General features: G+C 74.3%; 57 protein-coding genes, 2 pseudogenes and 1 riboswitch (2 of these 60 cut by a window edge). Of the genes and pseudogenes, 36 read left to right on the top strand and 23 right to left on the bottom strand.

Annotated features, from left to right (window positions below; genetic code table 11):
* Positions 1-519, top strand: the 3' portion of a protein-coding gene (locus ACIQ8B_RS18075; protein ID WP_403547889.1) for a lysophospholipid acyltransferase family protein. The gene continues 207 nt to the left of window position 1, outside the view; 519 of the gene's 726 nt are visible here — the last part of the coding sequence; its start codon lies off the left edge, out of view; the stop codon is at positions 517-519.
* A gap of 66 nt (positions 520-585) precedes the next feature.
* Here ACIQ8B_RS18075 and ACIQ8B_RS18070 read toward each other — a convergent pair whose 3' ends face one another.
* On the bottom strand, positions 586-873 hold the full coding sequence (locus ACIQ8B_RS18070; protein ID WP_365417203.1) for a type II toxin-antitoxin system Phd/YefM family antitoxin: 288 nt from the start codon (positions 871-873) through the stop codon (positions 586-588).
* Between the two features lie 64 nt (positions 874-937).
* Here ACIQ8B_RS18070 and ACIQ8B_RS18065 point away from each other — a divergent pair, with 64 nt between their 5' ends.
* From ACIQ8B_RS18065 to ACIQ8B_RS18055, 3 genes are all read left to right on the top strand, one after another.
* The gene (locus tag ACIQ8B_RS18065; protein WP_403547887.1) at positions 938-1,573 is read left to right on the top strand and encodes an ATP-dependent Clp protease proteolytic subunit; all 636 of its coding nucleotides are present in this window, start codon (positions 938-940) and stop codon (positions 1,571-1,573) included.
* A 7-nt stretch (positions 1,574-1,580) separates the two neighbouring features.
* On the top strand, positions 1,581-1,886 hold the full coding sequence (locus tag ACIQ8B_RS18060; protein WP_403547885.1) for a hypothetical protein: 306 nt from the start codon (positions 1,581-1,583) through the stop codon (positions 1,884-1,886).
* A gap of 335 nt (positions 1,887-2,221) precedes the next feature.
* Positions 2,222-2,431, top strand: a riboswitch (cyclic di-AMP (ydaO/yuaA leader).
* Positions 2,432-2,434: 3 nt separating this feature from the next.
* The gene (locus ACIQ8B_RS18055; protein WP_403547883.1) at positions 2,435-2,908 is read left to right on the top strand and encodes a C40 family peptidase; all 474 of its coding nucleotides are present in this window, start codon (positions 2,435-2,437) and stop codon (positions 2,906-2,908) included.
* Between the two features lie 184 nt (positions 2,909-3,092).
* On the opposite strand, the gene ACIQ8B_RS18050 is transcribed toward ACIQ8B_RS18055, so the two are convergent.
* A complete protein-coding gene (locus tag ACIQ8B_RS18050) occupies positions 3,093-3,566 on the bottom strand; it encodes an ATP-binding protein (RefSeq protein WP_403547881.1) in 474 nt (157 codons plus the stop codon).
* A gap of 212 nt (positions 3,567-3,778) precedes the next feature.
* Here ACIQ8B_RS18050 and ACIQ8B_RS18045 point away from each other — a divergent pair, with 212 nt between their 5' ends.
* Both ACIQ8B_RS18045 and ACIQ8B_RS18040 read left to right on the top strand, forming a co-directional pair.
* Positions 3,779-4,639 (top strand): helix-turn-helix domain-containing protein, encoded by an 861-nt coding sequence (locus tag ACIQ8B_RS18045; protein ID WP_403547878.1) that lies wholly within the window; start codon positions 3,779-3,781, stop codon positions 4,637-4,639.
* A 9-nt stretch (positions 4,640-4,648) separates the two neighbouring features.
* Positions 4,649-4,873 carry a DUF397 domain-containing protein gene (locus ACIQ8B_RS18040; RefSeq protein WP_403547876.1) on the top strand — a complete coding sequence of 75 codons (225 nt, stop codon included), beginning with the start codon at positions 4,649-4,651 and terminating at the stop codon, positions 4,871-4,873.
* Positions 4,874-4,967: 94 nt separating this feature from the next.
* Here ACIQ8B_RS18040 and ACIQ8B_RS18035 read toward each other — a convergent pair whose 3' ends face one another.
* The gene (locus tag ACIQ8B_RS18035; RefSeq protein WP_106415296.1) at positions 4,968-6,095 is read right to left on the bottom strand and encodes an 8-amino-7-oxononanoate synthase; all 1,128 of its coding nucleotides are present in this window, start codon (positions 6,093-6,095) and stop codon (positions 4,968-4,970) included.
* 147 nt (positions 6,096-6,242) lie between these two features.
* On the opposite strand from ACIQ8B_RS18035, the gene bioB reads away from it, so the two are divergent.
* Genes bioB through ACIQ8B_RS18015 form a run of 4 tightly spaced genes read left to right on the top strand, consistent with a single transcriptional unit; the run spans position 6,243 to position 10,206 of the window.
* A complete protein-coding gene (gene bioB / locus ACIQ8B_RS18030; RefSeq protein ID WP_106415295.1) occupies positions 6,243-7,448 on the top strand; it encodes a biotin synthase BioB in 1,206 nt (401 codons plus the stop codon).
* Complete coding sequence (locus ACIQ8B_RS18025; protein WP_403547874.1) at positions 7,441-8,721, top strand: adenosylmethionine--8-amino-7-oxononanoate transaminase; 1,281 nt, start codon at positions 7,441-7,443, stop codon at positions 8,719-8,721. Before bioB ends, ACIQ8B_RS18025 begins: the two co-directional genes overlap by 8 nt.
* A 1-nt stretch (position 8,722) precedes the next feature.
* On the top strand, positions 8,723-9,451 hold the full coding sequence (gene bioD, locus ACIQ8B_RS18020; RefSeq protein WP_403547872.1) for a dethiobiotin synthase: 729 nt from the start codon (positions 8,723-8,725) through the stop codon (positions 9,449-9,451).
* Positions 9,452-9,507: 56 nt separating this feature from the next.
* The gene (locus ACIQ8B_RS18015) at positions 9,508-10,206 is read left to right on the top strand and encodes a class I SAM-dependent methyltransferase (RefSeq protein ID WP_403547870.1); all 699 of its coding nucleotides are present in this window, start codon (positions 9,508-9,510) and stop codon (positions 10,204-10,206) included.
* Here ACIQ8B_RS18015 and ACIQ8B_RS18010 read toward each other — a convergent pair whose 3' ends face one another.
* Complete coding sequence (locus ACIQ8B_RS18010; protein WP_106415291.1) at positions 10,207-10,581, bottom strand: fic family toxin-antitoxin system, toxin component; 375 nt, start codon at positions 10,579-10,581, stop codon at positions 10,207-10,209.
* Positions 10,582-10,584: 3 nt separating this feature from the next.
* Positions 10,585-10,824: a toxin-antitoxin system HicB family antitoxin gene (locus ACIQ8B_RS18005; RefSeq protein ID WP_365417180.1), complete on the bottom strand. Its 240-nt coding sequence runs from the start codon at positions 10,822-10,824 to the stop codon at positions 10,585-10,587.
* A 197-nt stretch (positions 10,825-11,021) separates the two neighbouring features.
* On the opposite strand from ACIQ8B_RS18005, the gene ACIQ8B_RS18000 reads away from it, so the two are divergent.
* The 7 genes from ACIQ8B_RS18000 (at position 11,022) to mug (ending at position 18,187) form a co-directional block, all read left to right on the top strand.
* Positions 11,022-11,858, top strand: coding sequence for an ABC transporter ATP-binding protein (locus tag ACIQ8B_RS18000; protein WP_403548084.1), 837 nt, complete (start codon positions 11,022-11,024; stop codon positions 11,856-11,858).
* A 348-nt stretch (positions 11,859-12,206) separates the two neighbouring features.
* On the top strand, positions 12,207-12,644 hold the full coding sequence (locus ACIQ8B_RS17995; protein WP_403547868.1) for a GNAT family N-acetyltransferase: 438 nt from the start codon (positions 12,207-12,209) through the stop codon (positions 12,642-12,644).
* A gap of 156 nt (positions 12,645-12,800) precedes the next feature.
* Entirely contained in the window at positions 12,801-14,183 is a 1,383-nt protein-coding gene (locus tag ACIQ8B_RS17990; RefSeq protein WP_290009163.1) for a hemolysin family protein, read from the top strand.
* A complete protein-coding gene (locus ACIQ8B_RS17985) occupies positions 14,180-15,193 on the top strand; it encodes a hemolysin family protein (RefSeq protein ID WP_290009161.1) in 1,014 nt (337 codons plus the stop codon). The genes ACIQ8B_RS17990 and ACIQ8B_RS17985 overlap by 4 nt, the downstream gene beginning before the upstream one ends.
* Before the next feature lie 141 nt (positions 15,194-15,334).
* Entirely contained in the window at positions 15,335-16,126 is a 792-nt protein-coding gene (locus tag ACIQ8B_RS17980; protein ID WP_403547865.1) for an SGNH/GDSL hydrolase family protein, read from the top strand.
* A 73-nt stretch (positions 16,127-16,199) separates the two neighbouring features.
* Positions 16,200-17,642, top strand: coding sequence for an adenylosuccinate lyase (gene purB / locus ACIQ8B_RS17975; protein ID WP_403547863.1), 1,443 nt, complete (start codon positions 16,200-16,202; stop codon positions 17,640-17,642).
* Between the two features lie 44 nt (positions 17,643-17,686).
* Complete coding sequence (gene mug, locus ACIQ8B_RS17970; RefSeq protein ID WP_106415284.1) at positions 17,687-18,187, top strand: G/U mismatch-specific DNA glycosylase; 501 nt, start codon at positions 17,687-17,689, stop codon at positions 18,185-18,187.
* Between the two features lie 28 nt (positions 18,188-18,215).
* Here mug and ACIQ8B_RS17965 read toward each other — a convergent pair.
* From ACIQ8B_RS17965 to ACIQ8B_RS17955, 3 genes and pseudogenes are all read right to left on the bottom strand, one after another.
* Positions 18,216-18,650: pseudogene (locus tag ACIQ8B_RS17965) on the bottom strand (hypothetical protein); the annotation flags it as partial.
* A 56-nt stretch (positions 18,651-18,706) separates the two neighbouring features.
* A complete protein-coding gene (locus tag ACIQ8B_RS17960; protein WP_403547860.1) occupies positions 18,707-19,432 on the bottom strand; it encodes an ABC transporter permease in 726 nt (241 codons plus the stop codon).
* Between the two features lie 2 nt (positions 19,433-19,434).
* Entirely contained in the window at positions 19,435-20,355 is a 921-nt protein-coding gene (locus ACIQ8B_RS17955) for an ABC transporter ATP-binding protein (RefSeq protein ID WP_403547858.1), read from the bottom strand.
* Between the two features lie 107 nt (positions 20,356-20,462).
* On the opposite strand from ACIQ8B_RS17955, the gene ACIQ8B_RS17950 reads away from it, so the two are divergent.
* From ACIQ8B_RS17950 to ACIQ8B_RS17940, 3 genes are all read left to right on the top strand, one after another.
* Positions 20,463-21,620 (top strand): sensor histidine kinase, encoded by a 1,158-nt coding sequence (locus ACIQ8B_RS17950; protein WP_403547856.1) that lies wholly within the window; start codon positions 20,463-20,465, stop codon positions 21,618-21,620.
* Between the two features lie 14 nt (positions 21,621-21,634).
* Complete coding sequence (locus ACIQ8B_RS17945; protein ID WP_403547854.1) at positions 21,635-22,297, top strand: response regulator; 663 nt, start codon at positions 21,635-21,637, stop codon at positions 22,295-22,297.
* Positions 22,298-22,397: 100 nt separating this feature from the next.
* Entirely contained in the window at positions 22,398-23,555 is a 1,158-nt protein-coding gene (locus ACIQ8B_RS17940) for an ROK family transcriptional regulator (protein ID WP_290009146.1), read from the top strand.
* A gap of 61 nt (positions 23,556-23,616) precedes the next feature.
* Here ACIQ8B_RS17940 and ACIQ8B_RS17935 read toward each other — a convergent pair whose 3' ends face one another.
* A complete protein-coding gene (locus tag ACIQ8B_RS17935; protein WP_403547852.1) occupies positions 23,617-24,378 on the bottom strand; it encodes a GntR family transcriptional regulator in 762 nt (253 codons plus the stop codon).
* 548 nt (positions 24,379-24,926) lie between these two features.
* On the opposite strand from ACIQ8B_RS17935, the gene ACIQ8B_RS17930 reads away from it, so the two are divergent.
* The 6 genes from ACIQ8B_RS17930 (at position 24,927) to ACIQ8B_RS17905 (ending at position 31,003) form a co-directional block, all read left to right on the top strand.
* Positions 24,927-25,178: a hypothetical protein gene (locus ACIQ8B_RS17930; protein WP_403547850.1), complete on the top strand. Its 252-nt coding sequence runs from the start codon at positions 24,927-24,929 to the stop codon at positions 25,176-25,178.
* Positions 25,175-25,753, top strand: coding sequence for an RNA polymerase sigma factor (locus ACIQ8B_RS17925; protein ID WP_403547848.1), 579 nt, complete (start codon positions 25,175-25,177; stop codon positions 25,751-25,753). The genes ACIQ8B_RS17930 and ACIQ8B_RS17925 overlap by 4 nt, the downstream gene beginning before the upstream one ends.
* Positions 25,750-26,763, top strand: coding sequence for a hypothetical protein (locus ACIQ8B_RS17920; RefSeq protein ID WP_403547846.1), 1,014 nt, complete (start codon positions 25,750-25,752; stop codon positions 26,761-26,763). The genes ACIQ8B_RS17925 and ACIQ8B_RS17920 overlap by 4 nt, the downstream gene beginning before the upstream one ends.
* 313 nt (positions 26,764-27,076) lie before the next feature.
* Complete coding sequence (locus ACIQ8B_RS17915; protein WP_290009145.1) at positions 27,077-27,907, top strand: alpha/beta fold hydrolase; 831 nt, start codon at positions 27,077-27,079, stop codon at positions 27,905-27,907.
* A 161-nt stretch (positions 27,908-28,068) separates the two neighbouring features.
* The gene (locus ACIQ8B_RS17910; RefSeq protein WP_403547843.1) at positions 28,069-29,652 is read left to right on the top strand and encodes an alkaline phosphatase D family protein; all 1,584 of its coding nucleotides are present in this window, start codon (positions 28,069-28,071) and stop codon (positions 29,650-29,652) included.
* A gap of 97 nt (positions 29,653-29,749) precedes the next feature.
* Positions 29,750-31,003, top strand: coding sequence for a GNAT family N-acetyltransferase (locus ACIQ8B_RS17905; protein WP_403547841.1), 1,254 nt, complete (start codon positions 29,750-29,752; stop codon positions 31,001-31,003).
* 83 nt (positions 31,004-31,086) lie between these two features.
* Here ACIQ8B_RS17905 and ACIQ8B_RS17900 read toward each other — a convergent pair whose 3' ends face one another.
* On the bottom strand, positions 31,087-32,274 hold the full coding sequence (locus tag ACIQ8B_RS17900; protein ID WP_403547839.1) for a trans-sulfuration enzyme family protein: 1,188 nt from the start codon (positions 32,272-32,274) through the stop codon (positions 31,087-31,089).
* A gap of 60 nt (positions 32,275-32,334) precedes the next feature.
* On the opposite strand from ACIQ8B_RS17900, the gene ACIQ8B_RS17895 reads away from it, so the two are divergent.
* Both ACIQ8B_RS17895 and ACIQ8B_RS17890 read left to right on the top strand, forming a co-directional pair.
* Positions 32,335-32,826, top strand: coding sequence for an Lrp/AsnC family transcriptional regulator (locus tag ACIQ8B_RS17895; RefSeq protein WP_403547836.1), 492 nt, complete (start codon positions 32,335-32,337; stop codon positions 32,824-32,826).
* A 32-nt stretch (positions 32,827-32,858) separates the two neighbouring features.
* Positions 32,859-34,547 carry a DUF885 domain-containing protein gene (locus ACIQ8B_RS17890; RefSeq protein WP_403547834.1) on the top strand — a complete coding sequence of 563 codons (1,689 nt, stop codon included), beginning with the start codon at positions 32,859-32,861 and terminating at the stop codon, positions 34,545-34,547.
* A 6-nt stretch (positions 34,548-34,553) separates the two neighbouring features.
* Here the strand turns inward: ACIQ8B_RS17890 and ACIQ8B_RS17885 are convergent, their stop codons facing one another.
* From ACIQ8B_RS17885 to ACIQ8B_RS17875, 3 genes are all read right to left on the bottom strand, one after another.
* Positions 34,554-35,399: an SDR family oxidoreductase gene (locus tag ACIQ8B_RS17885; protein ID WP_106416514.1), complete on the bottom strand. Its 846-nt coding sequence runs from the start codon at positions 35,397-35,399 to the stop codon at positions 34,554-34,556.
* Positions 35,356-35,661: a hypothetical protein gene (locus ACIQ8B_RS17880; protein ID WP_403548082.1), complete on the bottom strand. Its 306-nt coding sequence runs from the start codon at positions 35,659-35,661 to the stop codon at positions 35,356-35,358. Before ACIQ8B_RS17880 ends, ACIQ8B_RS17885 begins: the two co-directional genes overlap by 44 nt.
* A gap of 222 nt (positions 35,662-35,883) precedes the next feature.
* Positions 35,884-36,357, bottom strand: coding sequence for a rhodanese-like domain-containing protein (locus ACIQ8B_RS17875; RefSeq protein ID WP_403547832.1), 474 nt, complete (start codon positions 36,355-36,357; stop codon positions 35,884-35,886).
* 94 nt (positions 36,358-36,451) lie between these two features.
* Here ACIQ8B_RS17875 and ACIQ8B_RS17870 point away from each other — a divergent pair, with 94 nt between their 5' ends.
* Positions 36,452-36,898: an Lrp/AsnC family transcriptional regulator gene (locus tag ACIQ8B_RS17870; RefSeq protein ID WP_106416513.1), complete on the top strand. Its 447-nt coding sequence runs from the start codon at positions 36,452-36,454 to the stop codon at positions 36,896-36,898.
* 13 nt (positions 36,899-36,911) lie between these two features.
* Here the strand turns inward: ACIQ8B_RS17870 and ACIQ8B_RS17865 are convergent, their stop codons facing one another.
* The gene (locus tag ACIQ8B_RS17865) at positions 36,912-39,902 is read right to left on the bottom strand and encodes an SMC family ATPase (protein WP_290009132.1); all 2,991 of its coding nucleotides are present in this window, start codon (positions 39,900-39,902) and stop codon (positions 36,912-36,914) included.
* On the bottom strand, positions 39,899-41,062 hold the full coding sequence (locus ACIQ8B_RS17860) for an exonuclease SbcCD subunit D (protein ID WP_403547829.1): 1,164 nt from the start codon (positions 41,060-41,062) through the stop codon (positions 39,899-39,901). Before ACIQ8B_RS17860 ends, ACIQ8B_RS17865 begins: the two co-directional genes overlap by 4 nt.
* Before the next feature lie 792 nt (positions 41,063-41,854).
* Between ACIQ8B_RS17860 and ACIQ8B_RS17855 the strand changes: the two genes are divergently transcribed.
* On the top strand, positions 41,855-43,072 hold the full coding sequence (locus tag ACIQ8B_RS17855) for an MFS transporter (protein ID WP_403547827.1): 1,218 nt from the start codon (positions 41,855-41,857) through the stop codon (positions 43,070-43,072).
* 405 nt (positions 43,073-43,477) lie between these two features.
* Positions 43,478-44,305 (top strand): thioesterase family protein, encoded by an 828-nt coding sequence (locus ACIQ8B_RS17850; RefSeq protein ID WP_403547825.1) that lies wholly within the window; start codon positions 43,478-43,480, stop codon positions 44,303-44,305.
* A gap of 110 nt (positions 44,306-44,415) precedes the next feature.
* Here ACIQ8B_RS17850 and ACIQ8B_RS17845 read toward each other — a convergent pair whose 3' ends face one another.
* The 3 genes and pseudogenes from ACIQ8B_RS17845 to ACIQ8B_RS17835 form a co-directional block, all read right to left on the bottom strand.
* A complete protein-coding gene (locus ACIQ8B_RS17845; protein ID WP_403547823.1) occupies positions 44,416-45,042 on the bottom strand; it encodes a YigZ family protein in 627 nt (208 codons plus the stop codon).
* A gap of 23 nt (positions 45,043-45,065) precedes the next feature.
* A pseudogene (locus ACIQ8B_RS17840) lies at positions 45,066-45,523 on the bottom strand (histidine phosphatase family protein).
* Positions 45,520-46,242, bottom strand: coding sequence for a hypothetical protein (locus ACIQ8B_RS17835; protein ID WP_403547821.1), 723 nt, complete (start codon positions 46,240-46,242; stop codon positions 45,520-45,522). Before ACIQ8B_RS17835 ends, ACIQ8B_RS17840 begins: the two are co-directional and overlap by 4 nt.
* Positions 46,243-46,412: 170 nt before the next feature.
* Here ACIQ8B_RS17835 and ACIQ8B_RS17830 point away from each other — a divergent pair, with 170 nt between their 5' ends.
* Complete coding sequence (locus ACIQ8B_RS17830; RefSeq protein ID WP_106415267.1) at positions 46,413-46,832, top strand: CoA-binding protein; 420 nt, start codon at positions 46,413-46,415, stop codon at positions 46,830-46,832.
* A 101-nt stretch (positions 46,833-46,933) separates the two neighbouring features.
* Here the strand turns inward: ACIQ8B_RS17830 and ACIQ8B_RS17825 are convergent, their stop codons facing one another.
* The 3 genes from ACIQ8B_RS17825 to ACIQ8B_RS17815 form a co-directional block, all read right to left on the bottom strand.
* Positions 46,934-47,497: a YbaK/EbsC family protein gene (locus ACIQ8B_RS17825; RefSeq protein WP_403547818.1), complete on the bottom strand. Its 564-nt coding sequence runs from the start codon at positions 47,495-47,497 to the stop codon at positions 46,934-46,936.
* A gap of 43 nt (positions 47,498-47,540) precedes the next feature.
* Positions 47,541-48,113, bottom strand: a complete 573-nt coding sequence (locus ACIQ8B_RS17820) for a helix-turn-helix domain-containing protein (RefSeq protein ID WP_403547816.1) — start codon at positions 48,111-48,113, stop codon at positions 47,541-47,543.
* Between the two features lie 114 nt (positions 48,114-48,227).
* Entirely contained in the window at positions 48,228-49,058 is an 831-nt protein-coding gene (locus ACIQ8B_RS17815; protein WP_403547814.1) for an acyltransferase, read from the bottom strand.
* Between the two features lie 107 nt (positions 49,059-49,165).
* Between ACIQ8B_RS17815 and ACIQ8B_RS17810 the strand changes: the two genes are divergently transcribed.
* The 4 genes from ACIQ8B_RS17810 (at position 49,166) to ACIQ8B_RS17795 (ending at position 53,043) form a co-directional block, all read left to right on the top strand.
* Entirely contained in the window at positions 49,166-49,696 is a 531-nt protein-coding gene (locus ACIQ8B_RS17810) for a gamma carbonic anhydrase family protein (protein ID WP_403547812.1), read from the top strand.
* 333 nt (positions 49,697-50,029) lie between these two features.
* Positions 50,030-50,494 carry a Crp/Fnr family transcriptional regulator gene (locus ACIQ8B_RS17805; RefSeq protein WP_106415263.1) on the top strand — a complete coding sequence of 155 codons (465 nt, stop codon included), beginning with the start codon at positions 50,030-50,032 and terminating at the stop codon, positions 50,492-50,494.
* A 151-nt stretch (positions 50,495-50,645) separates the two neighbouring features.
* A complete protein-coding gene (locus ACIQ8B_RS17800; RefSeq protein WP_290009116.1) occupies positions 50,646-51,659 on the top strand; it encodes a hypothetical protein in 1,014 nt (337 codons plus the stop codon).
* Between the two features lie 73 nt (positions 51,660-51,732).
* Positions 51,733-53,043, top strand: a complete 1,311-nt coding sequence (locus ACIQ8B_RS17795) for an MFS transporter (protein WP_403547809.1) — start codon at positions 51,733-51,735, stop codon at positions 53,041-53,043.
* Positions 53,044-53,394: 351 nt separating this feature from the next.
* On the opposite strand, the gene ACIQ8B_RS17790 is transcribed toward ACIQ8B_RS17795, so the two are convergent.
* Both ACIQ8B_RS17790 and tuf read right to left on the bottom strand, forming a co-directional pair.
* On the bottom strand, positions 53,395-54,240 hold the full coding sequence (locus ACIQ8B_RS17790; RefSeq protein WP_403547807.1) for a spermidine synthase: 846 nt from the start codon (positions 54,238-54,240) through the stop codon (positions 53,395-53,397).
* A gap of 85 nt (positions 54,241-54,325) precedes the next feature.
* Positions 54,326-54,552 carry the end of an elongation factor Tu gene (tuf, locus tag ACIQ8B_RS17785; protein WP_403547806.1) on the bottom strand. 943 nt of this gene lie beyond the right edge of the window, so the window shows 227 of its 1,170 coding nt (coding positions 944-1,170); its start codon lies off the right edge, out of view; its stop codon occupies positions 54,326-54,328.

Below are 54,552 nucleotides of genomic sequence, written 5' to 3'. Positions count from 1 at the left end.
CCCGGCCTCAAGGGACGGCTGACGGCGTTCTTCTTCCACAGCGCGGGGCAGATCCCCGTCGACCGCTCCGGCAAGGAGGCCGGTCAGGCGGCGATCCGCGAGGGCCTCGGGGTGCTGGGCAAGGGGGAACTGCTCGGCATCTACCCGGAGGGCACCCGCTCGCACGACGGCCGCCTCTACAAGGGCAAGGTCGGCGTGGCGGCGATGGCGCTCAAGGCGGGCGTCCCGGTGGTCCCCTGCGCGATGATCGGCACGTTCGAGGCGCAGCCGCCCGGCCGTAAGATCCCCCGCGTCCACCCGGTGGTGATCCGCTTCGGCGAGCCGCTGGACTTCTCGCGCTACGCGGGCATGGAGAACGAGAAGGCGATCCTGCGCGCCGTCACGGACGAGATCATGTACGCCATCCTCTCCCTCTCCGGGCAGGAGTACGTCGACCGGTACGCGGCCGACGTGAAGGCCGCGGAGGCCGGACGCGAGGCGGAGGAGAAGCGGCGCGCGCCGCGCATGCCGCGGCGGTGAGCGCCGGACCCGGGTGAGGGGCGGCCGGAGCGTTCCGGCCGCCCCTCACTGCCGTGGCGGCCGGCGTCACGAGCCGGCCGCGCCCCTGTGTTCCGCCGCGATGCCGAAGCGGTGGTGTTCGCGGGCAGCGGACGCGACCTCGCGGACGCCGGCCACCGTGCTGATCACCGGTTCCTCCGCCGGGTCCGGCACATCCTTCAGTTCGTCGAGTCGTCGCAGGTCATCGGCGGAGACGAGGGCGACGAGCGGCTTCCCGTGCCGGGTCACGACAACCCGCTCACCGCCGTACACCACGCGGTTGATCAGGTCGGCGAGCTCGGCCCTGGCCTGGGTCACCGGAATCTCGTAAGCCATGGGACCATCATAACGTCACGTACGTCCTGTACATTTTTTACAGACAACGAGACAGGAGGGCACCATGACGCGACCGCCCGCCCGCCCGGTCCTGCCCGAGTTCACCGCACGCACGGCGTCCGGGCACCGGACGTCCGACCCGTACGCGCGGCTGCTGGAGGAGCGGATCGTCGTCCTGGGGACGCGGATCGACGAGACCGCGGCCACCGACGTGGCGGCCCAGCTCGTGTACCTGGAGCATCGCGCCCCGGACCGCGACATCTCGCTGTACGTCAACTCCCCCGGCGGCCCCTTCCACGCCATGTCCGCGCTGCACGACACCCTGACGTACGTCACCTGCGACGTCGAGACGGTCTGCCTGGGCCGCGCCGAGGGGACGGCCGCGCTGCTGCTGGCCGCGGGCGCCCCGGGCAAGCGGTACGTGCTGCCCGGCTCCCGCCTGGTGCTCCGTCAGCCCGCACTCCCGGAGCCGGTGGAGGGCAGGACGAGCGACCTGGCGGCCCAGGCCGACGAGCTGGCCCGCGTCAGGGCCCGCACGGAGGAGATGCTGGCCCGGCACACCGGCCGGCCCGTGGACCGGGTGCGGGCGGATCTGGAGCGGGACCTGGTGCTCGACGCGCAGGCCGCCGTGGACTACGGCCTCGCCGACCGGATCGTGCCGCACCACCGGGCCGCCCGCACCGCGACCGGCGGGAGGTGAGCCGCGGATGCTGCCGGAACTGCCGCCGCTGCCCGCGCTGACCCGGGCGGAGGCCGAGCTGATCGACCGTTACCTGGAGGTCGTCGACCTGCTGGGCCGGGTCAACCCGGCCCAGGGCGGCGACACCTACCGGAGCCTGCGCGCGGCCCAGGCGCTGGCCGGCACGGCGGTCGCGCTGCGCGACGCGCTGACCCTGATGCACCGGCGGGGTGAGACCGAACTGCACGCCGGGACCCTGGCGCGCGCCCTGCGGGTGCTGGACGGCGAGCGGCGTACGGCCAGGGTCACGCTGCCGCCGCAGACGGGGAGTTGACGGAAGCGGGCCCGGAGCGACGGGCCCGCTCGGCGACGCGCCCCGCGACGAGTTGAAACGGACCGAACGGCTTACCCCCATCCGGCGTAGACGAACCTCCTGTTTTCGGGCTGTCGAACTTGCACGCCCGGACCCCTCCGATGGGCGGAACTGACCATTCCACCGCTGGTCCTGGCCTCCCGCGTCCTCTTGACGGTGACTCGAACGGACGGCTGTCCACCCGAACGGCTGAGTGGTGAGTAACAACACAAACCCCCCGTTCCGTTGGGAAATCGACCACCTCATGAGCCAAGATCCCTGACTGACGACAAGACCCCGCCGCCGCGGCGGGGCGATCCGGGCGGACGCCGAGTCCTGCCGCCGCCCGGATGACCGGTCGACAGGAGTGGATCGGCAGGAGTGGAGGACCCAGGCACGACGGGTCGCCGGTACGCGAGCAACGCGCGCACCGAGCGGCCCTTGGGGTGAAGCCGCGTGAGCGGCCGGGCTACTTCGCCAGCCCGAATCCGACAGGTCATCCTTCACAGGCGGCTGACGAAGGGTTGCGCATGAGTGCGCTCAATCGTGTCCCGTCTCTCATGGCCCGGGCCGGCACGGCCTCGGCCCTCACCCTCGCCGCCGTGGGCGGCTCCATCGTGGTTCCGGGAGCGGCCGGGGAGGCCGCGGCGGCGACCGTGGGCACCAAGGCCCTGAAGGTCGCGGCGTCCAAGAAGGGGGCGCCGTACCAGTGGGGGGCGACCGGACCGAACCGGTTCGACTGCTCGGGCCTGACGCTGTACTCGTTCAAGAAGGTGGGGAAGAAGCTCCCCCGCACGGCCGCCCAGCAGTACAACAAGACGCGCCACATCTCCAAGAGCAGCCGGAAGGTCGGGGACCTGGTGTTCTTCCACTCGGGCAGCTACGTCTACCACGTCGGGATCTACGCGGGTAATGACAAGATCTGGCACGCGCCGAAGACCGGGGACGTGGTGCGGCTGCAGAAGATCTGGACCAAGAGCGTCTGGTACGGCCGCGTGAAGTGACGGGCGGAGGCGGCCGGCGCCCGCGGGAGCGCCGCCGCCGAGCCGCGACCGGCCACGCGGGCCCGACGCCCGCGTGGCATCCCGCAGGGGCCCGCACGGCGCCGTCCTCAGGACGACACGCCCCCGGGCCCCGCACGACGCCTCCCGGAGCCTCCCCGGCCGCCCCGCCGCCCGTGACGCGACGTCACGGTTCCTGCGGAGCCGCGGCGATGACCGTCTCCGCGGGCCGGCCGGGGGCGGCACCCGGCCACGGGAGTTCGACGGCGACCGTCTTGCCGCCCTCGCGGGTGGGGCGGATCCTCAGGCGGCCGCCGCATTCCGCGGTCAGCCAGCGGATGATGACCAGACCGCGCCCGTTGTCCTGCTGCACCGCCGCCGGGAGGCGTTTCGGGAACCGGGGATGGCTGTCCGTCACCCCGATGTGCACCCGCTCCTCCCGGACCAGGACGACGTCCACCGTGAACGTGGGCGACTGCCCGAAGGTGTGCTGTACCGCGTTCGTGGCCAGCTCGGAGACGATGAGCCGTACGGTGTCGCAGAGTTCGGCGTCCGGCGGCAGCCCCCATCCCGCCAGCGCGCCGACCGCATGGGCCCGCGCGGCGGAGACCGAGGCGGGATCGCTCGGCAGAGTGACGGATGCTTCCAGGTGGTCTGCCATGGCGACGTCGTCCCTTTCCCACGGAACCGCAGTCCGACACGGAGCGGCTGGTTCGAGTACGGTCCCGCACTGGTGCTTCGTCGTCAGACTGCCATCACCACAGGGCGCCGCGCGGCGATCCACCAACATATGCATATATCTGTCGCTCAAAGCGGTGAACTCTGCGACGGGAGACCGTATCCGGGCGGCCCGGAAGGGGTAAGGAGAGGCCCATGCAGCACGGCCCCGCGGTGCGCCGCAGGAAACTGGGCGCCGAACTGCGCGCGCTGCGCATCGCGGCCGGACTCACGAGCGGCGACGCGGCCCGGCTGGCGGGCTGGCACCAGTCGAAGGTGAGCCGGATCGAGACGGGCACGAGCGGGGTGAAACCGGCCGACGTGCGGTTGCTTCTCGACGCCTACGGCGTGCACGACCCGCAGTTGCGGGAGTTGCTGCTGGTGCTGTCGGGCACCGGCGACGGCGACGGACGGCACCACTGGTGGCACGCGTACCGCGGTGTACTGCCCCCGACCTACCGGGACTTCATCAGCCTGGAGTCGCAGGCGAGCGCGATGCGCACCCTGGAGACCACCGTCGTCCCCGGGCTGCTGCAGACACCCGAGTACGCGCGGGCGGTGACGGAGGCCGCCCTGGAGGGCGCGTCGGAGGAGCGGCTCGACGCCCTCGTGGAGGTGCGGCTGGCGCGGCAGGACGTGCTGCGGGCCGAGCCGCCGCTGGAGCTGTGGGCGGTGCTGGACGAGGCCGTGCTGCGCCGGGAGGTGGGCGGCCCCGAGGTGATGTCACGCCAGCTGAACCGGCTGGTCGAGGCGTCCCGGCTGCCTCAGGTCCGGTTGCAGGTGCTGCCGTTCAGCGCGGGCGCGCACATCGGCGTCACAGGGCCTTTCGTCATCTTTTCATTCCCGCGCACTTCTGACCTGGATGTGGTGGTCCACGACCATCTGACGACTAGTCACTACCTGGAACGGAAAGAAGACCTCCAGGCGTACTCGGAGGCCTTCGAGGCCCTGGCGAGCCACGCCCTCTCACCCGAGGAATCGTCGGAATTCATCGCCGGCACAGCGGCCGGCGCGTAAGGAGGCACGATGCCCGCACCGCCTCGGACCATCCCGTCCAGCCTCGCCCTGCGCGGCGTGCGGTGGCTGCGCAGCAGCTACAGCACGGGGGCGAACAACTGCGTGGAGACGGCCCGGCCGACCGCCGGCCCGTCGGCCGGACTGCTCGCCGTGCGCGACAGCAAGGCCCCGGACGGGCCCGCGCTGCTCTTCCCCCCTGACGCCTGGGCGCGTTTCCTGACGGCGGTCCGCTGATCCGTCCTCGTCCCTGATCCGAACCGTCCGGCCGGTTCAGCCGGTCCGGCCGGTCATCCGTGCCTCGCGCGACGCACGGCCGTGCCCCGCCGACTCATGGCCGCGTTTCGCCGATCACCCGTACAGCGCGTTCGATCTCCGCCCCGGACAGGTCCGCCCGGGCGGTCAGTCTGAGCCGTGAGATGCCGTCGGGAACGGAAGGAGGACGGAAGCAGCCCACGGACAGACCGGCCGTCCGGCAGTCGGCCGCCCAACGCACGGCCTGCTCCGGGGAGGGAGCGCGCACGGAGACGACCGCGGCGTCCGGACGCACCGCTTCCAGACCCGCGGCCGTCAGCCGGGTGTGCAGTTCGCGCGCGACCTCGGCCGCCCGCGCCGCACGTCCCGGCTCGCGGCGCAGCAGCCGCAGCGCCGCCAGGGCCGCGCCCGCCGCCGCGGGGGCGAGACCGGTGTCGAAGATGAACGTCCGCGCCGCGTTGACCAGATGGCCGATCACCCGGGCCGGACCCAGCACCGCCCCGCCCTGGCTGCCGAGCGACTTGGACAGCGTCACCGTCACGACGACGTCCCCGTCGCCCGCGATCCCCGCCGCGTGCGGGGCGCCCCGGCCGCCGTCGCCCAGCACGCCGAGCCCGTGCGCGTCGTCGAGCACCAGACCCGCGCCGTGCTCCCGGCACGCCTGAGCCAGCGCGGCGAGCGGCGCGGCGTCGCCGTCCACCGAGAACACCGTGTCCGACACCGCCACGGCCGGGCCCGCGTGACCGTCCAGCGCCTTGCGCACGGCGTCCGGGTCGCGGTGGGCCACCACCTGCGTCGCGCCCCGGGCCAGCCGGCAGCCGTCGATCAGCGAGGCGTGGTTGCCCGCGTCGGAGACGATCAGCGAGCCGTGCGGGGCCAGGGCGGTGACGGCGGCGAGGTTGGCCGCGTAGCCGGAGGAGAAGACCAGGGCGGCCTCGAAGCCGCAGAAGCCGGCCAGTTCGCGCTCGAGTTCGGCGTGCAGTTCCGTGGTGCCGGTGACCAGTCGGGAGCCGGTCGCGCCGCCGCCCCAGGTGCGTGCCGCCCGCGCGGCCCCCTCGGTGACCTCGGGGTGGCGGGCGAGGCCGAGGTAGTCGTTGCTCGCCAGGTCGAGGAGCGGCGTGCCGGCCGGCCGGGGGCGCAGGGTGCGGACGAGCCCGGCCCTGCGGCGCAGTTCCGCCTGCTCGTCGATCCAGCCGAACGCCATGGGTCCTCCGGGGATTTCGTGGGCAGTGCACAGACATTAGCGGCAGGGCGTTCCCGCCACGGTGTGGTGATACCCACACCGCCGGACGGCTCTGTTGTCCGGGGTCTCCTTGGCCAGGACGGCCCCGGTAGGACAGGATCGGCTCCCATGGACCTGCTGAACACGCTGGTGGACAAAGGGCTTCGACGCGAGACGCCGACACGGGCCGAGGCGCTGGCCGTCCTCGCGACGTCCGACGACGACCTGCTCGACGTGGTGGCCGCGGCCGGGAAGGTGCGCAGGCACTGGTTCGGCCGCCGGGTGAAACTCAACTATCTCGTCAACCTCAAGTCCGGCCTGTGCCCGGAGGACTGTTCCTACTGCTCCCAGCGGCTCGGTTCCAAGGCCGACATCCTCAAGTACACCTGGCTGAAGCCGGACGAGGCGTCCCGGGCGGCCGCCGCGGGTCTGGCCGGCGGCGCGAAGCGGGTGTGCCTGGTGGCCAGCGGGCGCGGCCCGACGGACCGGGACGTGGACCGGGTGTCCGACACCATCAGGGCGATCAAGGAGCAGAACCAGGACGTCGAGGTGTGCGCCTGCCTGGGCCTGCTCTCGGACGGCCAGGCGGAGCGGCTGCGCGAGGCGGGCGCGGACGCCTACAACCACAACCTCAACACGTCCGAGTCGACGTACGGGGAGATCACGACCACGCACACCTACGCCGACCGGGTCGACACGGTGCGCAAGGCGCACGCGGCCGGTCTGTCCGCCTGTTCCGGACTGATCGCGGGCATGGGCGAGACCGACGAGGACCTGGTCGACGTGGTGTTCTCGCTGCGCGAGCTGGACCCGGACTCGGTGCCGGTCAACTTCCTGATCCCGTTCGAGGGCACCCCGCTCGCCAAGGAGTGGAACCTCACCCCGCAGCGCTGCCTGCGCATCCTGGCGATGGTGCGGTTCGTCTGTCCGGACGTCGAGGTGCGGATCGCCGGCGGCCGCGAGGTCCATCTGCGCACGATGCAGCCGCTCGCGCTGCACCTGGCCAACTCGATCTTCCTCGGCGACTACCTCACCAGCGAGGGCCAGGCCGGCAAGGCGGACCTGGAGATGATCGCGGACGCCGGGTTCGAGGTGGAGGGCGCCGGAGAGGTCACCCTGCCCGGACACCGGACGGGTGCGGGGTGCGGCGCGCACGACGGGACCGGCTGCGGCACCCACGCGGGCGGCGGCTGCGGCTCCCACGAGAGCGGCGGCGTCTGCGGAACGGCCCCCTCCGGCACGTCCGCCCCCGCCGCCTCGGCGGACGAGCCGCGTCCCGACCTGGTGGCCGTGCGCCGCCGGGGCGCGGGAACGGACCTCGCGCCCAATGCCTGACACGTCCGTCGCCGCGCTGCTGGAGCTCGACCGGCGGCACGTGTGGCATCCGTACGGGCCCATGCCGGGGCGTCAGGAGCCGCTCGTCGTCGCGTCGGCGAGCGGTGTCCGGCTGACCCTCGCCGACGGGTCGGGCGAGCTGGTCGACGGCATGTCGTCCTGGTGGTCGGCGATCCACGGCTACAACCACCCGGTGCTCAACGAGGCCGCCCGTGACCAGCTCGGCCGGATGAGCCACGTGATGTTCGGCGGGCTCACGCACGAGCCCGCCGTACGGCTCGCGAAGCTCCTCGTCGACATGTCGCCGGACGGCCTGGAGCACGTCTTCCTGGCCGACTCGGGGTCGGTGTCGGTCGAGGTCGCGGTCAAGATGTGCCTGCAGTACTGGCGTTCGCTGGGCCGCCCCGAGAAGCGGCGGTTGCTCACCTGGCGGGGCGGCTACCACGGCGACACCTGGCACCCGATGTCGGTGTGCGACCCGGACGGCGGGATGCACGACCTGTGGTCCGGGGTGCTGCCGCGCCAGGTGTTCGCCGATGCCCCGCCCGGCCCGTACGAGGAGGGATACGCCGGCCACCTGCGGGAGCTGGTCGGGCGGCACGCCCGTGAACTGGCCGCGGTGATCGTGGAACCGGTGGTGCAGGGTGCGGGCGGGATGCGGTTCCACTCCCCCGCGTATCTGCGGGTGCTGCGGGAGGCGTGCGACGAGCACGACGTGCTGCTGGTCTTCGACGAGATCGCCACCGGGTTCGGCCGCACGGGCACGCTCTTCGCTGCGGAGCACGCGGCCGTGTCGCCGGACGTGATGTGTGTGGGCAAGGCGCTGACCGGCGGTTACCTCACGATGGCGGCGACCCTGTGCGCCTCGCGGGTGGCCGAGGGCATCTCGCGGGGCGAGGTGCCGGTGCTGGCGCACGGCCCGACCTTCATGGGCAACCCCCTGGCGGCGGCCGTGGCCTGCGCCTCCGTCGAGTTGCTGCTCGGGCAGGACTGGCGCGCGGAGGTCGAGCGCATCGAGTCGGGGCTGCGCGAAGGGCTGGCGGAGGCCGCCGGGCTGCCCGGGGTGCGGGACGTACGGGTGCTGGGAGCGATCGGGGTCGTCCAGCTCGATCACGACGTCGACCTGGCCGCGGCCACCCGGGCGGCGGTGCGGGAGGGCGTCTGGCTGCGGCCGTTCCGCGATCTGGTGTACACGATGCCGCCGTACGTCACGGGTGACACGGACGTCGCGCGGATCGCCCGCGCGGTGTGCGCGGCGGCGAAGGAGGGATGACATGCCGGTACTGGTGGTGACGGGCACGAACACCGAGGTGGGCAAGACCGTGGTGACGGCCGCGGTCGCCGCGACGGCGCTGGCGGGCGGCCGTTCGGTGGCGGTGCTCAAGGCCGCGCAGACGGGCGTGGGCCCGGACGAGCCCGGGGACGCGGCGGAGGCCGCGCGGCTCGCCGGGCCGGTCACACCGGCCGAGCTGGCCCGCTATCCCGAGCCGCTGGCGCCCGGCACGGCGGCCCGCCGGGCGGGCCGGGCGCCCGTGCACCCGCACGAGATCGCCGAAGGAGCCGCCAAGCTGGCCACCGAGCACGACCTGGTGCTGGTGGAGGGCGCGGGCGGCCTGCTGGTCCGGTTCGACGCGGCCGGCGGGACGCTGGCGGACGCGGCGGCCCTGCTGCGCGCGCCGGTCCTGGTGGTGGCGTCCGCCGCACTGGGCACCCTCAACGTCACGGAGCTGACGGTGCGGGAACTGCGCGGGCGCGGGCTGGAGCCGGTGGGGGTGGTGATCGGAAGCTGGCCGGCGGACCCCGGTCTGGCGGAGCGCTGCAACCTGCTGGACCTGCCGGACGTCACCGGCGTCCCGCTGCTGGGCGCCGTCCCCGAGGGCGCGGGACGCCTGGACCCGGCCGCCTTCCGGGCGGCCGCCCCGCACTGGCTCGCGCCCCGGCTCGAGGGCACCTGGGACGCGGAGGCGTTCCACACGCGCGAGGCGCCGGCCCGCACACGGTGATTCGCCGGGCGGGCCGACGGGGAGAATCGCCGTAGGCCCGACCCGGGGAGGTCCCGATGCAGGTGCGGTCCCCCCGCTCCGCGCAGGCGGTGCGGGATCCCGTGCACCACCCGGTCTTCGCCCGCTGGTACGCCCGCTGCAGCGCCGCCGCCGAGAGCCGCGGGATGGCGGACGTACGGCGCGGGCTGCTCCGCGGCCTGTCCGGGCGGGTGATCGAGGTCGGCGCGGGCAACGGCCTGAACTTCGCCCATTACCCGGGCACCGTCTCGGAGGTCGTCGCCATGGAGCCGGAGCGGGCGCTGCGCGCGCTGGCCGTGGAGGCGGCGCTGCGGGCGGGGATGCCGGTGGACGTGGCGCCCGGGGTGGCGGAGGCGCTGCCCGTCAAGAGCGAGGCGTTCGACGCGGCGGTGCTGTCGCTGGTGCTGTGCAGCGTGCGGGACGTGCGGCGGGCGCTCGCGGAGGTGCGGCGCGTGCTGCGGCCCGGTGGCGAGGTGCGGTTCTTCGAGCACGGCGCGGGCGGCGGGCGGGTCATGCGCGCGACCCAGCGGGCGCTGGACCGCACGGTGTGGCCGCCGCTGGCGGGCGGCTGCCATCTGTCCCGCGAGCCGGTCGGGGCGCTGCGCGAGGCGGGCTTCGAACTGGGCCCCTACCGGCGCATGACGATCCCCGGGAACGGGCCCGCGCTGCCGCAGTCGTTCTGCGTCGTCGGCACCGCGTGGCGGCCCCTCGCCGACGCGAGGGCCGAGGGCGGGTGATCAGGCGCACCAGCGGCGCAGTTCGGCCGCGATGGCGTCGACGTCCGCGTCTCCCGTCTTGACCAGGCGAGCCAGGTCGCGCACCTGTTCGGGCGAGGTGACGACCTTCAGCCCGCTGGCGACCAGGTAGGCGTACGCGACGGCGGAGGCGAAGAGCGCGTTGGAGCGCTCCAGCGCGGGGACGTGGATCAGCAGTTGGAGCAGCGCGGCGGCGCGGCTGTGCGGGGTGTCGTAGACGGGGACGTCGAATATCTCGGCGTCATGACGGGCGACGGCGGCGACGAGGGCGCCCCAGTCGGTGACCTGGGGGTCGCCGGGGGTCTGCCGCTCGGCGAGCATGAGCAGCCAGGCGAGGTCGATGCGTACGTGGTCCAAGGGTCAGCGGTGACCTTCGCGCACGCCCTCGCGGTCCCTGCCGAACTCCTCGGCGAAGACGCTCTCGTACTGCTTCATGAAGTCGGCGGCGGCCTCGACGAAGGCGCGTCCGGACTCGCCGGTGTCCTGCCGGACCAGCTCCTCGATGTAGCGGTTGACGCTGATGCCTCGCGCCAGGGCACGCTCCCGGGCCGCGCGGGCGGTGCCCTCGTCCACGCGCACGTTCAGCTGAGTCTTCGCCATACCTCGAAGCTAGCGCCGCGACGCTAGCAGCGGCAAGGGAGCCGGCGCGCGAGCTCACGTGTCCCTTACATCGGAGTCCGGGACCAGACCTGGGGCGGAGACGGTCCGGCACTCACGGGGGATGTCCCGGGCGCACCGGGCGGCCTTACCGTCGGCGCGACATGCTCGACCCGGTTGTCCACACCGAGGAGGCGGCCTTGTCCACACCCGCTGCGGAGCACGCCCCGGGCCTCGCGTCGGCCGACGGAACCGCGGCCCGCGCCCGCGGCCTGACCAAGGCGTACGGCTCGGGCGAGACGGCGGTGATCGCCCTCGACTCGGTGGACGTGGACATCGCACGCGGGCGCTTCACCGCCGTGATGGGGCCGTCGGGCTCCGGGAAGTCCACGCTGATGCACTGTCTGGCAGGGCTGGACACCGTCTCGGCCGGCCAGGTGTGGCTCGGCGACACCGAGATCACCGGGCTGAGGGACCGTGAGCTGACCCGGCTGCGGCGGGACCGCGTCGGGTTCATGTTCCAGTCGTTCAACCTGATCCCCACGCTGAACGCGCGGGAGAACATCACCCTGCCCATGGGCATCGCCGGACGGAAGCCCGACGAGGAGTGGCTGGACCGGGTCATCGACACGCTCGGTCTGCGCGACCGGCTGAAGCACCGGCCCGCGCAACTGTCGGGCGGCCAGCAGCAGCGGGTGGCCTGCGCGCGCGCCCTGGCCTCCCGGCCCGAGCTGATCTTCGCCGACGAGCCGACCGGCAACCTCGACTCGCGGGCCGGCCTCGAGGTGCTGGGCTTCCTGCGGGAGGCGGTGGACCGGCTCGGCCAGACGGTGGTCATGGTCACCCACGACCCCGGCGCCGCCGCCCACTCCGACCTGGTCCTGTTCCTGGCGGACGGCCGCATCGTGGACGAGATGCGACGGCCCACGGCGGAGTCGGTCCTGGAACGGATGAAGCGGTTCGACGTCGTGCGCGCGGCGACGGAGCCGGGCGCGTCCGGTGGCGGTGTCGCGTCGCCGGGCGGCGAGGAGGACTGACGCCTCGCTGAAGGCCACCCCGCACGCTTCCTCGCGCACCCGCCACGCTGACGGCCGGGCCGGCCCCGGCCGGCGGGGCGCCGGTGGCCGGCGCCCCGATGTCGCGGTCCCCCGATGTCGCGGCCCCCCGACGAGCAGGCCGACAAGACGCCGGGCGCGGGCTGCGTGATCCGGAACGCCGCCTTCATGCCGTTCCCGCCGGAGATCACCCGGCGCCGCGGGCGTCGCGGACGAACGTGCGGGAGGCCGTCGCCCATGAGTGCGCCACGCGCGCGGGCCCTTCGCGCGGCCGGTCCGCATCGTGGGACTCCGTGCTCACGGCCGGTCCGCCGTGCTGGGATCGGGCGTATGAGTGAACTGCCGAGCGCACTGCGGACCCGGGCCGCCGGCCCCGACGACCTCGACGCGGTGCTGGCCTTCTGGAAGACGTCCGCCGAGGGCACGAGCATCAGCGACGACCGGGGCGGCGTGGAGCGGCTGGTCGCCCGCGACCCCGGGGCGCTGATCCTCGCCGAGCGGGACGGCGAGCTGGTCGGCACGGTGATCGCGGGCTTCGACGGGTGGCGCTGCCACCTGTACCGCCTGGCGGTGCACCCGGAGCACCGCCGCCGGGGGATCGCCACGGCGCTGCTGGCCGCCGCCGAGGAGCGGTTCGTGACGCTCGGCGGGCGCCGCGCTGACGCGATGGTGCTGCAGCGCAACGAGACCGCCCATCATGCGTGGGCCGCGGCGGGGTATGCGGCGGAGGAACGGTGGCGGCGCTGGGTGAAGCCCCTGACCGGGTGATCCACGGTCCGCCGGCCGGACTTTGCCCATCCTTTGCCCGGTGAGGGCCACTCGGTCCTCCATGAAAGGTTGTGTCTCCGCCCGTGGGCCCGCCTCCGGTTGCCGACATCGCGCGTCCGATCCCGTCCTGTCCGACGATGGCACGGAGGTGACCCGATGACCGAAGTGCTCCTCCTGCTGGCGGCGATCCTGCTGTCGCTCCTGTGCGGGGTGTTCGTGGCCGCCGAGTTCTCCCTGACCACGGTCGAGCGCTCCGACCTGGAGCGGGCGGTGGAGCGCGGCGAGCGCGGCGCGGCCGGCGCGCTCAAGGCCGTCCGCAGCCTGACCTTCCAGCTCTCCGGGGCTCAGCTCGGCATCACCGTCACCAACCTGGTGGTCGGCATGCTGGCCGAGCCGTCGATCGCCGCGTTGATCACGGGCCCGCTGCGGGACATCGGCGTCTCCGGCTCCGTGGCGCGCTCGCTGGCGCTGGTGATCGGCACGGGCCTGTCGACGGTGTTCCTGATGGTGGTCGGCGAGCTGGTGCCGAAGAACTGGGCGATCTCCTCGCCGCTGGCGATTGCCAAGCGGGCGGGCAACGCGCAGCGCTGGTTCAGCGCCGCGTTCCGCCCGTTCATCACCCATCTGAACAACTCGGCCAACCGGATGGTGCGCCGCATCGGACTGGAGCCGGCCGAGGAGCTGGAGTCCGCGCGCAGCCCGCAGGAGCTGGCCGCGCTGGCCCGGCACTCCGCCAAGGAGGGCGCCCTGGAGCCGGACACCGCGGAGCTGTTCGTCCGCACACTGAACCTCGCCGGCCTGACCGCGGAGAACGTGATGACGCCCCGCGTCCAGGTCATCGCCCTGGAGGAGAGCGCGACCTGCGAGGACGTGGCGAACGCGACCCGGGCGACCGGGCTGTCCCGGTTCCCCGTCTACCGCGGGACGCTGGACTCGGTCGTCGGCACGGCGCACGTCAAGGACGTGCTCGCGCTGCCCGCCGGGCGCCGCCCCGAGGTGCCCGTGTCGGAGCTGATGCGCGAACCGCTGCTGGTGCCCGGGTCGCTCACCGTCGACCGGCTGCTGGACCGGCTGTCCGGCCGCCGCACCATGGCGGTCGTCATCGACGAGTACGGCGGCACGGCGGGGGTGGCCACCCTGGAGGACATCGTGGAGGAGGTCGTCGGCGAGGTCATCGACGAGCACGACCCGCACGAGACGCCCGACCTGGCCCGCACCGGCACCGACGAGGCGGGCCGCGAGCTGTTCTCCGCCGACGGCTCCGCGCGCCTGGACCAGCTGGCGCGGGCCGGGCTGCGCGCCCCCGAGGGGCCGTACGAGACGCTGGCCGGCCTGGTGGCCGCCGAGCTGGGCCGGATCCCGGAGGCCGGAGACTCCCTCGAGGTGGCCGGCTGGCGGCTGGAGGTCGCGGACGCCTCCGGCCGCCGCGCGGCGCGCGTGCTGCTGCGCGCGCCCCGCGACGACGCCCGGACCGCACGGCCGGACGGTGACGGATCCGCGTCCGCCGGCGTCCACGACGACCCGGGGGCCCGCCGATGACCGCCGTGCAACTGCTGATCGGCCTGGCCACCCTGGTCGCCAACGCCTTCTTCGTCGGCGCGGAGTTCGCCCTGATCTCGGTGCGCCGCAGCCAGATCGAGCCGTACGCCGACGAGGGCGACCGGCGCGCCAAGCGGGTGCTGTGGGGCCTGGAGCACGTGTCCCAGCTGCTGGCGGCCGCGCAGCTGGGCATCACGCTGTGCACCCTGGTCCTCGGCATCGTCGCCGAGCCGGCCATCGCCCATCTGCTGGAACCGGTGTTCCACGCGGTGGGCTTCCCCGAGGGTGCCGGGCACGCGGTGTCCTTCGTGATCGCGCTGACCCTCGCCACGTACCTGCACATGCTGCTCGGGGAGATGGTGCCGAAGAACATCGCGCTCGCGGAGCCGGTGCGCAGCGCGCTGATGCTGGGTCCGCCGCTGGTGGCGCTGTCCCGCGCGCTGCGCCCGGTGATCTTCACCGTGAACGCCTTCGCGAACACGCTGCTGAGGCTGTTGCGGGTGGAGACGCGGGACGAGGTGGCCGCGTCCTTCTCGGACGCCGAGCTGGCGCAGATCGTGAAGGACTCCGGCGAGGCGGGCCTGATCGACGACCGGGCCCGTGAGCGGCTCAACGACGCGCTGGAGCTGGGCCGTCGTCCGGTGCGGGACGTGGTGATGCCGCTGGAGCGGGTGGTCTACGCGCGCCTGGGCGTCACGCCGGAGGAGCTGGAGCGGCTCGCGGCGGAGTCCGGTTTCTCGCGGTTCCCGGTGGTGGACGAGCAACGGCGGATCGTCGGCTATCTGCACGTCAAGGACGCTTTGGACGCCTCGCCGCGGGACATGCCGTTCCGGCTGCGGGACATGCGGCCCATCGCCCGGATCCGGGAGAACACGCCGATGGACGACGTGCTCACCGCGATGCGGGGCAGCCGGGCGCATCTGGCGGCCGTGCTCGGGACGGACGGGCGGCTGGCGGGGCTGGTGACGATGGAGGACGTGCTGCGGGAGCTGTTCGGGCAGCGGACCTGAGCGGTTCCCCCGGACGCGGGAAGCCGGCCTTCCGGGCGCGAGGGAGCCGGGTTCTTCCGGACGTGTGGGAGCCGGCCTCTCCCGCGGCCGGCAAGGCGACCGACCAACGGGTATGTGCCAGGGGCTACCATTCCTGTCGCCATGCAGACGAACCCCACTCCCAGCGTCCCCGCCCACACCAGCCTCGTCGCTCTGGGCGACTCCTTCACCGAAGGCATGTCGGACCTGCTGCCCGACGGCACCTACCGCGGCTGGGCGGACCTGCTCGCCGCCCGGATGGCGGCCGCGGCACCCGGTTTCCGGTACGCCAACCTCGCGGTGCGCGGCAAGCTGATCCAGCAGATCGTCGACGAGCAGGTGGACCGGGCGGCCGCCATGGGGGCCGACGTGATCACCCTGGTCGGCGGCCTCAACGACACCCTGCGCCCCAAGTGCGACATGGGGCGGGTACGGGACCTGCTCACCGAGGCCGTCGAGCGGCTGGCCCCGAACTGCAAGCGGCTCGTCCTCATGCGCAGCCCCGGCCGCCGCGGACCCGTGCTGGAGCGCTTCCGCCCCCGCATGGAGGCGCTGTTCGCCTGCATCGACGAGCTCGCCGCGCGGCACGACGCGCTGGTGGTCGACCTGTACGCGGCGCCCGCTCTGGGCGACCCCCGGCTGTGGGACGTGGACCGGCTGCACCTGACCGCCGAGGGGCACCGCAGGGTCGCGGAGGCGGTGTGGCAGACGCTCGGCTACCCGGCGGAGGACCCCGAGTGGCATCTGCCCCCGGAGGCGACGCTGCCGCCGCACTGGGTGGCGCGGCGGGTCGCGGACGCCCGGTTCGCCCGGCAGCACCTGCTGCCGTGGATCGGCCGCCGGCTCACCGGCCGCTCCTCGGGCGACGGCCTGCCGCCCAAGCGCCCGGAGCTGCTGCCGTACGAGACGGCGTAGCCGCTCCCTCGTACGTTCCTCCAGGTCACCCCGCGGCGCGGGCCTGCACGAATCGCCAGTAGACTCCCTGTACGTGACTGCTGCGCCCGCCAAGCCCCGTATCCCGAACGTCCTCGCCGGACGCTACGCCTCCGCCGAGCTCGCCACGCTCTGGTCGCCCGAGCAGAAGGTGAGGCTCGAGCGGCAGCTCTGGCTCGCCGTGCTGCGGGCCCAGAAGGACCTCGGGATCGAGGTGCCCGACGCGGCGATCGCCGACTACGAGCGCGTCCTCGACACCGTCGACCTGGCCTCGGTCGCCGAGCGCGAGAAGGTCACCCGCCACGACGTGAAGGCGCGGATCGAGGAGTTCAACGACCTCGCCGGGCATGAGCACGTGCACAAGGGCATGACCTCCCGCGACCTCACCGAGAACGTCGAGCAGCTGCAGGTCCGGCTGTCGCTGGAGCTGATGCGGGACCGCACGGTGGCCGTGCTGGCCCGCCTCGGCAAGCTCGCCGGGGAGTACGGCGAGCTGGTCATGGCCGGCCGCTCGCACAACGTGGCCGCGCAGGCCACCACCCTCGGCAAGCGGTTCGCGACCGCCGCCGACGAGCTGCTGGTGGCGTACGGGCGGCTGGAGGAGCTGCTGGGCCGCTACCCGCTGCGCGGCGTCAAGGGCCCGGTCGGCACCGCGCAGGACATGCTGGACCTGCTCGGCGGGGACGCCGCCAAGCTGGCCGAGCTGGAGCGGCGGGTCGCCGGCCACCTGGGCTTCTCCCAGGCGTTCACCAGCGTCGGCCAGGTCTACCCGCGTTCCCTGGACTACGAGGTCGTCACCGCGCTGGTGCAGCTGGCCGCCGCGCCGTCCTCGCTGGCGAAGACGATCCGGCTGATGGCGGGGCACGAGCTGGTCACCGAGGGCTTCAAGCCCGGCCAGGTCGGCTCGTCCGCGATGCCGCACAAGATGAACACGCGCTCCTGCGAGCGGGTCAACGGCCTGATGGTCGTCCTGCGCGGCTACGCCTCGATGACCGGTGAGCTGGCGGGCGACCAGTGGAACGAGGGCGACGTGTCCTGCTCGGTGGTGCGCCGGGTCGCGCTGCCGGACGCCTTCTTCGCGCTCGACGGCCTGCTGGAGACGTTCCTGACCGTGCTCGACGAGTTCGGCGCCTTCCCGGCGGTCGTGGCCCGCGAGCTGGACCGCTACCTGCCGTTCCTCGCCACCACCAAGGTGCTCATGGGCGCGGTCCGCGCGGGTGTCGGCCGTGAAGCCGCCCACGAGGCGATCAAGGAGAACGCCGTGGCCACCGCGCTCGCCATGCGGGAGCAGGGTGCCGAGCGCAACGACCTGCTCGACAAGCTCGCCGCCGACGAGCGGCTGCCGTTGGACCGCGCCGGTCTTGAGGCGCTGATGGCGGACAAGCTGTCCTTCACCGGCGCCGCGAGCGATCAGGTCGCCACCGTGGTCGCCCGGATCGAGGAGATCGTGAAGCAGCACCCGGAGGCCGCCGGCTACACCCCCGGGGCGATCCTCTGAGGCGCTTCACCCGGGAGGAGCTGGAGGCCGCCCGCGACCGTCTCGTGCCGGACCTGGTCGCGGACGGTCTGCGGGTGCTGTTCTGCGGCATCAACCCGGGCCTGATGACGGCCGCGACGGGCCACCACTTCGCCCGCCCCGGCAACCGCTTCTGGCCCGCCCTGCACCGCTCCGGTTTCACCCCGCGACAGCTGCCGCCGTCGGAGCAGCACGAGCTGCTGTCGTACGGGCTCGGCATCACCAACGTGGTGGCGCGGGCGACCGCGCGGGCCGACGAGCTGACCGCCGAGGAGTACCGGGAGGGCGGGCGGGAGCTCGCGGTGAAGGTGGCCCGGCTGCGTCCGCGCTGGCTGGCCGTGCTGGGCGTGACCGCGTACCGCGTGGCGTTCGACGACCGCACGGCGAAGGTCGGGCCGCAGACGCGGACGATCGGCGAGTCCCGGGTGTGGGTGCTGCCCAACCCCAGCGGGCTGAACGCGCACTGGACGCCGACGACGCTCGCGGAGGAGTTCGCGCGGCTGCGGGAGGCGGCGGAGCAGGAGTGACGGCCCCTCGGGGAGGGGCCGCCCCCCGGGGCGAGGCCGTCTGCGTGACCACGGCCGGCGACCGCACCGCGTCGCCCGCCTCCCGGTCGGCGAGCGCGACCGCGGCCCAGCGGCCGGTCCCCCGCACCTCCCGCAGCCGGGCGACGCCCGCGTGGTGACCGGGCCGGGCCCACGGCTCGGGTGTCCCCTCCCGCTCCCCGCGCAGTCGCACCGTCCGCGGGCGGTACGGACCGGTGTCGCCCCGGCGGGAGGCGAGCAGTTCGTACACCGCGTCGCGGGCCTTCTCGAACCGGTCCACCGTCGCCGCCCGGCTCGCCGGACCGAGGTCCGGGCGGTCGCCGGACTCCGGCACGGCGACGTGGTGGCCCGGTCCCGGGAGGCCGACGTCCGGCGGGCCGTGCTCCGCCGGGAAGGGACGGAAGCACAGCTCGTCGACGAGGGCGACGTGCCGGGCGAGGTCCACGGCTCCGGCCGGCCCCGCCGCCACGGGCAGTGGCGGCGGGGCCGGCCGGTGACCTCTCAGGCGTCGTACCGCCGCAGCCGCCACGCCCCGGCCAGCAGGGCGGCGGCCGTCCAGCACGCGGTGACGGCGAGTCCCGCCCAGGGGCCGAGCGTTCCGTCGGGCACGCTGCGCAGCACCGACTGGCCGGCGCGGTCCGGCATGAAGTCGACCACGGTGCCGAGCGCGTCGCCGATCACGAAGGACACGATCAGGATGAACGGGATCAGCACCGACAGGGTGGCCACCCCGCTGCGCAGCAGCGTCGCCAGTCCGGCCGCGAACAGGGCCATGAGCGTGAGGTAGACGGCGCCGCCGAGCACGCCGCGGACCTGGTCGGCCGTGCTCAGGCCGTCGGCGGCGTCGCCCAGTCCGGCCAGACCCGCGAGGAGCGCCGCCAGGGACGTCACCAGGGCCACCAGCAGGACGACGACGGCGACGGCGGCCGCCTTGGCGGCGAACCACAGGCCGCGACGCGGCACCGCCGTCAGCGACAGCCGCACGGCGGCGCCCTCGCGGTACTCCGCCGACACGGCCAGGGAGCCGAAGGCGATGGCGGCGATCTGCCCCAGGGTGGTGCCGGACAGGGCGGTGAGCAGCGGGTCGGCGCCGGGGTCCTCGGGGTCCATGCCCGCCAGCGCGGAGAACGCGGTGGTCACCGCGAACAGCACGAACAGGGTCGCGAGCAGCGAGCGGACGGTGCGGATCTTGAGCCACTCGGAGCGGAACACGGGGGTGAACGGCACGGTCAGGCCTCCTGGGGCTGGGCGGCGAAGTCGGTCTCGGCGGCGGTCAGATCCAGGTAGGCCTGCTCCAGCGTGCCCTGGTCGGCGGTGAGTTCGAGGAGCGGCACCCCCTCGGCGGAGGCGAGGCGTCCGATGTCGTCCACGCGCGCGTCGGGCACGGTCCAGTGGCCGTCGGGGTGGCGTACGGCCTGGTGGCCGTGGCGGGCCAGGGCGCCCTCCAGCGCGTCCGGGTCGGAGCTGCGCACCCGCACGGCGGGCCGCACGCGCGCGTCGATGAACTCCCGCATGGAGGTGTCGGCGAGCAGCCGGCCCCGGCCGAGGACGACGAGGTGGTCGGCGAACACGGCGGTCTCGTTCATCAGGTGACTGGACACCAGCACGGTCCGCCCCTCGTCCGCGAGCCGGCGCAGCAGGCCGCGGATCCACACGATGCCCTCCGGGTCGAGGCCGTTGGACGGCTCGTCGAGCATCACCACCTCCGGGTCCCCGAGCAGCGCGGCGGCGATGCCGAGCCGCTGCCGCATGCCGAGCGAGTACGTCCGCACCCGGCGGCGGGCCGCCGGGCCCAGCCCGGTCTCCTCCAGCACCTCGTCCACCCGGCGGTCCGGGATGCGATGGGTCGCCGCCAGGACGCGCAGATGGTCACGGCCGGTGCGGGCCCCGTGCGCGGCGCCGGCGTCGAGCAACGCGCCCACCCTTCGCAGGGGTTCGCGCAGGCTCGCGTACGGGTGACCGCCGAGGGTGGCCGAGCCGGAGGTGGGGTGGTCCAGGCCGAGCACCAGGCGCATGGTGGTGGACTTGCCGGCGCCGTTGGGGCCGAGGAAGCCGGTGACCCGGCCCGGGGGCACGGTGAAGGTGAGGTCGTCGACGGCTCGTCCGGTGCCGTACTCCTTGGTGAGGTCGCGGACGTCGATGCTGGTCATGCCCCCAGCGTGGCCGCCGCACGGGGGTGCGGTCCTCCCCCGGGCGCGGGGACCGTCTCCCCCGTGCGGGGGAGGCGGCCCCACGGGGGCGCTGGCACGATGGCGCGGTGAACCGTTTGCTGCGCCCGCTGCGGAACGGGGTGACGTACACCCGCTTGCTGCACCTGTGGGTGCCGGCGCTGCCGTTCAGCGTGTGGATCCTCGTCCACCCGAGCACACCGTGGGCGCCGACCCTCGTGCTGGTCCCGCTGGGGCTGGTCGCCGTGGTGCGCAAGGGCGAGGGCGTGCAGGCCCGGTTGCTGCTCACCCCCGGCGAGGCGGACCCGGGGATCTCCGAGGAGCCGTCGGCCTGCTGGCAGGACCGGGCGCGCACCTCGCTGTGGATGCTGGTGCGCATCCTCCTGTCCACGGCGACGGGCATCGTCACGGTGTGGCTGCCCCTGCTGGCCGTCTCCCTGGCACAACTGGCCGCCGGCACGGTGCCCGCCGGGGTGCCGGTGCTGGAGGACGCCCCGCACCACTGGGCCTACGCCCTGCTCGTCCCGCTCCCCCTCGTGCTGCTGTACGCGGCGCTCGTGGGGATCGGGGCGCTCGTCACGGCCGCCGCGCGCCGTCTGCTCGGCCCCTCACCTGCCGAACGGCTCGCCGCGCTGGAGGCGCGGACGGAGCAGTTGCTGGAGCGCACCCGCATCGCGCGCGAGCTGCACGACTCCATCGGGCACGCGCTGACCGTGGCCGTCGTGCAGGCGGGGGCCGCCCGCGCGGCGTCCAGCCCGGAGTTCACCGAACGCGCCCTGACGGCCATCGAGGAGACCGGCCGGGCCGCCCTGGAGGACCTGGAGCGGGTGCTCGGCGTGCTGCGCGAGTCGGAGCGGCCCACGAGGGCCCGGCCGACGCTCACCGACGCCGACCGGCTGCTGGAGTCCGCGCGGGCCTCCGGGGCGGCGGTCGACGCCGAGGTCACCGGGCCGCTGGAGACCCTGCCGGGCCCTGTCTCCCGCGAGGGCTACCGCATCCTCCAGGAGGCGCTGACCAACGTGCTCAGACACGCGGGCGCGGTGCCGGCCCGGGTCCGGGTGGCCGCCGCGGACGGCCTGCTCACCCTGGAGGTGCGCAACCCGCTGCCCGACGACCGGCCCGCCCCCGGCCGCGGCAGCGGGCTGCGCGGGATACGGGAGCGGGCGGCGCTGCTGGGCGGCCGGGCGCGCACCGGCCCGGACGGCGACGGCGACTGGCGGGTGCGGGTCGAACTGCCCCTGGGCTGATCTACGCTGGGCGGATGCCGGTCAGAGTGCTCCTCGTGGACGACGAACCCCTGGTGCGCGCCGGGCTCCGGGCCGTGCTGGAGGCGCAGCCGGACATCGAGGTCGCCGGGGAGGCCGCCGACGGGGCCGCGGTGATCCCGCTGGTGCGGCAGTTGCGGCCGGACGTGGTCGCCATGGACGTACGGATGCCGCTGCTGGACGGCATCGAGGCCACGCGCGCATTGCTGCGGACGGTGCCCGACCCGCCGAGGATCCTCGTGGTGACCACCTTCGAGAACGACGAGTACGTGTACGAGGCGCTGCGCGCCGGGGCCGACGGGTTCCTGCTGAAACGGGCCCGGCCCGCGGAGATCGTGCACGCGGTGCGCCTGATCGCCGAGGGCGAGTCGCTGCTGTTCCCCGCCTCGGTCCGGCAGCTGGCGGCCGAGTACGGCAACGGCGGCGGGAACCGTGCGGCCCGCGCCGGGCTGGAGCGCGCCCGGCTGACCGAACGGGAGGGCGAGGTGCTGCGGCTGATGGCGCGTGGACTGTCGAACGCGGAGATCGCCGCGCGGCTCGTGGTCGGCACCGAGACGGTGAAATCGCACGTGAGCTCCGTGCTGGCGAAGCTGGGGGCGCGGGACCGGACGCAGGCGGTGATCACGGCGTACGAGTCGGGGTTCGTGGCGCCGGGCTGAGCGGGCCGCGTCGGGACCGGGTGCGCCGCCCGGTGGTCGCCCGGGTGCGCCGCGCCGAGTACGATCCGCCCAACACGCGCACGAGCTGGGAGGACGGACGGTGGGTCGGCTGACCGGCGGGGATCCCTCGCTGCTGCGGAGGATCAACTCCGCCGTGGTGCTGCACGCGTTGCGGGCCACGGACTGCGCGACGCTGACCGAGGTGACCCGGGTGACGGGGCTGTCCCGGCCGACCGTCGAGGGCGTCGTGGAGGGTCTGATCGAGGCGGGCCTGGTCGTGGAGGCGGCGGCCGACGAGGGCGCCGCACGGCGTCAGGGCCGCCCGGCGCGGCGGTTCCGCTTCCGGGCGGAGGCGGGGCACCTGCTGGGCCTGGAGATCGGTGTGCACCGGGTGGCCGCGCTGCTGGCGGACCTGGACGGCCGGGTGATCGGCGCGGAGGTGCGGGACGTGGACGAGACGGTCGACGCCGACGAGCGGCTCGACCGGGGGCGGACGGCCGTCGCGGAGCTGCTGCGGCGGACCGGGGTGGCGCGCGGCTCGCTGCGTGCGGTCGGCGTGGGCACGCCGGGGATCGTCGACGCGGACGGCACGGTGCGGCTGGGAACGGCGCTGCCCGGCTGGACGGGGCTGAGCCTCGGCGCGCGGCTCAGTCGCTCCTTCACCTGCCCGGTGCTGGTGGAGAACGACGCGAACGCGGCGGTGGTCGCGGAGCACTGGAAGGGCTCGGCGAAGGGCCGCGACGACGTGGTGTTCGTGCTGGCCGGGCTGAGCCCGGGGGCCGGTTCGCTGATCGGGGGACGGCTGCACCGCGGGTACGGCGGGGCGGCCGGCGAGATCGGGGCGCTGCACCTGCTGGGCCGTGAGGCGACGCCGGAGACGCTGCTGTCCACCACGGACGAGCCGCTGCACCCGCTGGACGAGCAGGCCGTCGCCCAGGTGTTCGCGCGGGCCCGCGAGGGCGACCAGCGGGCCCTGGCGGCGATGGACCGGTTCATCCGGCGGCTGGTCCACGACGTGGCGGCACTGGTGCTGGCGCTCGACCCGGAACTGGTCGTGATCGGGGGCTGGGCGGCCGGGCTGGACGGGGTCCTGGAGCCGCTGCGGCGCGAGCTGGCCCGCTACTGCCTGCGCCCGCCGGAGGTCACCCTGTCGCTGCTGGGCGAGGCGGCGGTGGCGACGGGCGCGGTGCGGCTGGCGCTCGACCATGTCGAGGAGCAGCTCTTCGCCGTGGAGGGCACGGTGACGGCCCGCCGCTGACGGGCGCGCGCCGCGGGGCGGGCCCCGCGGCGCGTCGCCGGTCCGTCGGAAGGCCCGGCGCTCAGGACGCCTGGCGCTGCGGGCCGTGGTGTATCTCGACACCGCCGAAGTCGCCGAAGGTCAGGCGGCAGGTGTCCGCGCGGTAGGTGGCCACCGAGAGGGCCGCGGTGCGGCCGCGGGCGAGGTAGCGGGTGGTCACGACGAGGACGGGGGCGCCGGGCAGGCGGTCCAGTTCCTTCGCCTCGTCCGCGCCGGCCGAGCCGAGCTCCACGGCGTTCTCCTGGCGCTCCAGGGTCAGGTGCTGCAGTTCGCGCAGCACCGCGCGGGCGCGCGCCGCGCCGGAGGGGGCGTCGATGCCGGAGAGGTCGGGCACCGAGGCGGCCGGGATGTACAGCAGCTCGGACGCGACGGGCTGGCCGCGGGAGACGCGGGAACGCCGCACGATGTGCACGGCCTCGTCGCCGGCGGTCACCAGGCGTTCGGCGAGCGCGGCGGGCGGCACCTCGAACCGGCAGTCCACGGTGTGCCACGCGTCGTCCGGGCCGCCGGGCCAGGCGTGCTGCTCGCTGCCGACGGAGACGCCCATGCGCGGCGGGGCGACGGTGGTGCCCACCCCGCGGCGGCGCTGCAGCCTGCCTTCCAGTTCGAGCTGTTCCAGGGCCTGCCGGAGCGTGGCGCGCGCGACGCCGAAGCGGGCGGCCAGGTCGCGCTCGTTGGGCAGGATCTCACCGACGGCGAACTCCGAGTCCAGCGCCTCGCTGAGCACGGTCTTCAGATGCCAGTACTTCGGTTCCGGCACCGATTCCAGCTGCGTGGTCCCCACCCTGTCCTCCACGATCGCCGTGTCCGGCGGCGTTTTGACGCCCTTGTTTATTAAAGGTTGTTTCACTTCTACGCGACGATAAGGGGGCCACCGGACTTGGTCAATACCAATCGGCGCCACGCGGCGCGCGCACGGCGGACCGGTCGCCGCCGGACCGGTCGCCGCCGGACCGGCGCAGCCCCGCGTCCCGCACGGCGTCCTCCGGTGTAGGTTCCGAACTGACTCGTCGTCTGGCGTCGTGCTGACCTGCGGTTCTGGGCGGCTGTCCAGACGGTCCGTCGGCGGATTCGTCCAGCTGACTTGTCGAATTCCTAGGGCGTCCTTGCCCGGATAGGCGACACCGACAGATCGCTTGACGGCTGACCTGTGGGTTGGGGTGCCGGTAAGAACCCTGTCACCAGCCGCAAACGGCGTTACGTCTACTCCGTTCCGCCGGGTTGCGTATCGGAAGTTCCCGCAGGCTGAAGTTCACGATCAAGGTTCTCTCAGCCTCTTCTCTGCACAAGACTCGGTCCGGGGGCGCACCCGGCATCAGGGGAAGGCAGGGGATGGACACGACCACGATCGTGATCACCATCGGCTTGGTCATTAGCGCCAAGGCGTTCGCGTTGTGGGGGCTCTGGTTGCGCCTGTGCTGGCGGTCGCGCCGTGAGCAGTACCGCCACGACTACCTTCTGGGTATCGCGGAGAAGGTGGTGGCCGGCAGCCGGGTGGAGCTCGACGACCAGGACGGTGACGGTCACCGGTTGCGGGTGAGCATCTCCCGCGCAGAGGGGCACAAGGAGGATGCGGCAGCGTGAGTGTCCACCAACCGGGGGACGGCCCTGAACACCCCGCCGTCGCACCCGCGACACGGGACCAGCCGGACCTGCGGCACGACTTACGGCAAGCGAAGGACGAGGCGTTCAGCGCCTTCTACCGCGCCACGATCCGCTCCTTGGTGGGGTTCTTGGTCAACCAGGGCGCCAGCGTGCACGTCGCGGCGGACATTGCCCAGGACACCATGCTCTCCGCCTACAAGCGCTGGGACAGCATCGATCAACCCCGGGCATGGGTGCATACGGTCGCCTCCCGCGCGCTGCTCCGCAGGATCGCATCCTGCGAGGAGCAGCCCGTGGAAGAGGTCCCGGAGCCGACGTCACTACTGGCCGACCCGGACGCGATCGCGGCCTGGGAAGCCCGCCACGACCTGCTGCCCCTGCTGCGCAGCCTGCCGCCTCGGCAGCGCCAGGTTCTGGCCTGGGCCCTTTCCGGCTTCACCCCCGGCGACATCGCCGAACAACTCGGCATGAGCGACGACGCCGTACGCGCCAGCCTCTACAAAGCCCGCCGCGCTGTGGCAGAAGCAATCAAGGCACGGGAGGAGGGACAGTGACCGACCACCCCACGCACGACTACGACGACCAGGCCGTCAGCAATCGGCTCGGCCGGCACCAGCACACCCTGGACAACGTCCTCGATATCGAAGCCGGCCTGCGGGAAATTCTCATCCATTCCCGCCACGACACCGCCGTCAACGCCCTCGGCACCGTTCTGAACACCGAAGCCGGGCTGGCTGGCATCCTCCCATGGCCACCACAGCCCCAGGCCTCCTCCGACACATCCGGCACACACCGCCACCCCCGGGCAGGGGACTTCCTTCCCGCACTTAGCCCCGCAGACCGCATGGCCCTACGCAAGCACCCGGACGTCAAAGCAGCGCAACGCGCCCTCGCCCGCACTCTCGACCGCGCCCGCGACCTCCCCCTCGACCTCGCCCTCGACCTTGCCCTCGCCCTCGACCGCGACCTCGACCTCCCCCTCGACCTCGACCTGGACCGCGCACGCGCACGCGCCTGCGACCTCGCCCGCGCCCTCGACCTCGCCCTCGACCGCGACCTCGACCTCGACCACGCCCGCGCCCTTGACCACGCCCGCGCACGCGCACGCGACCTGGACCGCGCACGCGCACGCGCCTGCGACCTCGCCCGCGCCCTCGACCACGCCCGCGACCACGCCCGCGACCTCGCCCGCGACCTCGCCCGCGCCCTCGACCACGCCCGCGACCTCGACCTCGACCTCGACCGCGACCTCGACGCCTTCATCGAGATCCGTACCAATGAGGTTTGCCGGGCCATCGGCTCGGTCCTACGGCAAGACCCCCCTGTACTCGATGCCGCATCGGTGCCCACGCTCCTGGACGACTTCACCCATGACGACCTGCGCGACACTGACCTGAGGGGCATCGACTTCAGCGGAGTGCATTGGTCGCAACGCACCCAATGGCCCCCGGTCGTAGACATCGAAGCCCTCAAAGCCCGCTCGGACGAGACGCCGCCTGGAAGCGGAATCTGGATCGTCCGGTCCGGAACCACAACCGTTCGAGACTTCGCCGATCTGACATGAGAAGTCTCAGGTCAGCGCGCGGTGTGTTCAGGCACTGCAGGGCAAGCGAAGTCCCGGAGTAGATCCGTCGTTTGCGGCTGGTGACAGGGTTCTTGCCGGAACCCCGAGTTTCCGTTCTGAGGCGACAGCTCGACGACGGAACGGCCGGACAACCACATCTGTAAACGGAACCTACATCCGGGCCGGCCGCCCTCCCCGGCCGGCGGGCGTGCGGGTCTACCCGTCGGTAGCAATTGCTGACAAGCTGTCTACGACGTCGGGCGCGACGTCCCTTCCGCGCATCCGTTCCGCGAGTCCGACCGAGGAGCACCTCATGCCCGCGACCGTCACCTACAAGGTCACCTCCCCCCGAGGCCCGCAGGCCGTGACCCTGTCCTACGCGCGCGTGGGACGCGGGGCGCCGCTGCTTCTGCTGCACGGCATCGGCCATCACCGGCAGGCCTGGGACCCGGTGGTGGACATCCTGGCCACCGAGCGCGAGGTGATCGCCGTGGACCTGCCGGGCTTCGGCGCCTCGCCCGCCCTGCCCGACGGCCTCGACCACGACCTGCCCACCATGACCGCCGCCCTCGCCGGCCTGTGCGAGGCGCTGGAACTGGACCGGCCGCACGTCGCCGGCAACTCCCTCGGCGGTCTGCTGGCCCTGGAGCTCGGGCGGGCGCGGCTGGTCCGGTCGGTGACGGCGCTGTCACCCGCGGGCTTCTGGACGCAGGCCGAGCGGACGTACGCCTTCGCCGTGCTGTCCGCCATGCGCGGGATCGCGGAGCGGATGCCGGAACGGCTGGTCGGGAGCCTGGCCCGGTCCGCGGCCGGGCGGGCGGCCCTGACCAGCACGATCTACGCCCGCCCCGGGCGCCGCGCTCCCGAGGCGGTGGTCGCCGAGACGCGTGCGCTGGCCGAGGCGCCCGGTTTCGCCCGCACCCTGCGGGCGGGCGGCGCCGTGCGGTTCACCGAGGATGTGCCGGGTGTGCCGGTGACGGTCGCCTGGGGGTCGCGGGACCGTCTGCTGATTCCGCGGCAGGGCGTGCGCGCGAAGCGGGTCATTCCGCGGGCGCGGTTGGTTCGGCTGCCCGGGTGCGGGCACGTGCCGATGAACGACGATCCGGCGCTGGTGGCGCGGGTGCTGCTGGACGGCAGTCGCTGAAGGCGTGCCGGGGGTGCGCGGGACGCGGGGCCGGTGGGCTTGACGCGCGGTTCCCCGCGCCCCTGAGGGGCGTTGTTCATCCGCGGTTCGTGCGTGTGCCGTCGCGTTGGCGTAGGTGTGGGGGCGCACACTGACCGGATTCCGGACCCGGAGGCGTATTCATGGCACACCGTCCGTTCCCCGCACGTCGTTCCGTGCTGAAGGGCTCGCTGGCCGCTTCGGCGGGGCTGGCCCTGCCCGCGCTGGGCTCCGCGCCCGCCTTCGCCCGGTCGGGACGTCCGGCGGCCGAGTGGGGCGTCCAGACGGGGGAGGTCACCCGTGACTCCGCGTTGGTGTGGGTGCGGTCGGACCGTCCGGCGCGGATGATCGTCGAGACCTCGGCCACGGAGTCCTTCCGCACCGTCCGCCGCCTGCACGGCCCGTTGGTCGGTCCCGGCACCGACTTCACCGGCACCGCCCGGCTGCGCGGGCTGCCCCCGGGCGAGCAGATCCACTACCGGGTGCTGCTGGCCGACCCCGACGACCCGCGCCGTACGAGCGCGCCGGTCGCCGGCGCCTTCCGTACCGTGCCGGACCGGCGCCGGGACGGGGTGCGGTTCGTGTGGTCGGGCGACCTGGCGGGACAGGGCTGGGGCATCAGCCCGGCGTTCGGCGGCTACCGCATCTTCGACGCGATGGCCCGGCTCGACCCGGACTTCTTCCTGTTCAGCGGGGACACCGTTTACGCCGACGGTCCCATCGCGGCGACCGCCGAACTGCCGGACGGCAGCCTCTGGCGGAACATCACCACCGAGGAGAAGTCCAAGGTCGCGGAGACCCTCGCGGAGTTCCGCGGCAACTTCCGCTACAACCTGCTGGACGAACACCTGCGCCGGTTCAACGCCCGCGTCCCGTCCGTCGTCCAGTGGGACGACCACGAGGTGCGCAACAACTGGTACCCGGGGCAGCGGATCGCGGACACGGACACCCGGTACACCGAGAAGAGCGTCGACGTGCTGGCGGCCCGCGCCCGGCGGGCGTTCGGCGAGTACTTCCCCGGGTCCACGCCGCGGCCCGGCGCCCGGGAGGGCCGGATGTACCGGGTGCTGCGGCAGGGTCCGCTGCTCGACGTGTTCGTGCTGGACATGCGGACGTACCGGAACCCCAACTCGCCCGGCGACCAGGCCACCGACCCGCAGGGCATCCTGGGCCGGGAGCAACTGGACTGGCTGAAGCGGGAACTGGCGCGGTCGCGCGCGGTGTGGAAGGTGATCGCCGCCGACATGCCGATCGGCCTGATCGTGCCCGACACCACCGAGGGGCGCCCGCACGTCGAGGCGGTGGCGCAGGGCGACCCGGGGGCGCCGCTGGGACGCGAGCTGCAGATCGCCGAACTGCTGCGGTTCGTCAAGCACCGGCGGATCACCGGCACGGTGTGGCTGACGGCCGACGTGCACCACACCTCGGCGCAGCACTACCAGCCCTCGCGGGCGGCGTTCGGCGATTTCGAGCCGTTCTGGGAGTTCGTCTCCGGACCGCTCAACGCGGGCGCGTTCCCGGCCTCGGAGCTGGACGCGACATTCGGTCCGGAGCGGGTGTGGGTGAAGGCGCCCACCGCCTCCAACGTCTCCCCCGCCGGGGGCTACCAGTTCTTCGGCGAGGTGGACATCGACGGCGGCAGCGGCGAACTGACCGTGCGGCTGCGGGACATGGACGGCGCGGTGCTGTTCAGGAAGACGCTGCAGCCGGGACTCGTCGGTCAGTAACGCTGCATTCCGGACAGAAGCGCGCTTTACCCGTCAGTCACAGTACGTTCGTGATCACGAAACACGATTCCTTCACAGTGACCGCATGAGTCGAGACATGTCCGAAGTGACGAACGACCGCGCCGGAGGGCGCGCGCCCCGCCGCTGGAACCCGCTGGTCCGTGCCGCGCGCTGCGGGGAGGCCCTGCACGCGTGGCGGACACGCCGCCACGGCCACGCGCCGCCGGCGCACGATACCGGCGCTCCGCCGCCCCCCGGGCCGGCGGCGGCCGGGAGCGTGCTGTGGCGGATGCGGACGACCGTGCGGGACGAGCCGGGCGCGCTCGCGACCCTGTGCACGGCGCTGGCCGAACGGCGGGTCGACATCCTCAGCCTGCAGACGCACCCGCTGGGCGCGCACACCGTCGACGAGTTCCTGCTGCGCGTGCCGGCCGGTACGGATCTCACCGCGGCGGTGGCGGCGGGCGGGGGCACGGACACCTGGACCGAGCGGGCCGACGCCCACGACCTGGTGGACGGCCCGACCCGGATGCTCGGGCTGGCCGCCCGCACCGCGACCGACGCGTCCGAACTGCCGCTGGTGCTGCGCCAGTTGCTGGGGCGCTGCACGATCCGCTCCCAGCCCGCCGCGGCGGCCGGCACCGCGGCGGCCGTGCCTCCGGAGGGCGTCCTGGAGGGCACCGTGATCCGGCTGCGCGACCCGGAGGGGGGTGTGATCACGGCGGAGCGGCCGTACCTGCCGTTCACACCGACGGAGTTCGCCCGTGCCCGGGCGCTGGTGGAGCTGGACGCCCGGCTCGGTCCGCGGCTGCCACGCGGCCGTGACGTGCTGGCGCTGTCCGAGGGCGGTCACGTCTCCGTGCGCCGGGCGGACACCACCGACCTGCAGGCCGCGCGGGAGATGCACGAGCGGTGCTCCACCGAGACGCTGCGGCGCCGGTACCACGGGCCCGTGGGCGACGCGAGCCGCTACCTCGACCACCTGCTCAGCCCGCGCTTCGGCCGCACGCTCGCCGCGCAGACCGCCTCCGGCCGCATCGTCGCCCTCGGCCATCTGCTGTGGGACGGCGACGAGACCGAGGTGGCGCTGATCGTCGAGGACGCGTGGCAGCGGCGGGGCATCGGCGCGGAGCTGCTGTCCCGGCTGGTGGACATGGCGGTCGAGGCGGGCTGCGCCCACGTGTACGCCGTGACGCAGGCGTCCAACACGGGCATGGTCGCCGCGATGCGCGGCCTGGGCCTCCCTCTCGACTACCAGATCGAGGAGGGCACCCTGGTCATCACCGCCGGCCTGGACCCCGCCCCGGCCCAGAGCACCCCGGCGCCCGGCGAGAGGGTCACCCGCCCCTGACTCCCGACGGCGGAGGACGGCCCGGCACACGCTGTGTGCCGGGCCGTCCTCCGTCCGCGCGGGCCGTCTCCGCGGCAGCGGCCCTAGCCCTGGGCCATGGCCTCCGTCCGGGCGGGCCGGCCGGCCGGCGCGCCCAGGGCCTGGTCGAGGTCGGTCCAGAGGTCCTCGACGTCCTCCAGGCCGACCGAGAGGCGCAGCAGGCGGTCGGAGACGCCCGCGTCCCTGCGGTCGTCGGCGTCGACGATGCGGTGGCTGATGGACGCCGGGTGCTGGATGAGGGAGTCCACGCTGCCGAGGCTCACCGCCGGGGTGATCAGGCGGACGCCGGCGATCACCGCGTGCGGGTCGCCGTGGACCTCGAACGAGACCATCGCGCCGCCGATGGCCGGGTAGTGCACCCGGGCCACGCGCGGGTCCGCGGCCAGGCGGGCGGCGAGCTCGGCGGCGTTCGCGGACGCCGCCCCGACCCGGACCGGCAGGGTCGACAGGCCGCGCAGCAGCAGGTAGCCGGCCAGCGGGTGCAGCACCCCGCCGGTGGCGAACCGCACCTGCCGCAGCCGCCCGGCGAACTCCTCGTCGCAGGCCACCACGCCCGCCAGCACGTCACCGTGCCCGCCGAGGTACTTGGTGGCGCTGTGCAGCACCAGCCGCGCCCCGTGCTCGGCCGGACGCTGGAGGACCGGCGTGGCGAAGGTGTTGTCGACGAGCAGCGGCACCGAGCCGCAGGCGTGGGCGACCGCCCGCAGGTCGATCTCGGCCAGCGTGGGGTTGGCGGGCGACTCCACCAGCACCAGGCCGGTGTCCGGACGGAGCGCGTCGGCGACCCCCGCCGGATCGGTCCAGGTGACCTCGGAGCCGAGCAGCCCGGCGGTCAGCAGATGGTCGCTGCACCCGTACAGCGGCCGTACGGCGACGACGTGCCGCAGGCCCATCGAGCCGCGGACCAGCAGGACGGCGCTGAGCGCGGCCATGCCGCTGGCGAAGGCGACCGCCGACTCGGTGCCCTCCAGGCGGGCGAGGGCGGTCTCGAAGCGGGCGACCGTGGGGTTGCCGAGCCGCCCGTAGACGGGCGGGCCGTCGGGTTCGGCGCCGGTCGTGGCGAAGGCGTCGACGCGGGCGGCCTCGGCCCGGCTGTCGTACGAGGGGTAGGTGGTGGACAGGTCGATCGGCGGAGCGTGCAGTCCGAGTCCGGCGAGGTCGTCCCGGCCGGCGTGCACGGCCTCGGTGGCGAGTGCTCTGGTGGTGCGTCGCGTGTCCATGCCGTTGTCCATGGCGCCCAGGGTGAACACCGGCCGGTTCTGTGCGGCCGGTCCCCGTGCTACGTTCGGCCGGTGGCCGAATCTGTCGTACTGGATCCGGTGGATCTCCATCTGCTGCGGCTGTTGCAGAACGACGCCCGGACGACGTACCGGGATCTCGCCGCGCAGGTCGGGGTCGCACCGTCGACCTGTCTGGACCGGGTGACCCGCCTGCGGCGCTCCGGCGTGATCCTCGGGCACCGTCTGCGACTGGACCCGGCCAAGCTCGGCCGGGGCCTGCAGGCGTTGCTGTCGGTGCAGGTGAGACCGCACCGGCGGGAGCTGGTGGGGCCGTTCGTGGAGCGGATCCGGGCGCTGCCGGAGTCGCTGACGGTGTTCCATCTGACCGGCCCCGACGACTATCTGGTGCATGTCGCGGTCGCCGGCATGACGGACCTGCAGCGGCTGGTGCTGGACGAGTTCACCGCCCGGCGGGAGGTGGCGCGGGTGGAGACGCGGCTGATCTTCCAGCAGTGGGACTGCGGGCCGGTCATGCCGCCTTCGCCCTCGGCTCAATCCGCGTGACGTGCCGCGGCCGCCGTACCAGGATGGTCCGCATGTCACCAGCCAACAGCGCGCTTCCCCGTCAGGTCGCCGACGCCTACGTCGACGAGCTCATCGCCCTCGATCCGATCACCGGGACGTATCTCGGCGTCAAGGAGAGTTCCTCCCGGTTGCCCGATCTCTCTCCCGCCGGTCAGGAGGCGGTCGCCGAACTGCTCAGGGCGACCCTCGCCCGGCTCGACGAGGCCGAGCGGCAGCCCGGCGCGGACAGCGGCGTCGAGCGCCGCTGCGCCCGGCTGCTGCGGGAGCGGCTGACCGCCGAGCTGGCCGTGCACGAGGCCGGCGAGCGCCTGCGCGCGGTGGGCAACCTGGGCACGGTCGCGCACGCGGTGCGCGAGGTGTTCACGGTGACCCCGGCGGAGACCGAGGAGGACTGGCGGGCGATCGCGGAGCGGCTGCGCGCGGTCCCGGCCGCGCTGGCCGGCTACCGGGAGTCCCTGGCGCTGGGCCTGGAGCGCAAGCTGTACGCGGCGCCGCGCCCCACGGAGACGTTCGTCGGGCAGCTCGGCGAGTGGGCGGACACCGGCGAGGGCCGCGGCTGGTTCGAGGACTTCGCCGCCGCGGGTCCGGAGGCGCTGCGCGCGGAGCTGGACGAGGGCGCCCGCGCGGCGACCGCGGCCGTGGCGCAGCTGCGGGACTGGCTGCGGGACGTCTACGCCCCGGCGGTCGAGGACGCGCCGGACACGGCGGGCCGGGAGCGCTACGCCCGCTGGTCCCGTTACTACAACGGCACCGACCTGGACCTGGATGAGGCGTACGCGTACGGCTGGTCCGAGTACCACCGGCTGCTCGGCGAGATGAAGAAGGAGGCCGAGAGGATCCTGCCGGGGGCGGAGACCCCGTGGGTGGCGCTGGCCCACCTCGACGAGCACGGCCGGCACATCGAGGGCGTGGACGAGGTCCGCGACTGGCTGCAGGGTCTGATGGACCGGGCGATCGACGCGCTCGACGGCACGCACTTCGACCTCGCCGAGCGGGTGCGGAAGGTGGAGTCGCGGATCGCCCCGGCGGGCAGCGCGGCGGCGCCGTACTACACGCCTCCGTCGGAGGACTTCTCCCGGCCGGGCTGCACCTGGCTGCCCACGATGGGGCTGACCCGCTTCCCGGAGTACGACCTGGTGTCCACCTGGTACCACGAGGGCGTCCCCGGCCATCACCTCCAGCTGGCGCAGTGGGTGCACGTGGCGGAGAACCTCTCCCGCTACCAGTCCACCGTCGGCATGGTCAGCGCCAACTGCGAGGGCTGGGCGCTGTACGCGGAGCGGCTGATGGACGAGCTGGGCTTCCTCACGGACGCGGAACAGCGGCTCGGGTACCTGGACGCGCAGATGATGCGGGCGACCCGGGTCATCGTCGACATCGGCATGCACCTGGAGCTGGAGATCCCCGCGGACTCGCCGTTCCACCCGGGCGAGCGGTGGACGCCGGAGCTGGCGCAGGAGTTCTTCGGCGCGCACAGCAGCCGCCCGGCGGACTTCGTGGAGAGCGAGCTGACGCGCTACCTGACGATCCCGGGGCAGGCCATCGGCTACAAGCTCGGCGAGCGGGCCTGGCTGCTGGGCCGGGAGAAGGCCCGCGAGCGGCACGGCGACGCCTTCGACCTCAAGGCCTGGCACATGGCCGCGCTGTCCCAGGGGTCGCTGGGCCTGGACGACCTGGTGGACGAGCTGGCGGCGCTGTGATCCGGTTCAGCGCCGGAAGCCGCCCTCGGAGTCGATGACCTGGCCGGTGATCCAGCCCGCCTCGTCCGTGGCCAGCCACGCGAGGAGGCGGGCGGGGTCGTCGGGCATGCCCCAGCGCCCGGCGGGGAAGCGCGCGGCGATCGCGTCGTAGACCTCGCCGGTCAGGTAGTCGGTGTCCACGGGGCCGGGGTTGACGGTGTTCACGGTGACCGCGTGGTCGGCCAGCGCGGTCGCCAGGGAGCGGGTGATGGAGGCCAGGGCGCCCTTCTGCAGGGCGTAGGCGATCTCGCCGGGCATGCCGCCGGCGATGTCCTGCCCGGACGTCATCATCATGACGCGTCCGCCCGGGGTGCCCGGCGGGAGCGCGGCGCGGTGCCGGGCGTGGGCCTGGACGAGCAGCAGCACCGAGCGGGTGTCGACGGCCCAGTGCGCGTCGAGCATGGCGGCGTCGACGGTGTCGAGGTCGCCGTCGGAGCCGCTGAGGGCGTGGTTGGCGACGAGGATGTCGAGGCGCCCGCCGAGCGCCTCGGCGGCGCGGGCGTGCAGGGCGGCCGGTTCCGCCGGGTCGCTGAGGTCGCCGGGTCCGGCGAGCACCCGCGCGTCCGGATCGCCGAGCGCCTCCCGCACGGACGCGGTGACGTCCTCGGTCCGGTCGGCGCCCCAGGGCATGGCGGCGTCGTGCGGCACGTGATGGTGCAGATAGACACTGGCGCCGTACGCGGCCAGCCGGCGGGCCACGGCATGGCCGATGCCGCCGCGCCGGCTCGCCCCGGTCACCAGGGCGGTGCGGCCCCGCAGCGGCAGGGGGTCACGGCGGAGTTCCTCGGGCGGGGGCGGGGGGAGCTTCGGCATGATCCCCATGATGGATCGCGCCGCCGGTGAGGGCACGCGAATAACGGCAGGCGCCCGCGCGTCGGGGCAGCGGCCGGAGCGGCACCAGGACCGGCCAGGGCTCCGGGCCGGCCGCCTCCCACCGCGTCTCCTGCTGCCACCGCGCGGTGGCCGGCGCGGCGGGGACGCGTGCCGGGAGGTCCTCCCCCGTGTGTCCGGCGGCCCGGCGGACGACGACAAGGCGCTCGGGGAGACCGGCGGTGGCGGCCGGTCCGTCGCCCAGGACGGTGGGCGGCGGCGTCGCCGGCCGGGAGGACTCCGACGAGCCCGCCGGCCTCGCGGACCCGGTCGTGGACCGAGCGGTCCTCTCGCCGCCGGCTCCCGTCCGGAACGGCGGGCGGTCCCGTCCCCGGCCCCGCGACGAGCGGCCCGCCGCCCGGCCCCGCCCACTCGACCGTGCCCGGCTCCGCGTGTCCGTCCACGGCGGCTTGCCGGACGGCCGGGTTCAGCATCCGCACGCGTCCGTGTCCTCCAGGGAGGTCAGCGGATCGGCGGCGCGGCGCTCCCGGCCCCGCGGGGTCTCGAACGCGTAGCCCTCGCGCACCCAGTACTCGAAGCCGCCGAGCATCTCCTTGACGCGGTACCCGAGTCCGGCGAGGGCGAGCGCGGCGCGGGCGGCCCCGTCGCAGCCGGGCCCCCAGCAGTACGTCACCACCGGCACGGCCGGGTCGAGGAGTTCCGCGGCCCGCTCGGGGATCCGCGCGGTGGGCAGGTGCAGGGCGCCGGGCACATGGCCCCGGTCCCACGCCCCGGCCGAGCGGGAGTCCACCAGGACGAAGCAGGGGTCCCCGCCGGACGCGAGGGCGGTGGCCACGTCGGAGACGTCGGTGTACAGGGCGAGGCTCGCGCGGAAGTGCGCGGCGGCCTCGGCCGGGGAGGCGGGGGCGACCCGCAGGACGGGGTTCACGGTGGTCGTCATGGCAGAGAAACTACGGGCGCGGACGGCGGGCCTGAAGGGACGCATCCCGGTCCGGGGCTTGATCCGCCGGGGATTCTCCTGCTACTTCTCGGCGATGACCGAGTATTCCCCGGACGCCACCGACTGGCGCATCCTCGACCTCCTCCAGCGCGACGGACGGGCCGGCTACGCCGCACTCGCCCGCGCCGTGTCGATGTCCGCGAGCGCGGTCACCGAACGGGTGCGGCGGCTGGAGGAGGCCGGGATCATCCAGGGTTACGCGGCGGTGGTGGACCCGGAGCGGATCGGGCTGCCGGTCCTGGCGTTCGTCCGGCTGCGCTACCCGACCGGCAACTACAAGCCGTTCCACGACCTCGTCGCCGCCACACCGGAGATCCTGGAGGCGCACCACGTGACGGGCGACGACTGCTTCGTCCTGAAGGTCGCCGCGCGGTCGATGCGGCACCTGGAGGAGGTGTCGGGGCGGATCGGCGCACTCGGTTCGGTGACCACCAGCGTGGTGTACTCCTCGCCGCTGCCGCGCCGTCCCGTGGGCCGGTGACCCGGCCGCCTCGTCACGTCCCGCGCTGCCGCAGCCGTGAGCCGGAGCGGCTCTTCTCGACCTCGAGCTGGGCGTGTATGCGGCGGCGCAGGTCGGGGACGTGGCTGACGATGCCGACGCTGCGGTCGCGTTCGCGCAGCGAGTCGAGGACGTCGAGCACCTCGTCGAGGGTCTGGTCGTCGAGGCTGCCGAAGCCCTCGTCGATGAAGAGCGTGTCCAGCCGCACCCCGCCCGCCTCGTCGGTCACCACGTCCGCGAGTCCGAGCGCGAGGGCGAGGGAGGCGAAGAACGTCTCGCCGCCGGAGAGGGTGGCGGTGTCGCGCTCCCGGCCGGTCCAGGCGTCCACCACGTGCAGCCCGAGGCCGCTGCGGCCGCGGCCGGTGCGGTCGTCGGAGTGGACGAGGGTGTAGCGGCCGGACGACATGCGGCGCAGCCGGACGGTCGCGGCGGCGGCGACCTGCTCCAGGCGCGCGGCGAGCACGTACGACTCCAGGCGCATCCGGCGTTCGTTCTGCGCCGAGGTGCCCGCGGTGAGGGCGGCCATGCGGGCCACCCGGTCGTACTCCTCGCGCAGCGGTCCGAGCCGGCGCACGGAGGCGGCGGCGCGGGCGGAGAGCCGGTCGAGTTCGGCGCAGCGGCGGGCGGCGGCGTCGCGCGCGGAGGCCGCCTCGCGGACGGCGCGGTCGGCGTCCTCGGCGGCGCGCTGGGCGGCGGCGAGGTCGGCGGCCGGCTCGCGGGCGGCGGCCGCGGTCTCCGGTTCGGCGAGGACGGCGCGCACGGCGGCCTCCTCGTCGTGCCAGGCGTCCAGGCGCCGTTGCAGCTCCCGGTGGGCGGCGTCGTCGAGGAGGGCGTCGGCGGCGGCCCGCGGGGTGTCGAAGCCCGCGCGGAAGGCGGCGTCGGCGAGCCGGGCGTCGGCGTCCTTGAGCCGCCGGGCGGCCTCCTCGGCGGCGCGGGCGGCGTCGGCGGCGTCGGTGAGCAGCGCGACCTCGCGTTCGAGCTGCCCGGCGCGCGCCGCCACGCTGGGGGCGTCTCCCCGCGCGTGGGCCAACTCCGTTTCCAGCGAGGCGCGTTCGAGGTCGAGGCGGTCCCGGTGGCCGACGCGGGCGGCGGCGCGGACCGCCGCGTCGCGCTGGGCGGCCGTGCGCAGTTCGTGCTCGCGTTCGGCGGCGCGCAGCTCCTCCTGGGCGGTGTGCAGGGCGGAGGCGGCCTCCCGCGCCCGTGCGTACTCCCGCTCCGCCTCGTCGAGTTCGCGGGCGAGCTGTTCGGCCGGGGTGTCCCCGGCCCCGGCGCCCGCCGCGGCCAGTTCCTCGCGGACGGCGGCGAGCCGCTGGTCGGCCTCGGCGCGCCGCTCCTCCGCGCGCTGGTGGTCGGCGAGGGCGCGCTCCTCGGTCTCGCGGTCGACGTGTCCTGCGACCCTGCGGGCCGGGGCGGGGTGTTCGGTGGCGCCGCAGACCGCGCAGGGGGCGCCGTCGGTGAGGCCGGCGGCCAGCTCGGCGGCGATGCCGTTGAGCCGCTGCTCCTTGAGGTCGAGCCAGTGCTGCCGGGCGGCGAGGGCCTCGTCGCGGGCGGCGCGGGCCTGGTCGGCGGCCGCCTCGGCGTCCCGGGTGAGGCGGTCCCGCGTCCGGGCGGCCGCCAGGCGGTGGCGGGCGGTGTCGCGCTGTCCCGCGAGTTCCCCGGCCCGGGCCGCGGCCTGCTGGGCGGCCGCGATGCGGTCCTGGAGGGCGGCGCGGGTGGCCTCCCAGCCGTCGAGCCAGGCCTCGGCGTCCTCGCGGACCTCCTCGTCGGCGCGTTCCTGGCGGTCGAGACCGGCCCGCTCGTCGAGGAGTTCGGTGAGGCGGCGCTCCGCGCGGCGGGCCGACCCCAGTCCGCCCAGTTCCTCGGCGGCGCGGCGGGCCGCCGCCGCGAGCCCGTCCGGGCCCGCGTCCGCGAGGGACGCGGGGAGCAGGGCGCGGGCGCGCTCCTCGGCAGCGGCGGCGCGGCGGTGCTCTGCGTCGGCGGAGTCCCGCAGCTCCAGGGCGGGGACCACGGTCCCGGCCATGCGGGCCCGCTCCATGCGGGTCTGGTCCTCGTCGTGGGCGCCGGACCGCTCCCGCAGCCGCTCGGCCCGCTCCCGCGCCTCGGCGTACCGGCGTTGCAGCCGGTGCCGTTCGCGTGCCGCGTCCAGAGCGCGGCCCGCCTCGGCGCGTACGGACTCGGCGGTGGCGAGCCGGCCGTGGGCGGCGGTGAGCTGTTCGCGCGCGGTGCTGCGGGCGACGGCGGCCGCGGTCAGCACGGCGTCGGCGAGGCCCGGTTCGCCGGGTGACAGCTCGGGGAGTTCCATGGCGCCGCCCGCGGCCTGCTGCATGCGGTGGGCGTCGGCGAGCAGGTCGGCGTCGCCGTCGCGCACCCGCGCCTCGGCGGCCCGGCGGCGGTCGGCGAGGCGCTTCTCCACCTCGGCGAAGCGGTGGGTGTCGAAGAGGCGGCCCAGCAGCTTGCCGCGGGCCTCGGCGTCGGCGCGCAGGAAACGCGCGAAGTCGCCCTGCGGCAACAGCACCACCTGGCAGAACTGCTCCCGGCTCATGCCGAGCAGCTGGGTGATCTCCTCGCCGATCTCCTGGTGCGAGCGGCTGAGGTCCTTCCAGGTCCCCGTGGCGGCGTCGCGCTCCCGCAGCCAGGTCTGCGCCTTGTCGACGGTGGTGCCGGCGCCGCGCTTCTTCGGGCGCTCCCACGGCGGTTGCCGGGTGATCTCCAGCCGGCGTCCGGCGACGGTGAGTTCGAGGGTGACGGAGGTGCGGGTGCCGGGCGCGGCGTGGTCGCTGCGCAAGGTCGTGCCCTGGCCGCCCTGACGGGCGCCGGGGACGGAACCGTAGAGGGCGTAGCAGACGGCGTCCAGGACGGAGGTCTTGCCCGCGCCGGTGGGGCCGTGCAGCAGGAACAGTCCGGCGGCGGACAGGGCGTCGAAGTCGACGCTCTGGGTGGTGCCGAACGGCCCGAAGGCGGTGACGTCCAGGCGGTGCAGTCTCATCGGGCCACCTCCCGCGCGGCCTGGTCGGCGCGGACGGCGTCGAAGGCGTCCCGCAGCACCGTGCGCTCGTGCGGGTCGGGCCCGGCGCCGCGCACGTGGGCGACGAAGTCCTCGGCGATCTGCTGGTCGTCGCGGCCGGCGAGGCGGCGGGCGTAGGACACGTCGGGGTCGTCCGGCGGGCGGTCCGGGTCGAAGACGAGGGCGAGGGTGTGCGGGAAGCGCTCGGTGAGCCGGGTCATGGGGTCGGCGGGGCGGACCGGGTCGGTGAGGGTGGCCTCGATCCACGCCTCCTCGTGCGGCGCGAGCGCGGGGTCGGCGAGCAGCTCCTCAAGAGTGCCGCGGATGCGGGCCAGGGGGCGCGGCACGGGGCAGTCGACGCGCTCGGCGGTGACGCTGCCGTCGGCGGCCAGGTCGACGAGCCACATGGACTTGCGGTGCCCCGCCTCGGAGAAGGAGTACGGCAGCGGGGAGCCGGAGTAGCGGACGCGGTCGGTGAGGGTCTGGCAGCCGTGCAGATGGCCGAGCGCCACGTAGTCGACGCCGTCGAACACGGCGGCGGGCACGGACGCGACGCCGCCGACGGCGATGTCCCGTTCGCTGTCGCTCGGTTCGCCGCCGGTGACGAAGGCGTGGGCGAGGACGACGGAGCGGGTGCCGGACGGGCGGGCGGCGAGGTCGGCGCGCACCCGGTCCATGGCGGCGGCCAGCACCGCCTCGTGTCCGGCCCGCTCGACGCCGAACTCGTCCCGCACCAGGGCGGGCTCCAGGTAGGGCAGGCCGTAGAAGGCGACGTCCCCGTGCGCGTCGGGGAGCAGCACGGGGGTGCCGCAGGCGGAGGGTTCGGTGCGCAGGTGGATGCCGGCGCGGCCCATGAGTCCCGCGCCGACGCCGAGGCGGCGGGCCGAGTCGTGGTTCCCGGAGATCATCACCGTGGGCACGCCGAGGTCGGCGAGCCGGTGCAGCGCGTCGTCGAACAGCTCGACCGCGGCGAGCGGCGGCACGGCCCGGTCGTACACGTCCCCCGACACCACCACCGCGTCCACGTCGCGCTCGCGCGCGGTGCCGACGAGGTGGTCGATGAACTCGGCCTGGGCGCCGAGCATGCCGACGCGGTGGAAGGACCGGCCGAGGTGCCAGTCGGACGTGTGCAGCAGTCTCATGAAATCGCCCTGACCTGCACATTCACCTCTACTGCGCCTCTGAAACCAGCACGAACCGGCACGGGGCTCGCCGTCACCCCCGCCACGCTAACGCATGTCGCCCCCCGATCCACCACTCACCTCGCATCACCCCCGTGCTCCGCGTGCGATTCCGGTGTGTCCGCGTCATCACCCGTCACCGGTTCGAGGCCGGGTGCGCAGGGTTCCGGCTCCCCATCACCGGGCCCGCCGCGCGAAGGCCCTGCGGCTCCGGCCGGGGGCGTTGGTCAATGCCGCGAGGTGCTCAAGGCCCGGATCGGCGGCGCTGAAGAGTGTCCGCGACTCTTCCACCGCGCCTGCCGGCACTCGGTCGGTGCCGAGCGCGGACGGACAGCCTTCCGTTCTCCCGAACAGCTCATGGACACGACGGGACTTCTGTGGGTGGCGGGGACGTCGCGTGGTGTCGTTCCGTCGGATCGAGCACGTGGGTCCGTCCGGCAGGTTCGCGATGTCAGCCATCGCACGGTGGAAGAAGCCCCCCTCCGGTACGAACACATAGGCAACTCGGCTGAGTTGTCGCGGGTCAAGGAGACTCCACAGCGTGCCGCGGCTCCGGAGGCGCACCGCTCCGCACTCCACGGAACCCATCTGGCCTGCTGTTACACGGCAGGACACGACTGCGTCGGCGGATCCGGGCCACGGCGAGCCGAGGGCGGAGTGGTTGACGTCGGGAATCTGCCAGAGGACGGCGCCCGCTCCTGCTGGACTGGAACTCACGCTCCGCTTCGTGAGGCCCGACTCAGGACGGAATTCATGTCCACAGCGACCACCACTTCTGCCCACTCCCCCGCACCCCCGGACCGCTCTCCCCTGATCTCCTGGCTGGCCGTCATCTCGGTGATGCTGGGGATCTTCTCCATCGTCACCACCGAAATCCTCCCCATCGGCCTGCTCACCTCGATCGGAGCGAGCTTCACCGTCTCGGACGGAATGGCAGGTCTCATGATGACCATGCCAGGATTCCTCGCCGCGGTCTCAGCACCCCTCGTCACCGCCGCCACCGGCCGCATCGACCGCCGCACCATGCTCGCCGTCTTCATCCTCCTGCTCGCCCTGGCCAACTTCCTCGCCGCCGCCGCGTCCAGCTACTGGCTCGTCCTGGTCTCCCGCGTCATGGTCGGCATCACCATCGGCGGCTTCTGGTCCATCGGAGCCGGACTCGCCGCCCAGCTCGTCCCCGCCGCATCCGTCGGCCGGGCCACCTCCGTCATCTTCTCCGCCGTCCCCCTCGGCTCCGTCCTCGGCGTCCCCCTGGGCACCTTCATCGGCGACACCGCCGGCTGGCGAACCGCTTTCCTCGTCATGGGCGGCTTCACCCTCGCCGTCCTCGCCCTGCTCCTCCTGGCCGTCCCGCCCCTCCCCGCCCACCAGGCCACCCGCCTCCACGTCCTCACCACCATGCTCCGCAACACCAACACCCGCTACGCCCTCGTGACGACCTTCCTCGTCGTCCTCGCCCACTTCGGCACCTACACCTACGTCACCCCCTTCCTCGAACAGGTCACCCACGTCAGCACCGGTCTCATCACCGTCTACCTCCTCATCTACGGAGCGGCCGGCATCGCCGGCAACTTCCTCGGCGGGTCCACCGTGGGACGCCATCCCCGCGCCACCTTCGCCACAGCCGCCGCGCTCATCGCCGCAGCGACCTTCCTCCTGCCCGTCCTGGGCAGGTCGGACGCCGGAGCCGTGGCACTCCTGATCGTCTGGGGTCTCGCCTACGGAGCCGTCCCCGTCTGCTCCCAGACCTGGTTCTCCAAAGCCGCACCCGGCTCCCCCGAAGCCTCCTCCGTCCTGTTCACCGCCTCCTTCCAGGCCACCATCTCCCTCGGAGCCCTCGTCGGAGGAGCCGTCCTCGACCGTTCCTCCCCCTCCACCGTCATGGTCCTCGGCGGCCTCGCCGCCACCCTCATGGTCCTGGCGGCCTGGACCCACCACGCGCGAAAGCACACATGGCCCCGGGCCACGTGAGCTCACCGCCCCGAGTGCGGCCGGTCTCCCCGGCACACCCTCGCGTTCGTCCCCTCGTCCGGTCGTGCCCGCCCCCGCCTCCCCCGTCACGGCGGCACGGCACGGCCAGGAGATCGTGCGCTGGCCGGACGTCGTGACCGGGACGGTCACCGACACCCAGGTCAAGCTCCCCTCCCCGCCGGCGTCACCGGACCCCCGCGCTCTCCCCTCCGGTCGGCAGGGAGAGCGCGGGACTCCTCATCGGTGCGCAGCTGATCACCGCCCCGTTCCCGGAGTCCGCCCTCTTCCGGGTGGGAACAGCCATCGAAGAACAGCGCACGGACACCGGCGGACTCGCCGACGCATCCCAGGCGGACACCATCCGCCGTCCCTCAGTTTCCTGAGGCAGAACCCGGAGGCCCGCTCGTGAACCCTGAGTTCGTTCCGTCCCCCGAGGCGCTCCCCGACGCCTTCTACCGCGAGCTCGGGGGCGGCCGGTACGAGAGCACCCCGGCCACCGCGGGCCCGTGGAGTGCGAAGTCGCAGCACGCCGGCCCGCCTTCGGCCCTCGTCGGGCGCGCGCTGGAGCGGCACGCCCCCCGGCCTGGCATGAGGATCGCCCGCGTCACCGTGGAGCTGCTGCGTCCGGTGCCGGTCGCGGACCTGGCGGTCAAGGTGCGGACGGTCCGGTCGGGCGGCAGTGTCGAGGTGCTCGAGGGGGAGGTCACGGCGGCCGGCGCCACGGTGCTGCTGGCCCGGGCCTGGGGGCTGGTCGCCAGCCCTCGGGCCACTCCGTCGCTACAGCCCGTCCCTCCCGCCCCGGCCCTGCCTGGACCGCAACCGCCGCACACCATGGCGGGCGCCCATCCGGACGGCTACATCGCGGCGATGGAGTGGCGCTTCGAGGACGGCCGGGGTTTCGACTCGCTCGGTCCGGGGACCGCCTGGGCCCGCCAGCGCATCCCCTTGGTGGCCGGCGCCCCGGACTCTCCGCTGACCAGGGCACTCACGGTGGCCGACAGCAGCTGGGCCGTCGGTTTCGAGCTGGACCACCACTCGAATCTCGTCATCAACACCGACATGACCCTCGCCCTGCACCGCGATCCCGTCGGGGAATGGCTGTGCCTGCGCTCGCACACCGCGGCCAGTCCCGAGGGTTCGGGGCTGGCCCTCGGCCAGCTCGACGACGCGCTGGAGGGCTGCGGGCGGGTGCTGCAGACCTTGCTGGTCACTGAACGGCGCGACCGGCTGTGACCGGCCACGCCGGTAAACCTCCGACAGCGCGGGCGGTCGTTCCCGTATCACCCGTCACGTCCCGGCCCGGTTCCGCCCGTCATCGCCCGGGGGGTGATACGCGCGGGGCGTCAGGCGTCCCCGTAGGCCTCCCCGCCCAGTTCGAGGCGTGCGGTGCCGGAGGTGGCGTCGGCGAGCCAGGCGCGGAAGGCGTCCACGTCGGCGTCGGGGAGGCCGATCTCGAGGGTGACCTCCTCGCCGTAGCGCACGTCGCGCACCTCACGGCCGGTGGAGCGCAGGTCGTTCTGCACCTTTCCCGCCCTCTGGTGGCCGACGGTGACGGTGGCCAGCCGGAAGCGGCGCCGGGTGATCGTGCCGAGGGCGTCCAGGGCCTCGCCGACCGAGCCGCCGTAGGCGCGGATGAGGCCGCCCGCGCCGAGTTTCACGCCGCCGAAGTAGCGGGTGACGACGGCGACGACGTAGCGCATGTCGCGGCGCAGCAGCATCTGCAGCATGGGGGCGCCGGCGGTGCCACCGGGCTCCCCGTCGTCGCCGGCCTTCTGGACGGAGGCGTCCGCGCCGATGACGTACGCCCAGCAGTTGTGGGTGGCGTCGGCGTGCTCCTTGCGGACGGCGGCGATGAAGTCCTGCGCCTCCCGCTCGGTGGCCGCCGGGGCGAGGGCGCACAGGAAGCGGGAGCGGTTGATCTCGGTCTCGTGCACACCCGCGCGGGCCACGGTGCGGTACTCGTCCTGCATCCGGCCAGCCTATGCGGCTCCGGTCAGGGCCTGCCGCGCGGGACGGTGAGCGAGGTGAGCAGGGCGCCGGCGGGGACCAGGTCGTGCCAGGGGGCGCCGCGCCGGCCGAGCACCGCGATCACAGAGGTGGGGAACGTGACGCGGACCCGGTCCGAGGTGTCGTCGAGGCCGTCGGGGGCGAGGGCCGGCACGAGGTCCTCCGGCCCCGGGTGGCGGCCGGCGAGCGGCAGCGTCTCGACCTCGGCGGGCGCTTCGCGGATCACGTCCGGCAGGCCGGGGACGTCCGCGTGGTGGAGGCGCGGGCCGAGCCGGACCGGCGGGGGCGTCCCGGCGGCCGCGGGCGGCCGGCGGGCACTCGTGATCGGCGGGCACTCGTGACCGGCGGGCACTCGTGACCGGTGACGTCTTCCGGCCGGGCGGACTCGGCGTGCCGCAGCACGACCAGCCGGCGCAGCGGTCCCGCCGCCGCACGCTCGGTCATGCGGGGGTTCCGAGGTCGCGGGCGAGGTCGAGGCCGAGCAGCCGGTCGGCGTAGGCGTAGGTCTCGAAGCGGGCGCCGTCCGCCGGACCGGGGTCGGTCTCCAGCGCGCGGAGCACGCCGAGCACCCCGGCCGTGTCCAGGTCGCCCTCCCACGCGCCGCGCAGGTCGGCGCGCACCTCGTCGGGCACGGGCCGGGAGGGCCGCCGCGCCCAGTCGGCGACCGCGCCCCGCCAGCGGCCGAGGGTGTCGCCGGCCTCCGTCAGGGCGTCCGCGTCGATCCGCGCGGGCGTGCTCCTCGGGTGCGCGAGCAGGGCGAGGCGCAGGGCGGCCTGGTCGGCCTCGCCCGGCGGGACCGGCGCCGCCCAGGTGACGGGGGCGACGGCGACCCGTACGCCGTCGGGTTCCGCGCCGTTCTCGTCCACGACGTGCAGGACCTGCGCCTCGCCGAGCCCGGCGGCGCCCTCACCGTCCTCGAAGGGCCGGACCCCGAGGGCGGCGGCCGCCGCACGCAGTTCCTCGTACTGCCGTTCGGCGGAGAGCAGCGCCCACACCGGCGTGCCGCCGAGTTCCAGGGCGCGCACGAGCAGGTCGGCGGCCAGCAGCACGCGCAGGCCGGTCGGGTCGAGTCCTGGTGGGTGGGCCTCGACACGGGTCAGGCCCCGGCGGGCGGGGGCGGCGGCCACGAGCTCGCCGGTTCGGGCGTCGGTGATGCGCAGCACGAGGCGAGCGTAGGCATACGAGCGGGCGCACGCAGGTATCTCGCACGCTTTTCACGCCGTCGCTTGCCCGGCGCCGCCCGTCGTGGCAGACGCGCGGCGCCGGGAATCACCGTGCCGTGCGCCGGGTTGTGCAGAGCACCAGCCCACTCCAGACCCACGGGAGGCCGACGGTGTACGGCGACGATGCGACGGTCCGCAAGATCCTCACCGAGTCCGGTGACACCTGGGCCGTGGTCGGCCTGTCGGCCAACCGGCAGCGCGCCGCGTACGGGGTCGCGCAGGTGCTCCAGCGGTTCGGCAAGCGCGTGGTGCCGGTGCACCCGAAGGCGGAGACGGTGCACGGGGAGCAGGGGTACGCCTCGCTCGCGGACATCCCCTTCGAGGTGGACGTGGTGGACGTGTTCGTCAACAGCGACCTGGCGGGCGCGGTGGCGGACGAGGCGGTGGCCAAGGGCGCCGAGGCCGTGTGGTTCCAGCTCGGGGTGGTCGACGAGGCGGCGTACGAGCGCACGCGTGCGGCGGGACTGGAGATGGTGATGGACCGCTGCCCCGCGATCGAGATCCCCCGGCTCGGTCTCCGCGAGGCCTGAGAGGGGCAGCGGTCACGCCGGTGCCGCACGGGCGGGGTGACGCCGCGACGGCGCGGGCACGCAGCGCGGCACTGACACCCGGGCGGCCGTGGCCCGTCGGCTCAGGCCGCGGGCCTGCCGAGGCCTTCCAGCACGACCGCCTCCGGCAGTTCCGCGAAGGCCTTGCCCGGCACCAGCAGCTTCCCGCGCCGCCGCCCGCTGCCGACCAGCACGTACGGCAGGTCCACGACGGCCGCGTCCACCAGCACCGGCCAGCTCTCGGGCAGCCCGACGGGGGTGATGCCGCCGTACTCCATGCCGGTCTCCCCCGTCGCCGTGTCCATGGGCGCGAAGGACGCCTTGCGGACGCCGAGGTGACGGCGCACCACCCCGTTCACGTCGGCGCGGGTGGTGGACAGCACGACGCACGCGGCGAGCGTGGACCCGCCGCCGCGCCTGCCCGCCACCACCACGCAGTTCGCCGACCGCTCCAGCAGGTCACGGCCGTAGTGCTCGACGAAGACGGCGGTGTCGGCCCACTGCGGGTCCGTCTCGACGTAGAGGATCTGGTCGGCGGGGACGCTCCCGCTCCAGGCGCGGACCGCGGCCGCGACGGGGGCGGTCAGCTCGTCGAGGCAGTCGGGGGCGGGAGTGGCGTGGTCGAAGTCTCCGATGGGTGCGCGCATGGCGGCACGGTAACAGCGGGCGGGGCGGCCGTCGGAGCGCGTCTCACTGCACGGGCGGCACCGACACCGTCATGATCATCTCGACGGGCCCGTCGCCCGCGTTGCCGTACGCGTGGGGCGCGTTCGCCTCGAAGGAGGCGCTGGCGCCGGCCGGCACCCGGTGCTCCTCCCCGTCGACGGTGAGCGTCAGCTCCCCGGCCGTGACGTGGATGAGTTCGACCGTGCCCTCGGGATGCGGGTCGGAGTCGCTGCTCTCCCCCGGCATCAGCCGCCACTCCCACATCTCCAGCGGGCCGAGGGCCTCGGTGCCGGTCAGCAGCCGGCTGTAACTGCCGCGCTCGGTGGACCACAGGCGGACCGTCCGGTCGGCGGGGACGATCCGGACGTTCGGACCGCGCTCGTAGTCGAGCAGGGTGGGCACGCTGACGCCGAGCGCGTCGCCGATCTTGACGATCGTGCCGATGCTCGGGTTGGTGCGCGCCTGCTCGATCTGGATGAGCATGCCGCGGCTGACGCCCGCCCGGGCCGCGAGCGTGTCCAGGGTGAAGCCGCGCTCGGTGCGCCAGCGCTTGACGTTGCGCGCCAGGGACCGGGTCAGCAGGTCGAGGTCCGCCACATTCCGTCCGTTCGACAATCCGGATGACCGGGGCCGGCCCGTGCGACTGCGGTGCGGTGTACCCGGTCGTTCACCGCACTGTACTGCGAGGTCGCGGCCGGGAAGGCGCGGGCCTCAGGCGCCCGGTTCCACCTCGGCCAGCCGCGCGGCGCCGTTCGCCTCGTGCCGGGCGAGGCGGGCGGCGCCCTCCTCGTCCAGCCCGGCGAGGCGGGCCGCGCTCTCCTCGTCGAGCTCCGACAGCGCCCGCAACTGACCGGGTGTGATGTCGTCGGGGATCGGCACGGGCGGCGGGGTGCGCAGCGGCGGCTGCCAGCCCTCGTCGGGCGTCCAGCGGCGGACGACCCGGGCGGGAGCGCCCGCGACCACGCAGTGGTCCGGCACCTCGCCGCGGACGACCGCGCCCGCGGCCACCACCACGTTCCGCCCGACGCGGGCGCCCGGCAGGATCACCGCGCCGGTGCCGATCCAGCAGCCGGGGCCGATCTCCACCGGCTCCATCCGCGGCCACTGCTTGCCGATGGGCTCGTCCGGGTCGTCGTAGGAGTGGTTGGTGGAGGTGACGTAGACGTACGGGCCGAAGTAGCAGTCGCTGCCGATGGTCACCGTGGTGTCGGCGATGACATGGCTGCCGCGGCCGAGGACGACGCCGTCGCCGATGCGCAGGATCGGGTCGGGGCCGAGGTCGAGGCCGGGCATCAGGCCCGCGGTGAGGGTGACCTGCTCCCCGACGATGCAGTGCGCGCCGATCCGGATCCAGGGCTCGCCGAAGACGGTGCCGAGCGGGAAGGCGAGTCTGGTACCTGTTCCCATCGCGCCGAACCGGAAGCGGCCGGGGTGTTCCGCGGTCACCGAGCCCGTGCGCTGCACCCAGGCCCAGCCCGCGTGGACCGCGCGCTGGGCGAGGCGACGCGGCCAGGACGAGAACGTGTTCTTGCGCTTCGGCACCCGCTCACCGTAGTCCGCGGGCGCGACGGGCACGGCCCGTCGCCCCTGTGATCTTCACCCCACCGGTGTGGCGTACGGTTCCCCCCACATCCGACGAGGAGGCGACGATGACGCACCAGGCCTTGATCACGGGCATCGGCGGCAGGGAGCCGCGGATCGACGAGGGGGTGTTCGTGGCGCCCACGGCGAGCGTGATCGGGGACGTGACGCTGCGCGCCGGGGCGAGCGTCTGGTACGGGGCGGTGCTGCGCGGCGACGTGGAGTCGATCGCGGTGGGCGCCGACAGCAACGTCCAGGACAACTGCACCCTGCACGCCGACCCCGGCTTCCCGGTCACCGTGGGCGAGCGGGTCTCCATCGGGCACAACGCGGTGGTGCACGGGGCGGCCGTCGGGGACGACTGCCTGATCGGCATGGGCGCGACCGTGCTGAACGGCGCGGTGATCGGCGCCGGCTCCCTGGTCGCCGCGCAGGCGCTGGTGCCGCAGGGCATGCGGGTGCCGCCGGGCTCCCTGGTCGCGGGAGTCCCGGCGAAGGTACGGCGGGAGCTGACGCCGGAGGAGCGCGAGGGGCTGACGCTCAACGGCACGATGTACGCGGAGTTGGCGAAGGCCCACCGGGACCAGCACGGGGGCTGACGCGGCCCGCGCCCCCCTTCCGGGCCGCACGCTCCCCGGTCCGGGCGGCGTCCCCCCTGGTCCCGGCCCGCGTCGCCCTCACCGGGGCCGCGTCGCCCTCACCGGGGCCGTGTCACCCACCCGGGGCGCCTGGCTCGTCCGAGCCGCCTGGTCCTCATGAGGACGCGTAGTGGGCGCCGGGCACGGTCGGGAAGCCCACCGGGTGAGGGGAGGCCGTCCGTTCAGGGCCGTATGCCGTGCCGCTGGGGCCGGTCGGCCCATGGGAGCGGCGCACGGACCGGAGCGACTCTGGAGGCAGCCAGTGGCCCACACGTCGCACCCGGGAGGCCCGCCGTGTTCGCTCCCCCGTCCCCCAGCCTGCCGCGTGCCCTGCCCGCCGAGCACCGGGCACGGCTCATGGCCACCGCGCGCGAGGTGTCCTTCCCGCAAGGGACCCGGCTGTTCGAGGAGGGAGCCCGGGCGGACCGGTTCTGGGTGATCCGGACCGGCACCGTGGAGCTGGACATGCGCGTACCGGGCCGCCGGGCCGCCCTGATCGGACGCCTCGGGCACAACGAACTGGTCGGCTGGTCATGGCTGTTCACCCCGCACGTCTGGCACCTGGGCGCCGAGGCGGCCACCCCGGTGCGGGCGTACGAGTTCGACGCCGCGTCCGTCCTCGCCCTGTGCGCGGAGGACCCGGAGCTGGGCCGGGAGGTCACCCGCTGGGTGGGCGAGGTGGTGGCCCACCGGCTGCACTCCGCCCGGGTCCGGCTGCTCGACCTGTTCGGCCCGTACGGCGCCGGTGCGGCTGTGTGAGGGCGGCCGCCCGCGCCGTACGGGGGTCCACCGGTCCGCCCGTGGGACCGGCGGCCCCCCGTTCTCTCCTCCGGGCGCGCCCCACGATTGCTACGTCCCCGTCAAAGGGCAGTGACCGAATCGTGTCGGGGCGCGGCTAGGGTGACTGCCCATGTGGCCAGGACAGCAGCCGCCCGGGGGCGAGCAGAACCCGCAGTCGAACAATCCGTACCAGCAGCCGGGGTACCAGCAGCCGAATCCGTACCAGCAGCCCGGCTACCAGCAGCCGAACCCGTACCAGCAGCAGCCGCAGTGGGGCGAGCCGTCCACGGTGGGCATGCCGCAGCCGGGGGACGGCGGCGGTGGCGGGAACAACCGCACCAAGCTGGTGGCGATCATCGCGGCGACGGCCGTGGTCGTGGCCGCGGGCGTGACGGGCTTCCTGGTGCTCGGCGGCGACAAGGACGACGAGGCCGACGGCGGGAAGAGCGCCAAGCCGAGCGCGACCGCGTCCGAGGACGCCTCCGCCGAGCCGACCCCCTCCCCCTCGGAGAACAACCCGCGCGGCGGTGAGGAGGAGAAGGCGACCATTCCCGGATGGCAGGTCGTCGTCAACACCCGCTTCGGCACCAAGTTCGACGTCCCGGCCGACTGGGAGATCGAGACGCCGGACACCTCCGTCGGCTTCGAGTGGGAGGAGGAGGACGGTGAGATGGGCCGCACCACCGTCACCGCCCCCGCCTACCTGAAGTCCAAGTGGTGCACCGCCGACGAGAACAGGGACGGACGCACGGAGGACACCGCGCTGGCCACCGCCGGCACCCGCGGTGAGAACGGCGCCAGGAACACCGAGGAGGCGGCCGAGACCCGCGTGCCGTGGTGGATCTTCGGCGGGTACACGCAGCCCGACAAGAAGAGCGTGAAGCAGGACAAGCCGAAGCCCTACACGACGAAGTCCGGGATCACCGGGCACGTGACCACGGCGCACTCGGAGGGCACTCCGCAGAAGGGCAAGTGCGACAGCGAGGGCAAGGCGATCACGTTCGCGTTCAAGAACGGCGCGGGCGACTTCGTCACCTGGAACCTGTACGGCGCGGCGGGCGTGAAGGACGAGATCCCCGAGGCGACCGTCCAGAAGATCCTCAGCACGGTCCGCCTGACCGAGGAGGCGCCGGAGGAGCCGTGACGGTCCGGGCCCGCCCGTGAACGGGCCCGGACCTCATTTGGCAAGTCGGCCCCCTCCCGGCGATAGTCACCGGGTGCCGACCACCGCCGACCGACGCCGCCCCGCCTGGGCCGGCCGCAACTACACGCTGCTGACCGCCTCCGCCGTGGTGACCAACCTGGGCAGCCACGGCGCGCTGATCGCCGCCGCGTTCGCCGTGCTGGGCGCGGGCGGCGACGGCGGGGACGTGGGTCTGGTGGCCGCCGCCCGCACCCTGCCGCTCGTGCTGTTCCTGCTGATCGGCGGGGCCGTCGCGGACCGGCTGCCGCGACACCGGGTGATGGTCGCGGCCAACGTCCTGAACTGCGTCTCGCAAGCCGCGTTCGCCGCGCTGGTCCTCGCGGGTGAGGCGCGGTTGTGGCAGATGATGCTGCTCAGCGCGCTCGGCGGCACCGGGCAGGCGTTCTTCAACCCGGCCGCCGAGGGCATGCTGCTCTCCTCCGTCGACGGCGAGCAGGCGGGCCGCGCGTTCGCGGTGTTCCGGATGGCGATGCACGGGGCGACCCTGGGCGGCGCCGCGCTCGGCGGGGCGATGGTGGCCGCGATCGGGCCGGGCTGGGTGCTGGCGGTGGACGCGGCGGCCTTCGCGGTCGCGGCGGTGCTGCGGGCGTTCCTCGACGTGCGGCACGTCCCGCCGCGCGAGCCGGGCGGCGGGATGCTCGCCGACCTGCGGGACGGCTGGCGGGAGTTCACCGGCCGGCCGTGGCTGTGGGGCATCGTCGTGCAGTTCTCCCTCGCCAACGCGGTCGTCGGCGCGGCCGACGCGGTCTACGGTCCGCTCGTCGCCCGCGACCACCTGGGCGGGGCCGCGCCGTGGGGTGTCGCGCTGGCGTTCTTCGGCGGCGGCACGGTGGCGGGCGCGCTGCTGATGACCCGCTGGCAGCCGCGCCGTCTGCTGCTGGTGGGCACCCTGTGCGTGTTCCCGCTGGCGCTGCCGTCCGCCGCGCTCGCCGTGCCCGTCCCGGTGGCGGTGCTGTGCGCGGTGATGTTCCTGACCGGGCTGTCCGTGGAGGTGTTCGGCGTCTCCTGGATGACCGCGCTGCACCAGGAGATACCCGAGGAGAAGCTGTCCCGGGTGTGCGCCTACGACTGGTTCGGCTCGGTCGCGCTGGTCCCGGCGGCGATGGCCCTCGCGGGCCCGGCGGAGTCGGCGTTCGGCCGCCCGGAGGCCCTCTGGGGCTGCGCCGCCCTGGTCGTGGTGGTCACGGCAGCGGTCCTCACGGTCCCGGACGTCCGGAACCTCCGCCGCCGCACCAAGGAGGTCACGGGCGCCTTGCAGGGCGCCGCCCGAGAGCAGGACGGGACCGGTACTGCCGCCGGCCGGCTGCGGCCCGGTGGAGACTGATCGCGCAGTTCCCCGCGCCCCTGAGGGTGCGGAACCACCGCCGCCCACACAGCCGGCCCGCCGCGGCGCCCACACTCGCCGGCCGGTTACGGCCCGGTGAAGGCTGATCGCGCAGTTCCCCGCGCCCCTGAAGGTGCGGAACCACCGCCGCCCTCCGGTGGGTGGCAATCGGCGCGAACGCCCCTACGACGCGCCCCCTCCCGGAGCCGCGGGGGCCTGCGCGTACGCAGCCCCTCAGGGGCGCGAAAAGTGCGCGGACAACCCCGGCGGCGCCGCAGCCGGCCGGCCGCCGTCGCCCCCCGAGGGGTGCGGGTAACTGCGCGAGCGCCCCCACTCCGCCGCTCCCGCCCCTCAACCGATCGCGAACGCCCCTGAAGGCGGCAGCGGGGACGGGACCGCCGCTCCGTCGTGGACCGGATGGGCGTCGCCCACGAAGTCACGCAGGGACGGCCCGTGTTCGACCCGCGCCGGAAAGGGGTCCGCCGCAGTCGCCCGCGACAGAGCCGGGATGTCCAACACGCGGTCGGACGCCGCAAGCACCACGTTCCCGAACCGCCGCCCCCGCAGAACCGCCGGTTCGGCGATCAGCGCCGGCTCCGCGAACCGCGTCGCCACCGTCGCCAGTTGTGAGCGCAGGAAGGCGAACGGGGCCGCGTCCGCGAGGTTGGCGAGATAGATCCCGCCGGGCCGCAGCACCCGGGCGACCTCGTCGGCGTAGCCGACGGTGGTGAGGTGCGCGGGTACCTGGGAACCGCCGAAGACGTCGGCGACCAGGACGTCCGCGCTGCCGTCGGGGGCCGCCTCCAGCCAGGCGCGGGCGTCCGCGGTGTGCACGGTGACGCCGGCGCCGGGCGGGAGCGGCAGGTGTTCGGCGACCAGGCCGGCCAGCGCCCCGTCGGCCTCGACGACGTGCTGGCGGGAGCCGGGCCGGGTGGCGGCGAGGTAGCGGGGCAGGGTCATCGCGCCGCCGCCGAGGTGCACGGCGTCCAGGGGCGCGCCGGGCTCGCCGGCCGCGTCGAGGACGTGCCCGAGCCGCCGGGCGTACTCGAACTCCAGGTGGGTCGGCTCGTCCAGGTCGACGTAGGACTGGGGCGCGCCGTCGACGGTCAGCAGCCAGGCCCGTTCCCGGTCGACGTCGGGCATCAGCTTGGCGGTGCCGTGGTCGACGGCGCGGGACACGGGGAGGGGCTCGCTCACCGTCCCATTGTGCCGCCGCCCCCGCACACGGCTGCCCGCCCCCGGTCACGGGGGGCGGGCAGCCGGGCACGTGCCCGTCAGAGGCTCACGCGACCTCCGTCACCGTCCCGGCGCCGACCGTGCGCCCGCCCTCGCGGACGGCGAAGCCGAGACCCGGCTCCAGCGGCACGTCGCGCCCCAGCTCCACGGTGACGGTCACCGTGTCCCCGGGCCGCGCCACCGCCGCCTCGCCGAGGTCGACGTTCCCGACGACGTCCGCGGTGCGGATGTAGAACTGCGGCCGGTACCCGGTCGACAGCGGTGTCGTCCGGC

The sequence above is a fragment of the Streptomyces sp. NPDC096105 genome (assembly GCF_044763335.1).
In the GTDB taxonomy this organism is placed as follows: domain Bacteria; phylum Actinomycetota; class Actinomycetes; order Streptomycetales; family Streptomycetaceae; genus Streptomyces.
This window is presented reverse-complemented; position numbering and strand designations above follow the sequence as displayed.

What these genes read in the sequence shown, in the direction of transcription:
- bioB (WP_106415295.1), top strand. Translation starts at nt 6,243, where the DNA reads ATGGACCTGCTGAACACGCTGGTGGACAAAGGGCTTCGACGCGAGACG.
- ACIQ8B_RS17990 (WP_290009163.1), top strand. Translation starts at nt 12,801, where the DNA reads ATGACCGAAGTGCTCCTCCTGCTGGCGGCGATCCTGCTGTCGCTCCTG.
- ACIQ8B_RS17875 (WP_403547832.1), bottom strand. Translation starts at nt 36,357, where the DNA reads ATGACGACCACCGTGAACCCCGTCCTGCGGGTCGCCCCCGCCTCCCCG.
- ACIQ8B_RS17985 (WP_290009161.1), top strand. Translation starts at nt 14,180, where the DNA reads ATGACCGCCGTGCAACTGCTGATCGGCCTGGCCACCCTGGTCGCCAAC.
- ACIQ8B_RS17900 (WP_403547839.1), bottom strand. Translation starts at nt 32,274, where the DNA reads ATGGACAACGGCATGGACACGCGACGCACCACCAGAGCACTCGCCACC.
- ACIQ8B_RS18035 (WP_106415296.1), bottom strand. Translation starts at nt 6,095, where the DNA reads ATGGCGTTCGGCTGGATCGACGAGCAGGCGGAACTGCGCCGCAGGGCC.
- ACIQ8B_RS17810 (WP_403547812.1), top strand. Translation starts at nt 49,166, where the DNA reads ATGACGCACCAGGCCTTGATCACGGGCATCGGCGGCAGGGAGCCGCGG.
- ACIQ8B_RS18045 (WP_403547878.1), top strand. Translation starts at nt 3,779, where the DNA reads ATGCAGCACGGCCCCGCGGTGCGCCGCAGGAAACTGGGCGCCGAACTG.
- ACIQ8B_RS17800 (WP_290009116.1), top strand. Translation starts at nt 50,646, where the DNA reads ATGTGGCCAGGACAGCAGCCGCCCGGGGGCGAGCAGAACCCGCAGTCG.
- ACIQ8B_RS18040 (WP_403547876.1), top strand. Translation starts at nt 4,649, where the DNA reads ATGCCCGCACCGCCTCGGACCATCCCGTCCAGCCTCGCCCTGCGCGGC.
- ACIQ8B_RS18070 (WP_365417203.1), bottom strand. Translation starts at nt 873, where the DNA reads ATGGCTTACGAGATTCCGGTGACCCAGGCCAGGGCCGAGCTCGCCGAC.
- ACIQ8B_RS17825 (WP_403547818.1), bottom strand. Translation starts at nt 47,497, where the DNA reads ATGCGCGCACCCATCGGAGACTTCGACCACGCCACTCCCGCCCCCGAC.
- ACIQ8B_RS18060 (WP_403547885.1), top strand. Translation starts at nt 1,581, where the DNA reads ATGCTGCCGGAACTGCCGCCGCTGCCCGCGCTGACCCGGGCGGAGGCC.
- ACIQ8B_RS18015 (WP_403547870.1), top strand. Translation starts at nt 9,508, where the DNA reads ATGCAGGTGCGGTCCCCCCGCTCCGCGCAGGCGGTGCGGGATCCCGTG.
- ACIQ8B_RS18065 (WP_403547887.1), top strand. Translation starts at nt 938, where the DNA reads ATGACGCGACCGCCCGCCCGCCCGGTCCTGCCCGAGTTCACCGCACGC.
- ACIQ8B_RS17995 (WP_403547868.1), top strand. Translation starts at nt 12,207, where the DNA reads ATGAGTGAACTGCCGAGCGCACTGCGGACCCGGGCCGCCGGCCCCGAC.
- ACIQ8B_RS17945 (WP_403547854.1), top strand. Translation starts at nt 21,635, where the DNA reads ATGCCGGTCAGAGTGCTCCTCGTGGACGACGAACCCCTGGTGCGCGCC.
- ACIQ8B_RS17860 (WP_403547829.1), bottom strand. Translation starts at nt 41,062, where the DNA reads ATGAGACTGCTGCACACGTCCGACTGGCACCTCGGCCGGTCCTTCCAC.
- ACIQ8B_RS17915 (WP_290009145.1), top strand. Translation starts at nt 27,077, where the DNA reads ATGCCCGCGACCGTCACCTACAAGGTCACCTCCCCCCGAGGCCCGCAG.
- ACIQ8B_RS17845 (WP_403547823.1), bottom strand. Translation starts at nt 45,042, where the DNA reads ATGCAGGACGAGTACCGCACCGTGGCCCGCGCGGGTGTGCACGAGACC.
- ACIQ8B_RS17910 (WP_403547843.1), top strand. Translation starts at nt 28,069, where the DNA reads ATGGCACACCGTCCGTTCCCCGCACGTCGTTCCGTGCTGAAGGGCTCG.
- bioD (WP_403547872.1), top strand. Translation starts at nt 8,723, where the DNA reads ATGCCGGTACTGGTGGTGACGGGCACGAACACCGAGGTGGGCAAGACC.
- ACIQ8B_RS17930 (WP_403547850.1), top strand. Translation starts at nt 24,927, where the DNA reads ATGGACACGACCACGATCGTGATCACCATCGGCTTGGTCATTAGCGCC.
- ACIQ8B_RS18050 (WP_403547881.1), bottom strand. Translation starts at nt 3,566, where the DNA reads ATGGCAGACCACCTGGAAGCATCCGTCACTCTGCCGAGCGATCCCGCC.
- ACIQ8B_RS17905 (WP_403547841.1), top strand. Translation starts at nt 29,750, where the DNA reads ATGTCCGAAGTGACGAACGACCGCGCCGGAGGGCGCGCGCCCCGCCGC.
- ACIQ8B_RS18025 (WP_403547874.1), top strand. Translation starts at nt 7,441, where the DNA reads ATGCCTGACACGTCCGTCGCCGCGCTGCTGGAGCTCGACCGGCGGCAC.
- ACIQ8B_RS17980 (WP_403547865.1), top strand. Translation starts at nt 15,335, where the DNA reads ATGCAGACGAACCCCACTCCCAGCGTCCCCGCCCACACCAGCCTCGTC.
- ACIQ8B_RS17885 (WP_106416514.1), bottom strand. Translation starts at nt 35,399, where the DNA reads ATGCCGAAGCTCCCCCCGCCCCCGCCCGAGGAACTCCGCCGTGACCCC.
- ACIQ8B_RS17855 (WP_403547827.1), top strand. Translation starts at nt 41,855, where the DNA reads ATGTCCACAGCGACCACCACTTCTGCCCACTCCCCCGCACCCCCGGAC.
- ACIQ8B_RS17865 (WP_290009132.1), bottom strand. Translation starts at nt 39,902, where the DNA reads ATGAGACTGCACCGCCTGGACGTCACCGCCTTCGGGCCGTTCGGCACC.
- ACIQ8B_RS18005 (WP_365417180.1), bottom strand. Translation starts at nt 10,824, where the DNA reads ATGGCGAAGACTCAGCTGAACGTGCGCGTGGACGAGGGCACCGCCCGC.
- ACIQ8B_RS18055 (WP_403547883.1), top strand. Translation starts at nt 2,435, where the DNA reads ATGAGTGCGCTCAATCGTGTCCCGTCTCTCATGGCCCGGGCCGGCACG.
- ACIQ8B_RS17870 (WP_106416513.1), top strand. Translation starts at nt 36,452, where the DNA reads ATGACCGAGTATTCCCCGGACGCCACCGACTGGCGCATCCTCGACCTC.
- ACIQ8B_RS17955 (WP_403547858.1), bottom strand. Translation starts at nt 20,355, where the DNA reads ATGACCAGCATCGACGTCCGCGACCTCACCAAGGAGTACGGCACCGGA.
- ACIQ8B_RS17890 (WP_403547834.1), top strand. Translation starts at nt 32,859, where the DNA reads ATGTCACCAGCCAACAGCGCGCTTCCCCGTCAGGTCGCCGACGCCTAC.